This window comes from Propionibacterium sp. (genome assembly GCF_047719395.1).
In the GTDB taxonomy this organism is placed as follows: Bacteria; Actinomycetota; Actinomycetes; order Propionibacteriales; family Propionibacteriaceae; genus Propionibacterium.
Genome location: NZ_JBDNTB010000003.1, coordinates 1 through 57,671 on the forward strand (window position 1 = coordinate 1; position 57,671 = coordinate 57,671).

Annotated in this window: 41 protein-coding genes and 1 pseudogene (1 of these 42 running past the window's edge); 20 read left to right on the forward strand and 22 right to left on the reverse strand. The window is 65.8% G+C overall.

Features of this window, described 5'->3' with window-relative positions:
- Together ABF648_RS00810 and mqo are read left to right on the forward strand one after the other, a co-directional pair.
- Nucleotides 1-268, forward strand: a 268-nt coding sequence (locus ABF648_RS00810; RefSeq protein ID WP_415630388.1) for an Asd/ArgC dimerization domain-containing protein, incomplete at its 5' end; no start/stop codon positions are given.
- 47 nt (nt 269-315) lie between these two features.
- Nucleotides 316-1,875: a malate dehydrogenase (quinone) gene (gene mqo, locus ABF648_RS00815; protein ID WP_415630389.1), complete on the forward strand. Its 1,560-nt coding sequence runs from the start codon at nt 316-318 to the stop codon at nt 1,873-1,875.
- Here mqo and ABF648_RS00820 read toward each other — a convergent pair.
- Nucleotides 1,794-3,341, reverse strand: a complete 1,548-nt coding sequence (locus ABF648_RS00820) for an NCS1 family nucleobase:cation symporter-1 (RefSeq protein WP_415630390.1) — start codon at nt 3,339-3,341, stop codon at nt 1,794-1,796. The genes mqo and ABF648_RS00820 overlap by 82 nt on opposite strands.
- A gap of 232 nt (nt 3,342-3,573) precedes the next feature.
- Here ABF648_RS00820 and allB point away from each other — a divergent pair, with 232 nt between their 5' ends.
- The gene (gene allB / locus ABF648_RS00825) at nt 3,574-4,899 is read left to right on the forward strand and encodes an allantoinase AllB (RefSeq protein WP_415630391.1); all 1,326 of its coding nucleotides are present in this window, start codon (nt 3,574-3,576) and stop codon (nt 4,897-4,899) included.
- 204 nt (nt 4,900-5,103) lie between these two features.
- Here allB and ABF648_RS00830 read toward each other — a convergent pair whose 3' ends face one another.
- Complete coding sequence (locus ABF648_RS00830; protein ID WP_415630392.1) at nt 5,104-6,408, reverse strand: dicarboxylate/amino acid:cation symporter; 1,305 nt, start codon at nt 6,406-6,408, stop codon at nt 5,104-5,106.
- A gap of 584 nt (nt 6,409-6,992) precedes the next feature.
- On the opposite strand from ABF648_RS00830, the gene ABF648_RS00835 reads away from it, so the two are divergent.
- On the forward strand, nt 6,993-8,291 hold the full coding sequence (locus ABF648_RS00835; RefSeq protein WP_415630393.1) for an allantoate amidohydrolase: 1,299 nt from the start codon (nt 6,993-6,995) through the stop codon (nt 8,289-8,291).
- Nucleotides 8,292-8,580: 289 nt separating this feature from the next.
- Nucleotides 8,581-9,390, forward strand: coding sequence for a MurR/RpiR family transcriptional regulator (locus ABF648_RS00840; RefSeq protein ID WP_415630394.1), 810 nt, complete (start codon nt 8,581-8,583; stop codon nt 9,388-9,390).
- Between the two features lie 28 nt (nt 9,391-9,418).
- Here ABF648_RS00840 and hemQ read toward each other — a convergent pair whose 3' ends face one another.
- A complete protein-coding gene (gene hemQ / locus ABF648_RS00845) occupies nt 9,419-10,126 on the reverse strand; it encodes a hydrogen peroxide-dependent heme synthase (protein ID WP_415630395.1) in 708 nt (235 codons plus the stop codon).
- A 433-nt stretch (nt 10,127-10,559) separates the two neighbouring features.
- Here hemQ and cysE point away from each other — a divergent pair, with 433 nt between their 5' ends.
- From cysE to ppgK, 5 genes are all read left to right on the forward strand, one after another.
- Entirely contained in the window at nt 10,560-11,357 is a 798-nt protein-coding gene (gene cysE / locus ABF648_RS00850; protein WP_415630396.1) for a serine O-acetyltransferase, read from the forward strand.
- A 97-nt stretch (nt 11,358-11,454) separates the two neighbouring features.
- Complete coding sequence (locus tag ABF648_RS00855; RefSeq protein ID WP_415630397.1) at nt 11,455-12,618, forward strand: glutamate--cysteine ligase; 1,164 nt, start codon at nt 11,455-11,457, stop codon at nt 12,616-12,618.
- Between the two features lie 11 nt (nt 12,619-12,629).
- Nucleotides 12,630-13,364, forward strand: a complete 735-nt coding sequence (locus ABF648_RS00860; RefSeq protein WP_415630398.1) for a glutamine amidotransferase — start codon at nt 12,630-12,632, stop codon at nt 13,362-13,364.
- 433 nt (nt 13,365-13,797) lie between these two features.
- On the forward strand, nt 13,798-14,766 hold the full coding sequence (gene galE, locus ABF648_RS00865; RefSeq protein ID WP_415630399.1) for a UDP-glucose 4-epimerase GalE: 969 nt from the start codon (nt 13,798-13,800) through the stop codon (nt 14,764-14,766).
- Between the two features lie 87 nt (nt 14,767-14,853).
- On the forward strand, nt 14,854-15,606 hold the full coding sequence (gene ppgK / locus ABF648_RS00870; RefSeq protein ID WP_415630400.1) for a polyphosphate--glucose phosphotransferase: 753 nt from the start codon (nt 14,854-14,856) through the stop codon (nt 15,604-15,606).
- A 111-nt stretch (nt 15,607-15,717) separates the two neighbouring features.
- Here ppgK and argS read toward each other — a convergent pair whose 3' ends face one another.
- The 4 genes from argS to ABF648_RS00890 form a co-directional block, all read right to left on the reverse strand.
- Nucleotides 15,718-17,376, reverse strand: a complete 1,659-nt coding sequence (gene argS, locus ABF648_RS00875; protein ID WP_415630401.1) for an arginine--tRNA ligase — start codon at nt 17,374-17,376, stop codon at nt 15,718-15,720.
- A 294-nt stretch (nt 17,377-17,670) separates the two neighbouring features.
- Nucleotides 17,671-18,348, reverse strand: coding sequence for a SanA/YdcF family protein (locus ABF648_RS00880; RefSeq protein ID WP_415630402.1), 678 nt, complete (start codon nt 18,346-18,348; stop codon nt 17,671-17,673).
- Between the two features lie 38 nt (nt 18,349-18,386).
- A complete protein-coding gene (locus ABF648_RS00885; protein WP_415630403.1) occupies nt 18,387-20,162 on the reverse strand; it encodes a DEAD/DEAH box helicase in 1,776 nt (591 codons plus the stop codon).
- Nucleotides 20,159-20,617, reverse strand: coding sequence for a hypothetical protein (locus tag ABF648_RS00890; protein WP_415630404.1), 459 nt, complete (start codon nt 20,615-20,617; stop codon nt 20,159-20,161). Before ABF648_RS00890 ends, ABF648_RS00885 begins: the two co-directional genes overlap by 4 nt.
- 556 nt (nt 20,618-21,173) lie before the next feature.
- Between ABF648_RS00890 and ABF648_RS00895 the strand changes: the two genes are divergently transcribed.
- Nucleotides 21,174-22,871 (forward strand): trypsin-like peptidase domain-containing protein, encoded by a 1,698-nt coding sequence (locus ABF648_RS00895; RefSeq protein ID WP_415630405.1) that lies wholly within the window; start codon nt 21,174-21,176, stop codon nt 22,869-22,871.
- Nucleotides 22,872-23,018: 147 nt separating this feature from the next.
- On the forward strand, nt 23,019-26,414 hold the full coding sequence (locus ABF648_RS00900; RefSeq protein WP_415630406.1) for a hypothetical protein: 3,396 nt from the start codon (nt 23,019-23,021) through the stop codon (nt 26,412-26,414).
- 226 nt (nt 26,415-26,640) lie between these two features.
- Here the strand turns inward: ABF648_RS00900 and ABF648_RS00905 are convergent, their stop codons facing one another.
- Complete coding sequence (locus ABF648_RS00905) at nt 26,641-27,282, reverse strand: aminodeoxychorismate/anthranilate synthase component II (protein ID WP_415630407.1); 642 nt, start codon at nt 27,280-27,282, stop codon at nt 26,641-26,643.
- Between the two features lie 149 nt (nt 27,283-27,431).
- Between ABF648_RS00905 and ABF648_RS00910 the strand changes: the two genes are divergently transcribed.
- Entirely contained in the window at nt 27,432-27,755 is a 324-nt protein-coding gene (locus ABF648_RS00910) for a cell division protein CrgA (protein ID WP_415630408.1), read from the forward strand.
- A gap of 279 nt (nt 27,756-28,034) precedes the next feature.
- On the opposite strand, the gene ABF648_RS00915 is transcribed toward ABF648_RS00910, so the two are convergent.
- Nucleotides 28,035-30,356: a glycoside hydrolase family 3 C-terminal domain-containing protein gene (locus tag ABF648_RS00915; RefSeq protein WP_415630409.1), complete on the reverse strand. Its 2,322-nt coding sequence runs from the start codon at nt 30,354-30,356 to the stop codon at nt 28,035-28,037.
- Nucleotides 30,357-30,645: 289 nt separating this feature from the next.
- Here ABF648_RS00915 and ABF648_RS00920 point away from each other — a divergent pair, with 289 nt between their 5' ends.
- Nucleotides 30,646-31,338: a class I SAM-dependent methyltransferase gene (locus ABF648_RS00920; protein WP_415630410.1), complete on the forward strand. Its 693-nt coding sequence runs from the start codon at nt 30,646-30,648 to the stop codon at nt 31,336-31,338.
- Between the two features lie 251 nt (nt 31,339-31,589).
- On the opposite strand, the gene lysS is transcribed toward ABF648_RS00920, so the two are convergent.
- The 3 genes from lysS to ABF648_RS00935 all read right to left on the reverse strand — a co-directional run bounded on the left by lysS (nt 31,590) and on the right by ABF648_RS00935 (nt 36,049).
- Nucleotides 31,590-33,068: a lysine--tRNA ligase gene (gene lysS, locus ABF648_RS00925; protein WP_415630440.1), complete on the reverse strand. Its 1,479-nt coding sequence runs from the start codon at nt 33,066-33,068 to the stop codon at nt 31,590-31,592.
- Nucleotides 33,069-33,263: 195 nt separating this feature from the next.
- On the reverse strand, nt 33,264-34,919 hold the full coding sequence (locus tag ABF648_RS00930) for an ATP-binding cassette domain-containing protein (protein WP_415630411.1): 1,656 nt from the start codon (nt 34,917-34,919) through the stop codon (nt 33,264-33,266).
- Nucleotides 34,920-35,278: 359 nt separating this feature from the next.
- Nucleotides 35,279-36,049, reverse strand: coding sequence for a methyltransferase domain-containing protein (locus ABF648_RS00935; RefSeq protein WP_415630412.1), 771 nt, complete (start codon nt 36,047-36,049; stop codon nt 35,279-35,281).
- A 198-nt stretch (nt 36,050-36,247) separates the two neighbouring features.
- Here ABF648_RS00935 and folP point away from each other — a divergent pair, with 198 nt between their 5' ends.
- From folP to ABF648_RS00955, 4 genes are all read left to right on the forward strand, one after another.
- Nucleotides 36,248-37,144, forward strand: coding sequence for a dihydropteroate synthase (gene folP, locus ABF648_RS00940; RefSeq protein WP_415630413.1), 897 nt, complete (start codon nt 36,248-36,250; stop codon nt 37,142-37,144).
- Between the two features lie 74 nt (nt 37,145-37,218).
- Nucleotides 37,219-37,818 carry a TetR/AcrR family transcriptional regulator gene (locus tag ABF648_RS00945; RefSeq protein WP_415630414.1) on the forward strand — a complete coding sequence of 200 codons (600 nt, stop codon included), beginning with the start codon at nt 37,219-37,221 and terminating at the stop codon, nt 37,816-37,818.
- Entirely contained in the window at nt 37,809-39,542 is a 1,734-nt protein-coding gene (locus ABF648_RS00950) for an ABC transporter ATP-binding protein (protein ID WP_415630415.1), read from the forward strand. Before ABF648_RS00945 ends, ABF648_RS00950 begins: the two co-directional genes overlap by 10 nt.
- Nucleotides 39,539-41,560 carry an ABC transporter ATP-binding protein gene (locus ABF648_RS00955; RefSeq protein ID WP_415630416.1) on the forward strand — a complete coding sequence of 674 codons (2,022 nt, stop codon included), beginning with the start codon at nt 39,539-39,541 and terminating at the stop codon, nt 41,558-41,560. Before ABF648_RS00950 ends, ABF648_RS00955 begins: the two co-directional genes overlap by 4 nt.
- 19 nt (nt 41,561-41,579) lie before the next feature.
- On the opposite strand, the gene ABF648_RS00960 is transcribed toward ABF648_RS00955, so the two are convergent.
- The 10 genes and pseudogenes from ABF648_RS00960 to ABF648_RS01005 all read right to left on the reverse strand — a co-directional run bounded on the left by ABF648_RS00960 (nt 41,580) and on the right by ABF648_RS01005 (nt 56,704).
- Nucleotides 41,580-42,371, reverse strand: a complete 792-nt coding sequence (locus ABF648_RS00960) for an SDR family oxidoreductase (RefSeq protein ID WP_415630417.1) — start codon at nt 42,369-42,371, stop codon at nt 41,580-41,582.
- Nucleotides 42,372-42,500: 129 nt separating this feature from the next.
- Nucleotides 42,501-43,550 carry a dihydroorotate dehydrogenase-like protein gene (locus ABF648_RS00965; protein WP_415630441.1) on the reverse strand — a complete coding sequence of 350 codons (1,050 nt, stop codon included), beginning with the start codon at nt 43,548-43,550 and terminating at the stop codon, nt 42,501-42,503.
- A gap of 91 nt (nt 43,551-43,641) precedes the next feature.
- Nucleotides 43,642-47,232, reverse strand: coding sequence for a pyruvate:ferredoxin (flavodoxin) oxidoreductase (gene nifJ / locus ABF648_RS00970; protein ID WP_415630442.1), 3,591 nt, complete (start codon nt 47,230-47,232; stop codon nt 43,642-43,644).
- Between the two features lie 92 nt (nt 47,233-47,324).
- Nucleotides 47,325-48,989, reverse strand: coding sequence for an NAD(P)-binding protein (locus tag ABF648_RS00975; RefSeq protein WP_415630443.1), 1,665 nt, complete (start codon nt 48,987-48,989; stop codon nt 47,325-47,327).
- A gap of 184 nt (nt 48,990-49,173) precedes the next feature.
- Complete coding sequence (locus ABF648_RS00980) at nt 49,174-49,503, reverse strand: thiamine-binding protein (RefSeq protein WP_415630418.1); 330 nt, start codon at nt 49,501-49,503, stop codon at nt 49,174-49,176.
- Between the two features lie 102 nt (nt 49,504-49,605).
- Entirely contained in the window at nt 49,606-51,228 is a 1,623-nt protein-coding gene (gene cydC / locus ABF648_RS00985) for a thiol reductant ABC exporter subunit CydC (RefSeq protein WP_415630444.1), read from the reverse strand.
- Nucleotides 51,229-51,468: 240 nt separating this feature from the next.
- Nucleotides 51,469-53,025, reverse strand: a pseudogene (gene cydD, locus ABF648_RS00990) (thiol reductant ABC exporter subunit CydD); the annotation flags it as partial.
- 83 nt (nt 53,026-53,108) lie between these two features.
- Entirely contained in the window at nt 53,109-54,245 is a 1,137-nt protein-coding gene (gene cydB / locus ABF648_RS00995; protein ID WP_415630419.1) for a cytochrome d ubiquinol oxidase subunit II, read from the reverse strand.
- 15 nt (nt 54,246-54,260) lie between these two features.
- Nucleotides 54,261-55,763, reverse strand: a complete 1,503-nt coding sequence (locus tag ABF648_RS01000; protein ID WP_415630420.1) for a cytochrome ubiquinol oxidase subunit I — start codon at nt 55,761-55,763, stop codon at nt 54,261-54,263.
- 299 nt (nt 55,764-56,062) lie between these two features.
- Nucleotides 56,063-56,704, reverse strand: a complete 642-nt coding sequence (locus ABF648_RS01005; RefSeq protein ID WP_415630421.1) for a PolC-type DNA polymerase III — start codon at nt 56,702-56,704, stop codon at nt 56,063-56,065.
- A 55-nt stretch (nt 56,705-56,759) separates the two neighbouring features.
- Between ABF648_RS01005 and ABF648_RS01010 the strand changes: the two genes are divergently transcribed.
- Entirely contained in the window at nt 56,760-57,383 is a 624-nt protein-coding gene (locus ABF648_RS01010) for a nucleoside/nucleotide kinase family protein (protein WP_415630422.1), read from the forward strand.
- A 138-nt stretch (nt 57,384-57,521) separates the two neighbouring features.
- A protein-coding gene (locus ABF648_RS01015; RefSeq protein WP_415630423.1) for an FKBP-type peptidyl-prolyl cis-trans isomerase crosses the window boundary here: on the forward strand, nt 57,522-57,671 show its 5' portion. It continues 225 nt past the right edge of the window; 150 of the gene's 375 nt are visible here — the first part of the coding sequence; it begins with the start codon at nt 57,522-57,524; its stop codon lies off the right edge, out of view.

Here is a 57,671-nt window from a genome sequence, read left to right on the forward strand (position 1 = left end):
ACGGGCGGGGCCCGCCGAGCGCGAGCGGCCACGGCCCGGCGAGCCCGCCGAGCAGCGGCCCGCCACGGCTCCCGCGGTGGCGGGCACCGACGTCCCCACCCCGCGGCAGGCGGCCGGACGCAACCCCAGCTATGTGGGCCGCTTCCGGCAGGATGAGGGCGTGCCCGACCGGCGCGGCCTGGCGATGTTCATCACCAACGACAACCTACTCAAGGGCGCCGCGCTCAACGCCGTGCAGCTGGCCGAGCTGAGCGCCCCGAAGCTGTAAGCCACCGCTCGCATCCCGGGCAGAGAACCCAGACCAGGAGGCCCCTCATGACGGCAGCGCAACCTCGAACGCACCGCGACGCCATCCTCATCTGCGCGGGCATCATGAGCGCAACGGTGGCGGCGCTGCTCAGCCGGCTGGAGCCGGGCTGGCGGATCACCGTCCTGGAGCGGCTCGACCGTCCCGCGGCCGAGAGCACCGACCCATGGAACAATGCCGGCACGGGGCACTCCGCGCTGTGCGAGCTGAACTACACGCCGGCGACCGCCCACGGCATCGACATCGCCAAGGCCGTGCACGTCAACGAGCAGTTCCAGCTCTCCCGGCAGTTCTGGGGGAGCCTTGCCGAGGCGGGGGAGCTCGCGCCGGCGACATTCATCCACTCGGTGCCGCACATGAGCATGGTGCAGGGGGCGGCCGATGTCAGTTTCCTGCAGACGCGCTTCGACGCCCTGCGCGAGCACCCGCTGTTCGCCGGGATGGCGTACTCCGAGGATCGCGCCCGCCTGGCCGACTGGATGCCGCTGGTCATGGATGGCCGCGATGTGTCCCAGCCGGTGGCCGCCACCCGCGCCGAGCAGGGGACGGATGTGGACTTCGGCGCCCTCGCGCGCCAGCTGCTGCAGTTCGCCCAGCGGCAGGGGGTGACCATCTCGTACGCCACCGACGTGCAGCATCTGCGCCGGCTCGGCGACGGCACGTGGGAGGTGGACGCGACCAGCCGGATCAACAGCGACCACCTGCGGATGACCGCCGACTTCGTGTTCATCGGCGCCGGCGGAGGCTCGCTGCCGCTGTTGCAGGCGTCGCACATCCCCGAGGCCGCCTCGTACGGAGGCTTCCCCATCAGCGCGCAGTTCCTGCGCTGCACCAACCCCGACGTGATCGCCCGGCACCACGCGAAAGTGTACGGAAAGGCGGCGGTGGGTGCCCCGCCGATGTCGGTGCCGCACCTCGACACCCGCATCGTCGGCGGGAAACCGGCGCTCATGTTCGGCCCGTACGCGGGGTGGTCGCCGAAGTTCCTGCAGCACGGCTCGTGGCTCGACCTGTTCGGCTCAGTGCGCCCGACCAACGTGGTGCCCATGCTGCAGGTGGCCCGCGACCACCTCGACCTGGTGCGCTACCTCGCCACCCAGGTGGCGCAGACCACGGCCACCCGGCTGAAGGCGTTGCGCGAGTTCGTCCCGACCGTGATGACGGAGGACTGGGAGCTCATCACCGCCGGGCAGCGCGTGCAGGTCATCAAGCAGGTGCCCGGGCAGGGCGGCGTGCTGCAGTTCGGCACCGAGCTGGTCAGCAGCACCGACGGCACGCTCGCCGGGCTGCTCGGGGCCTCACCGGGCGCATCCACGGCCGTGCCGATCGCCTATGCACGCAACGCCCGCAGCTTCCCCGAGCGGGCGCGCGGGGCGTGGGGCCCCGCGCGGGGGCGCCGCGGCCGCCCGCCCCCCCCCCCCCGGGGGGGCGGGGGCGGCGGGGCCCCCCCCCCCGATTCTCGGCTCAACGGCCGTATCTTTCCTGCTCAGGCCGGCACTGTGCTGTTGAGTTCGGTGCTGGTGAAGTCGGCCAGGTACCTGGCCTTGTCGTTCTGGGAGAACAGGTAGTAGAACAGCGCACCCAGACCGGCGCCGATGAACCAGGAGAAGTTGGCCATCGATTTGAAGGGCTCCGCGGGAATCATGACGATCGCCAGGGCGACCACGCCGCCGATGATGGTGGCACCGACTGCCTTCGGATTGACGCCCTTGTTGTAGAAGTACCGCCCGGTGGGCTTCATCGTGTAGAGGTCGTCGACCACCACGTGCTGGTGCCGGATCAGGTAGTAGTCGCACACCAGGATGCCGAACAGCGGACCGGTGAAGGACGCCAGCACGTCGAGCGTGTAGTGGATCACCTCGGGGCTGGAGTAAAGATTCCAGGGTGTGATGATCACCGAGCCCACAGCCGCGATCATGCCGCCCATCCGCCAGGAGATCTTCTGCGGATTGACATGGGAGAAGTCGAATGCCGGGCTGATGAAGTTCGCCACGATGTTGATGCCCACGGTTGCGATGGCGAAGGTGAGTGCGCCGAGCACGACGGCGAAGACATTGTCCATCCTGCCCACGGTCTCGACCGGGTCGGTGATCAGCTGACCGTACACCGGGATCGTCGCCGCAGCGCAGATCACGGTGAGCACGGAGAAGAAGGTGAAGTTGACCGGAAGGCCCCAGAAGTTTCCGCGCTTGACCTCCTTCATGGACCTGCCGTAGCGGGAGATGTCACCGAAGTTGAGCAGCGGACCGGAGAAGTAGCTGACCACGATCGCGGTGGCGATGAGCATCTCCCACAAGATCTTGGGGCCTGAGTACTTCACCGAGCCGAGTGTCAGGTTGATGTGGCTGGCACCGGCCTTGTAGACCATGTAGACCGTCAGCGCGATCATCACGACGTAGACGGCCGGGCCGGCCCAGGCGATGAATTTGCGGATGCTGTTCATGCCGTGCCAGAAGACGAAGGCCTGCGCCACCCACAGCACCAGATAGGCCACCCAGCCCACCGTGGACAAGCCGGCGAAACCGTGCTGGGTCTTGTCGGCATAGGGCACCAGGCTGGGCCACAACTTGACGGCCACGACCACCAGGGCATTGGACGCGAGATAGGTCTGCACGCCGTACCAGGCGACGGCGATGAGGCCGCGCAGCACGGCCGGAAGATTCGCACCTCGCACGCCGAAGGGCGCCCGGGAGATCACCGGGAACGGTGTGCCGGCCGTCTGGGACGGCTTCGCGACGAGATTGGCGAGCACCATGACGATGACGATGCCGACGATCAGGCAGACGAAGACCTGCCAGCTGGCCAGGCCGAAGGCGAACAGGGAGCCCGCGGTCACATAGCCGCCGACGGAGTGCACGTCCGACATCCAGAAGGCGAAGATGTTGTACCAATTCCAGCGCTTCTTGACCAGGGGCGCCAGGTCGTCGTTGTACAGGCTGAGGTGGTAGTCACGACCGACATGCACATCCGACTGAGCCGTGGTGGCTGAGCCGACTGAATGATCGTCTGACACGAGTGTGGTTTCTGTCGCCACGATGGTCCTCCTGAGTGAGACAGACATGAAACGTGTGTTTCGCGTAAACAACGATGCCAAACCAATGTTTCAATTAGGTATCGCGTCATGTGCCGCTATGTTTCAATGTCGTGTCGGCCGCCAAGAATGATTACTGACGCCACATATTCCTCGTCGAACTACAGTTGGAATGACTATTTCAGAACCCCACTTCCCAGCGCCGCAGAGGCGCCCGAATTTCCGGAGGCATGGCATGGACGATCCGTCCCGTTTCACCATTTCCGCAGCGCGAGCAGCGAGGCCCGATTCCGTGGGTCCGCTCACGGTGAGGGTCGAGAACGGCGTCATCACCGCCCTCGACGAGCACGAGAGCCCGGGGGCCGATGTGGTGGTCGATCCGGCCGATGTGCTGCTGCCCGGCGGCGTCGACACCCATGTGCATCTCAACGAGCCGGGCCGCACCGACTGGGAGGGCTTCGCGACAGGCACTGCCGCCGCGGCCGAGGGCGGCGTCACCACGGTGCTCGACATGCCACTCAACTCGATCCCCTCCACCACCACCCCGGAGGCGCTGGCCACCAAGCGCGCCGCCGCGGCAGGCAAGTTGTCGGTGGATCTGGGCTACTGGGGCGGCGCGGTGCCGCAGAACCTCGGTCACCTGAAAGAGCTCTGGGACGAGGGCGTGTTCGGCATGAAGTGCTTCACACTGCCCAGTGGCGTCGATGAGTTCGAGCCGCTGGATGCCGACCAGCTGCGCACTGCGATGACCGAGATCGCTTCCTTCGGCGGCCTGCTCATCGTCCATGCGGAGGACGGGCACATCATCGAGGAAGCTCCGGCGCGACACTCGAAGGCCTACTCCGATTTCCTGCTGAGCCGGCCCGACGAGGCCGAACTCACCGCCATCAAGCTCGTCATCGACACCATGCGCGAGACAGGATGCCGGGTGCACCTGCTGCACCTGTCCAGTGCCCGGGGCCTGGAGCTGGTCGCAGCGGCTCGCGCTGAGGGACTGCCGCTCACGGTGGAGACCTGCCCGCACTATCTGTGCCTGTCCGCCGAGCAGATTCCCGACGGCGCGCCCGAGTTCAAGTGCTGCCCGCCGATCCGCGACGCGGGCAACCAGGAGGAGATGTGGCAGGGCCTGACCGACGGCCTCATCGACATCGTCGTGACCGACCACTCCCCCTCGACCAGGGCCCGCAAGTTCGCCGGCGATGGGGACCTGCAACTGGCCTGGGGCGGCATCGCGGGCGTCCAGGTGGGCTACACCGCCATGCTCGACTCGGCCAGCAAGCGGGGCATCGACCTGTCCCGGGTGGCGCAGTGGATGTCCCAGCGTCCCGCCGAGATCATGTCGGTGCCCGGCAAGGGCGGACTGATGATCGGTCATGATGCCGATCTCGCGGTCTGGTCGCCGCGCACCCCGATGACGGTGGACGCGAAGGCGCTGCTGCACCGCAATCCGATCTCGGCCTGGCACGGCTACCGTTCGATCGGTTCGGTCACCGATGTCTGGTTGCGCGGCACCCACCTGGAGGGCGATGAGGTGATGGGCCGGGAGCTGTTCCGCGCCTGACTCACCAGCGCCAAGAAGAGTCGGGCGCTTGGCTTCTGACAAGTAGAAAGAGCTCGCCCCCGTTGTCGGTCCAGCGGTGTTCGATTCAGTGATGCGCACGGCCTCAGACCGTGGAAAAGGCCTCTGACAACGCACAATTCCCCGCCTCTGGGCAGGGACGGGGAATTGTGCTGTTGGTTCAGCCCACTGGAGGGAGACGGGACCTCAGGCCTTGGCGGGAACCAGCTCCGCGTCCTCCCTGGACTCTTCAATGGCGATCAGATCACCGGCGTTGACAACCTTCTTGCCGTTGTAGACGTCATGGTCGATCTCCTTCTCGTCATGGGCGACCAGCAGCGAGACGATGGTGTCGCCATTCACATTGAGGAAGGTGCGGAACATCCCGGCGAACCAGTCGACTGCGATGAGCAGGCCGACAGCCTGGAAGGGCAGGCCGAGGGTGGTGGCGAGGAACATCGCGATCACCGGGAACCCGCCGGGCACGGTGACGGTACCGAGGTTGAGCAGCAACGACAACAGGATGGCCATCACGATCGCGCCCGGGGCAAGGTGCATCCCGCCTGCCTGGGCCAGGAAGAAGACCACGATCACATAGTTGAGGACCGCACCCTTGGCGCCCATGGTGAGGCAGATCGGCAGGCTGAAGTTGGCTACCCGAGGGCTCACACCGAACTTCTCGATGGCGTTCTTGAGGATGGTCGGGAAGGTGACCGCGGAGCTCGTCGTGGTGATGGCGATCAGTGTCTGCTCGCCGAACTTCGCGGGCATCAGCGCCGGATTGAGCTTGGCCCTCAGACAGACGAACAGGCCGAACAGGATCATCATGATGATGACGCCGAGCATTGTGGTGCCGAGATACTTCAGAGCGGTGGTGACCACGGAGAAGCCGACCTCACCGGTCAGATCGGCGAGCAGGCAGAAGATGCCGATCGGGGCGATCATCATGACGAAACGGATCATGATGAGCACGATCTGCTGGGCCTGCTGGAAGAAGTTGAGCACCAGTTCATTGCCGGTCTTGGCCACGAAGCTGTTGAGCGCCGCTCCGAAGATCAGTGAGAAGACGATGATCGGAACCATGTCTGCCGTCGACATCGACGAGAAGATGTTCTTCGACACGAAATTGAGGATGGTGTCCTGCCAGCCGGAGGTCTTGGCGGCCGAGTCCTGCAGACCCGGATCCAGATGCCCGGTGAAGACCATGCCCTGACCGGGTTTGATCACCACGGCGAGAATCCAGCCGCAGATGGCCGCCGCGATCGCCAGGCCGAAGTCCCAGGCGAAGGTACGACCCGCGAGCTTGCCGGCGCCCTTGCCGGACATGCCTCCTGTTGCTGCGATGACCGAGGTCATGATCAGGGGCACCATGGACATCTGGATCAGCCGGATGAACATATTGCCGACGAACTCGATGTTCTTCGTCCAAGGGCCGACGATGAGACCGAACACGATGCCAGCCACAGCCGCCACCACGATTTGCACGGTGAGGTTTTTTGCGTATTTCTTCATGTCAAACTTCCTCTTGCCCGGGGGCAGTTGAGTGGCAGGGGTGGGAGGCCGGCACGAGGATCGCGACTCGGGCCATCCACTGACCCCTGGGATCACCCTGATCACAGGGGAACTCATGAAATGGCAGAGTCATTTCATGAGAAGTATTTTGCTGAACGAATGTTTCATGTCTATGACAACCATGTATCACTTCTTGTCAATGCAGGAGAGCCGATCCAGACTGAGTTCAGAGAAACAACCGTTCCACAACACCTTGATACGAACACCTCGTACCAAAGACCGACAGACGACTCCGGGGTTGACCTGGGGCCTCACGCCCCTTGGCGGCACGACCTCACATCGGTGCCGCTCGACCTGCTGACAAGGAGTCCACGCCTCGTGAACCAGCTCGTGTCATCCCTCAGACTGCTGAGTGCACACCCCCGCCTGGGCCAGGGCCAGATCATCTGTGGCGCACACGTGACAGGTGACATGTCCTCGGTCCAGGACGACCAGTCGGGTTTCTGGATGGGCGCAGCGAAGGGGCACTTCCGCACAGTGGATGCGGCCCGACCGCACCCGACCGCTACTTGGAGGAAGCACACATGAGCACCTCTCTGGATGACATGACATCCCCGACGAGCCTGGCCGATCTGGACCAGGCCGAACTCATCATGGATCGCTGCGATGAGCTGAGCACCTACTCAGACATGGAGGGCGGCATCGAGCGGGTCTATCTGAGCCCCGAGCACGCTCGCGTGGACAAGCTCGCGGCCAGCTGGATGCGTGATGCCGGTTTGACCACATGGCAGGACGCCTCCGGCTCACGCATCGGGCGCCTCGAGGGCGAGACCCCCGGCCTGCCGGCACTGATTCTCGGTTCGCATCTGGACACCGTCCCGGACGCCGGGCGCTACGACGGCATCCTCGGTGTGCTGCTGTCCATCGAGGTGGCCAGGCGGATCGCCCACAGCGGCAAGAAGCTTCCCTTCGCTCTGGAGACCTATGCCTTCCACGAGGAGGAGGGCGTGCGCTTCGGGGCCACCCTGCTGTGCTCGCGAGCCCTCGCCGGCACCTGGACCGATGATCTGTGGTCCCTCACCGATGCCAACGGAGTGACCCTGGAGCAGGCATTCATCGCCTTCGGTCTGGATCCCGAGAGGATCGGCGATGCCGCGAAGAAGCCCGAGGATGTCGTCGGCTACCTCGAGGCCCACATCGAACAGGGCCCGGTCCTGGAGGAAGAAGGCCTTCCCCTCGGTCTGGTCACATCGATCGCGGGTGCCCGCCGTTTCGAGATCACCATCACCGGCGAGGCCCGGCATGCCGGCGGCACGCCCTATCCCCGCCGCAAGGATGCCCTGGTCGGCGCCGCGGAGGCCGTCGTGGCGATCGAGTCGATCGGCAAGGGCGAGGACGTCATCGCCACCGTCGGCCAGCTGCACGTGGAGCCCGGTGCGGTGAACATCGTCCCTGGTGAGGCACTGTTCTCTCTCGACCTTCGCGCCGAGTCCGATGGGGCACGTGACCATGCCTGGGAGTCGATCGAGGCGGCGCTGAAGGAGATCTGCGCGCGTCGCACGCTGGCCCTGAAGGTGCGCCAGATCCACTCGGCACGTTCGGTGCCCTGTGCCCCGAACCTGATGGGCTCCATCTCGAAGGGCATCCAGGAGGCCACCGGCACCACCGGCGAGCCGAGGAGGATGTGGTCCCGCGCAGGCCACGACGCCATGGCGGTCGGGGAGATGTGCGATATCGCGATGTTGTTCGTGCGCTGCCACGACGGCATCTCCCACTCCCCCGACGAGTCGATCCTCCAGGAGGATGTCGCGACGGCACTGGATGCCTTCGAAGCCGCTGTCTGGCAGGTCGCCGACGAGTACCGCACGACTCACACGGCCTGAATCCGCTTCGGCCAATGCCCGATCACACAGCCATTCCCTGGGTCATCCCCGACAAATGGCTCAATCGCTGCCCCCAGGCAGCAAGATGGGACCGGATCAGGCGTGAGAAGCTGATACGAGCAGAGAGGATGCAGGTGTGATGGAGCCGGACCAGCCATGGGCAGATCCAGATGCGCAACCAGTCGGTGCGCATCCGGCGGGCTATCCGTCGGCCGGTTCAGAATCTGATGGCATCCATCCTCCTACGTCCTCCGGCAGTACATCGTCTGACAACCCGTCAGCCACCCAGATGAGTCCCATCGAGGCAAGAATCGCTGCGGTCTATCCGGAGTTGACCGCCCAGGAGCGTCGTGGCACCGACACCCTGCTGGAGCACCTGGACGATCTGGCGATCTACTCCTCGGCGGAACTGTCGAAGCTGAGCGGGGTCTCGCGGCCAACACTGAGCCGGCTCTACAAGCGGCTGGGCTACGAGTCCTTCGCGGCGCTGCGCTCCGAGGCGCGCCGGGACCGTGGCATTCCGCTTGGCCCCAACCATGGAGTCGAGGCTCACATCGCCCAGGAGACCCGCAACATCGCGCAGCTCGCACGGCTTGCCGATGGGCGTCTGCAAGCGGCCGTGCGCTCCATCGTCAGCGCGAATGATCTGTTCATCATCGGAGAGCGGTCTTCCTATCCGGTGGCGCTGCACCTTCGCCAGCAGCTCATCCAACTGCGGCCGAAGGTGCACGTCCTGCCGCTGCCCGGCCAGACGCTCGGGGAAGATCTGGTGAGCATCGGCCCGGGCGACACCGTGGTGCTCATAGGCCTGCGCCGCCGCACCTCTGGTTTCGCCAGGCTGCTGCGCCAGTGCACCCATTCACGCGCCGAGACTGTGCTCATTGCGGATAACACCGGCCGCCGTTACGAGCCCGAGGTGACGCACTTCCTACCCTGCTCCTTGGATGCCTCGGGCCCCTTCAACTCCTACACCGCGGCGATGAGCCTGGTGGCGATGGTCGCCAACGAGGCCAGCACGGTGGTGGGCGTGCAGGGCCAGAGAAGGGTCGGTCTCATCACCACGAGCTATCACGATCTCAATGAGATCGAGGGCAGCTGATCAGGCCCGATCGATCACCATCGCTCGATCAGCCGAGCGCGTCGAACAGTTCGGTGGCGGGCATCCGGGGCCCGGTGAAGAAGGGGATCTCGTTGCGCACGTGCAGCCTGGCCCCGGTCGCGCGCAGGTGGCGGATCAGGTCGACGACATTGACCAATTCGTCGGACTCCAGGCCCAGCAACCACTCGTAGTCGCCCAGCCCGAAAGCGGCGATCGTGTTCGCCTGCACGCCTGGGAAGGCCTGTGCTGCGCGTCCGTGCTCGGCCAGCATGGTGCGGCGTTCTGCCTCGGGCAGCACGTACCAGTCGTAGCTGCGGTCGAAGGGATAGACGCAGAGATATCCGAGCGGCTCGCGCTCCGCCATGAAGGCGGGCACATGAGCCGCATTGAATTCCGCCTGCCGGTGCACGCCCACCGCCGACCAGACCGGGGACAGACTCGCACCGATCTCACTGGAGCGCACCCGGTGATAGGCGTCCTGCAGGGTTTCCACCTCCGTGGCCCACCACCAGACCATGACATCCGCATCAGCCCGCAAGCCGGAGAGGTGATACCAGCCGCGGATATGCAGGCCGCCGAGGCTGGCCAGGGATGCCTCCAGAGCGCCCACGTGCTGGGCCCGTTGCGGCGCAGTCGGCAGGGGCGATGTCACCTTGAAGACGCTGTACATCGCGTAGAAGGTCTGCTGCGCCGGGGCTGACACCGCTGGGCCCGAACCTGCTGGAATACCGGTCATGGATGCTGAGTCCTTCGTCGTAGGTGAGCAGGCCCGATGCAGCATTGCTCAATGACCGGGCTGTCGGCACGGACAGATTAGCCCGCCTCCCCGAAGATCCAGAGTCATTGAACTCTGGCCCTTGCTCCCCACCAGGTGGTCGCTCGATGCTGTCCTGAGTCTGCGCCGCTGCCGCCCCCTGCGTGACTGCTCACAGCTTCGATGGTCCGCACAAGTGTCATATGGCGCATCAGCGGACCGCGACTGGAGTGTGCAGGTATCCTCGCTCACGTGATGAGGATTGTGAGCCCGCGTGCCGTCGCACCGCGCTTTGGCACGCACCGGTGTTGTTGAACCATCACCTCAACTCACCCGGTATTCCAGGTGCTGGCATCGGCCGCTGAGCGGCCTGGTGCCCCCGAATCCCATTCCTCCGATTTCCAGAAGGTGTGCCATGACCGAGCACCGTGACGATGTGTGGGAACGCATCAGGGCTGAAGCGCGCGCTGATGCCCAGAGCGAACCCGCACTGGCGAGCTTCCTGCATACGAACATCCTGTCCCACTCCGCATTCGAGGATTCGCTCAGCTTCATCCTTGCCAGCAAGCTGGGCTCCCAGACCATCACGGCGCTGAGCCTGCAGATGCTGGTGAGGCAGGCGTTGACCGAAAGTCCCGAGATCGGCACCGCCGTCCGCGAAGACCTGCGTGCAGTCCTCAGCCGCGATCCGGCGTGCCGTGGATACTCGGTGCCCTTCCTCTACTTCAAGGGCTTCCACGCCCTGCAGAGCTACCGCGTGGCGCACTATTACTGGAACAACCGCAGGCAGCCGCTCGCGCTGTATCTGCAGAGCCGCATCTCCGAGGTCTTCGCAGTCGACATCCATCCCGGTGCCCGGATCGGCAAGGGCATCATGTTCGACCATGCCACCTCGGTGGTCATCGGCGAGACGGCCGTGGTCGGCGATGATTTCTCCATGCTGCACGAGGTCACCCTCGGCGGCACGGGCAAGATCGGTGGCGACCGTCATCCGAAGGTGGGCCGCGGGGTCATGATCGGGGCCGGGGCCAAGGTGCTGGGCAATATCACGGTGGGCGAGGGCGCCAGGATCGGCGCCGGTTCGGTGGTTCTGCAGGACGTCCCCCCGTTCACCACCGTTGCCGGGGTCCCGGCCCGTCCGTTGAGCTATCCCGCCAGCGCGCTGCCCGCCCTGGATGACGGCATCGACGACATGGACGACCCCAGTCTTTGAGGTCGGTTGAACGCTCGGGCGAGCCGTGAGCCCGAGCACCCATCTGCTTGGTGACGATCACTAAACTTGTTGAGAACTGAACCGAGAGGTGCCGCCAATGCTGGTTGACTTCCACGTCTCACAGCGCGCAACGGTGGGTATCGAATGGGAGCTGGCACTGGTCGACTCGGAATCACTCGAGCTGACCGCTGCCGCTGCGCCCCTGCTCGAAGCGCTCCATGCGGGTGAAGACACCCCGGTGCGCAAGGAGTACCTGCAGAACATGATCGAACTCGTCTCCTCACCCCACCAACGGGTGGCGGATGCCGTGCATGATCTGGTCGAAAGGCTCGAAGAGGTGCGTCCTCTGGCTGACGCGCAGCACGTCAACCTGATGGCCGCGGGCTGTCACCCTTTCAGCATCTCTGCCGAGCAGAAGACGTTCGACGAACCGCGCTACAAAGAGGTGGTCGAGCTGAACCAGTGGTGGTCCCACCAACTCGCCATCCACGGCATGCACATCCACATCGGGGTGGAATCCAAGGACCATGCGCTGCCGGTGGTCGATGCACTGGCCACCTTCTACCCCTTCTTCCTCGCGCTGTCGGCGTCCTCTCCCTTCTGGGAGGGCGAAGACACCGGTTTCGCCTCGCAACGCACGATGCTCTACCAGCAACTACCCACCAACGGCCTGCCGTGGACGCTGGGGGATTGGTCCCAGTTCGAGGCGCTGACCGAGGAGCTCTACGAGTGCGGCATGATCACCGAACCCAAGGAGATCCGCTGGGATGTGCGTCCCTCACCGAAGTTCGGCACCGTCGAGAACCGCACCGCCGACTCGGTACCCACCCAGGCTGAGCTGGGTGCGATCGCCGCGCTCACCCAGTGCGTCACCGAATACATCGTGCGCGACCTGGAAGGTCCTCACGAGTACACCTTTCTGGAGCCCTGGTTCGTGCGGGAGAACAAGTGGCGCGCGGCCCGCTACGGAGTCGATGCCGAGGTGATCACGAAGAACCGCGGCCAGCGACTGCGGCCACTGCGCGAGCACCTGGCCGAATGGCTGGAGCGGCTCTCCTCCATCGCCGACGACCTGGGTTGCTCGGAGGAACTGGCCTTTGCCGAGCAGCTCGCGACGCGCGGCCCCTCCTATCTGCGTCAGCGCCGTACAGCCGGCGCGGGGACAACGAGCGCTGAATCCCTGCGCGATGTGGTACGTCAGCTCATCGCCGAGACCGGCGCGCCCGCCCCGGTCTGGGAATCGGCTGACGGAGCTGCCTAGCATTGGCCACCATGAAGCCCTTCCTCCTGCTGGGCACCCGCGAACACGACGAGGCGGCCACCAGCGAATTCGAGGCTGTCAGAAGTCATGCCGGCCTGACCCCCGATGAGCTCATCCACCTGCGCGTCGAGGCCGAGCCCGTGCCGCCCCTGGATCTCGCCGATTTCTCCGGGATGATCCTGGGAGGCGGGTCCTTCAATGCCAGCGATCCGGTCAAGGACGCCCTGCAACGCAGGGTGGAGTCCGACCTCGCATCCCTCGTCAATCGGGCCATCACCGAGGACTTCCCATTCCTCGGGCTGTGCTACGGAGTGGGCGTGGTCACCTCGGTCCTGGGCGGCACCGTCAACCGGGACTATGCCGAAACCGCCGGCCCCATCGAGGTGAAGCTCACCGAGGAAGGCGCCCACGATCCTGTCTGCGCGGGCCTCGCACCCAGCTTCCACGCCTTCGTCGGCCACAAGGAGGCCTGCTCGATTCCGCCCCGCGGAGCAGCCGTACTGGCTCTGGGCGAACAGTGCCCGGTGCAGATGTACCGGATCGGCGCACATGTCTATGTCACCCAGTTCCATCCCGAGCTCGCTCCCGAGGACTTCATCGCCCGGATCAGCCTCTACAAGAACGCCGGCTATTTCGACCCCAATGAGTTCGACCGGCTCTGCGCCGAGGCTCTGACCGGACCGGTGAACGGCCGCCAGCACCTGGTGCTGACCAACTTCGTGCAGCGCTATGCGACCGAGGACTGAATGTGCAGGTCTCGGTTGTCCCAGCCATGAACCATGGATTCCCGCGTTCCACGCGCCGCAAAACCCACAGAGTGCAATCACGGACTGTCGAGTCGATCACCGCGGAGTATCTGAGAGCTGTCCGCGCCCCAGGACCCTTTCCGAGCGAGGATGCAGCGCCCAGGTGACTGCACTTCCTGACGCGGTCACCGGATCCCCCCACACCGTTGAACGGACACACCCAGTTGAGTGGTTTGACGGACAGACCCGGTCAAGTGTGGGAAACTGACCAAGCCAATGGAGATGACAGGCCGCCAATGGCGATGGCTGATGAATTGCTCACTGCCCGATACCGGGATGACCTCGCCATCCCGGGTTTTCGGCAAGGCCGTGATCCGATATGGCTTGGAACCTGAGTCGCTATCCACTGTCGGTGGGTTGAAGAGGAGAGCAAATGAGCTGGTTGGTCACCGGAGGAGCCGGATACATCGGTTCCCATGTGGTTCGGGCGTTTCAGCAGACCGGAATCGATCCAGTGGTCATAGACGACCTGTCCAGCGGGCACACCAGTTTCCTGCCGCACGGAGTGCCCTTCGTGCGTGCCTCGATCCTCGACACGGCACTCGTGCAGCGCACGCTCACCGAATACTCCTGCGAGGGAGTCGTGCATGTGGCCGGATTCAAATATGCTGGGGTCTCCGTCTCGCGACCGCTGCACACCTACAACCAGAACGTCACCGGCACTGTCAGCGTGCTGCAGGCAATGCAGGACGCTGGTGTCCACCGCTATGTCTTCAGCTCCTCCGCATCCGTCTACGGAACTCCTGATACGGAGGTCGTCACCGAGGACTCTCCACTGCACCCGGAGTCACCCTATGGACAGTCCAAACTGATCGGCGAATGGCTCAATGCTGACATGGCACCGGTGGACGAAGCGTGGCAGGGCGTGAATCTGCGCTACTTCAACGTCGTCGGTTCGGGCAGCGACGATCTCTACGACACCAGTCCGCACAATCTTTTCCCGATCGTCTTCGACATGCTGTTGAAGGGGCAGACCCCGCGCATCAACGGTGATGACTACGCCACCCCTGACGGCACCTGTGTGCGCGACTACGTGCACGTGGCTGATCTGGCGCGCTCGCACGTGGCCGCGGCTGAAGCGATGATGAATGGCTCCAAGCTGGAGAGTGCTTACAACCTGGGCAGTGGCGAGGGTTCCTCCGTGCTCCAGATCATGCAGGCCATTGCGAGGGTCACTGGACAGGACTTCACCGCAGATGTAGGTCCGCGGCGCCCGGGTGATCCGGCGCGTATCGTCGCGAAGGGCGACATGGCGGCGCGCGACATCGACTGGCAGATGCGCAACAGCCTTGACGACATGGTTGCCTCCGCCTGGTCGGCGCGACGCGCTCACCAGGCCTGACGCTCCCGTGGGGGCCGGTGCAGCAGGAACGGCACAGGCCTGTCGAGGCCCTCGCGTTGGAGGATGCCTGAGTCGTAGCATTCTGGCGTGGCAATGATCTTGGGAATCGATGTCGGCGGGTCCGGAATCAAGGGCGCCCCGGTGGACCTGGAAACCGGATGCTTCGTCGATGAGCGCTTCAGGATTCCCACCCCGCAACCTGCAACACCGAGGGACTGCGGCGCCGTCATCGCCCAGATCGTGGATCACTTCCATCCGGCGGTGGCAGAACCGATCGGCCTCACCGTGCCGGCTCCGGTGGTGCACGGCCACATCCCTTTCATGGCGAACCTTGACCAGTCCTGGGTCGGCCTGGAGGCCAACGACTTCTTCTCCGACCTCATCGGGCGTCCAGTCACCCCGCTGAACGATGCCGACGCGGCCGGTGTGGCGGAGATGACCTATGGCGCGGGCCGCGACCGCAAGGGCTTGGTGGTCATGACGACGCTCGGCACCGGCATCGGCACCGCACTCTTCCAGGACGGGATCCTGGTTCCCAACACAGAATTCGGGCACATCGAGATCGACGGCCACAATGCCGAGCGGCATGCCTCCGAGGAATACCGGGAACGCAAGGATCTCAGCTATGAGAAGTGGGCCAAGAAGTTGCAGGTCTACTACTCGACACTCGAAAAGCTCTTGTGGCCAGACCTGTTCATCGTGGGCGGCGGGGTATCGAAGAAGCACAAGAAATTCCTGCCACTGCTGAATCTGAGGACGCCGATCGTGCCGGCAGAGTTGCTCAACGAGGCCGGCATCATCGGCGCCGCTTCCGTGGCCGCACGGGCCGCCGCTGCCTGATCACCAGGCGAACGTGGGGGGTGCCCTTCGCAGGGGCATCCTCTGGTGGTCTCAGTCCATCCTTTGTCTGACGGACACCACAATCGCTCGCGGGTACCGCGGGCACCGGCGTCACATCCGCTCGGGCGCCTCAATGCCGAGCAGGTCGAGGCCGGCCGCCAATACCTGCCTGGTGGCAGCGCACAGGCCCAGCCGGGAAGCCCGCACCTCGCCCTCGGAGCGCAGCACCGGGCAGTTCTCGTAGAAGGACGAGTACTTGGTGGCCAGCTCGTAGAGGTAGATGCACAGCTTGTGCGGGGTGAGGTCCTCGGCCACCTCGTCGACGGCCTCGCCGAAGCGGGTCAGCCACAGCGCCAGCTCCTGCTCGGTAGGCTCGCGGAGCAGCGTGATCTCGCCCGCTGCCGATGACCCGGCGCCCTCCTCCTCGACACGGCGCAGGATCTGGCAGACCCTGGCATGGGCGTACTGCAGATAGGGGCCGGTGTCGCCGGTGGTCTGGGTCATCCGCTCGGGGTCGAAGACATAGTCCTTCTGCAGGGAGTTCGACAGGTCGGCATACTTGATTGCGGCCAGCGCGATGTTCGGCGCGGCGTGCTCCTCGGCCTGGTCGAACAGGTCGTTGAGCAGCACTGCGGTGCCCTCGCGGGTGGAGAACTTCTTGCCGTCCGCGCCGAGCACCATGCCGTAGCCGACGTGCTGAGCCCGTACCTGCTCGGGCAGGTAGCCCGCCTTGCGGCAGACTCCGAAGATGAGATTGAAGTGAAAGGTCTGCTCCGAGCCGACCACGTAGATCAACCGATCGGCTCCCAGATCGTCCACCCGATGACGGATCGCGGCCACATCGGTGACGTCATATCCGTAGCCGCCCTGCGAGTTCCGCAGGATCGCCGGGGCGTCGAAGCCCTCGACGAAGACCACCAGCGCGCCCTGATCCTGCACGGCGATTCCGCGCGAGGCGAGATCCTCGCACACCTGGGGCAGCGCCTCGTTGTAGGTGGACTCCCCCGCATAGTCGGTGTCGGAGAGCTTGACACCCATCCGGGCATAGGTGGCGTTGAAACCCTTCTTGGACAGCTCGACCAGGCGCTGCCACATCGCATGGGTGTCCGGATCGCCGGCCTGGAGCAGAACAACACGGTCACGAGAGCGGTCGGCGAACTGGGGATCGGCCTTGAGATGGGCATTGGCACGCTTGTAGAGCGCCTCGGCGCCAGCCAGATCAAGATCGTCGAAACCGGTGCCGTCCAGCGAGAACCCCTCGTCGAGGGCCTGTTCGATGAGCATGCCGAACTGGCGTCCCCAGTCACCGATGTGATTCTGGGCGACCACGTGGTGGCCCTTCGCGGACAGCACCCGGTTGAAGCAGTCGCCGATGATCGTCGAGCGCAGGTGCCCGACGTGCATCTGCTTGGCGGCATTCGGGGCGGAGTAGTCGATGACGACTGTCTGCGGGTCCTGAGCGGGGATGATACCGGCATGGGGATCGGCCAGCTGGGAGGCGACCGTGCGGGCGAGCACATCGGCGCGCAGCCGGAAGTTGATGAACCCGGGCCCGGCGATCTCCACCGGTTCACACAGATCTGCGACGTCGAGAGCGGCGACGATCGAGGCCGCCACCTCACGCGGCGGGCGCTTCTGCACCTTGGCCAGGCGCAGTGCGATGTTGGACTGGAAATGGCCGAACTGTGGTTTGGTGGCCGGCCTCAATTCGGGATCTGCCCCGGTGACGGCTTCGACACGTGCTGACAGCTGGGAGGGCAGAGACGACATGGCCGACATTCTTCCATGTCGTCTGTTCCTCGAAGAGCCAAGGGACGAGCCGGCACTCCCGCAAGGGGTGGTCGGCGTGGGTTGTCGGCCCGGATGCTGGCTGCCCGTGCGGTCAGCCGCGATGTGACAGCCTCCAGCTGTTCCGGTGTGACCCGATGATCAGCCACCTCGGTACGCACAACCTTCGTGACCCAATCCAGACGCCGAGCGAAGCGGTCAAGACCTTCCCGTCAAGAGGATTCGGGTCCCATCGAAGAATCCGAGAACTGTTCTGGTGCGGATCTGAATCCCACCTCAGCGGCCGTGGCGGGCCAGGGCGTCTCGCACCGAAGTCTCCTGGGCGCCGAGGGTCGGCTGCCGAGTGGTCGCGAGGTCCCAGACGAGCTTGACATTCGAGCCGATCTCTCGCAGCACGCCCCAACGCCAGGTCGCAGTGCCGTGCGGCCTCTCATTGCCCACCCCGATGGCGTTCATGCCGACCATCCGGCAGGTCGTCACGGCGCGGGCGATGTGGTAGCTCTGCCCCAGCACGGTGACCGATTCCACACCGAAGATGTGCTTGGCCCGATAGCACGACGAGTAGGTGTCGAAGCCTGCATAGTCGGCGACGATGTCCTGGGCTGGGACTCCGGTGGACACCAGGTACTCCTCCATGGCATCCGGCTCGGAGTAGTCCGGTGAGGGATTGGCGCCGCTCACCAGGATGACGCTCACCGCACCCCGCTCGTACAGCGCCCTCGCATCGTCCAGCCGGCCGCGCAGATAGGTGGACGGCGTGCCGTCTGTCGCGAGCCCGGCGCCGAGCACCAGGCCGACTTCGCGGTATGGGGCACTGGCCGTGGTGTACAGGTGCCCCTGCGCGACCACCCGGACCCACGTCCAAGGTCCCACGACCAGCACGAGGGCGATGGCCACGAGAGCGGTGAACCAGCTACGGAAGCGCCCTCGTCGACGACGGGTTGGTGCAGACACGGCATCGACGCTACCCGCGAAAGTCGTGGGCGCTGCGTTCAGCGCGGCCGCGACTCGGGGTGCAGGAACCACTGGCGGACCCTTTCGGTGCGCTCGTGTACCTGCTCGGTGCTGCACCGCGCCAGCACAGGCCCTCCGCACTCGCGTCGCAGTGCCGCGTGCACGTGGGAGTGCGGCATCCCGGCGGTGCGGGCGTACTGGGAAACCAGCGAGTTGAGCTCGCGACGGGCCGATTCCAGGACCCTGTGCAGGCTCACCTCGGCCGGCACCTTGTCCTTGCGGTCCTGCTTGTCCTGACGGGAGAGCTGGCGGCGCTGACGATCCTGCAGCAGGGTGCGCACCTGATCGGGTTCGAGCAGCCCCGGCAGCCCCAGGTAGTCGGCCTCGTCGCAGCTGGACGGGTCGGCCGGCAGTCCGTAGGCCTGAGAGTCGAAGAGCACGTGGTCGAAGGTGGCATGCGACTCGATGGCCTCGAAATGGCCCAGCAGGTCGTCGCATGCTCCTTCGACGCGGTTGGCCTGCGCCAGCAGCGCCTCCTCGGGCGACCACAGGCTGTTCTCATCGTCCTTCGGTCTGCCGATCACATGGTCGCGCTGGCGCTCCAGCAGAGCCGCGTTGGCCAGGATGGTGGGCACCGTGGGCAGGAAGATGGTGGCCACCTCGCCGCGGCGCCGGGTGCGGACGAATCGTCCGACGGCCTGGGCGAAGAACAGCGGCGTGGAGGTGGCTGTCGCGTAGACCCCCACTGCCAGCCGTGGCACGTCCACACCCTCGGAGACCATCCTGACGGCCACCATCCAGCGGGAATCGGATTCGGCGAATTCACCGATCTTCGCGCTGGCCCCGGCGTCGTCGGAGAGCGCCAGGGTGACCTCCTCGCCGGTGATGGAGCGCAGGATCTTGGCGTAGGCGCGCGCCACCTGTTGGTCCGATGCGATGACCAGGCCACCTGCATCGGGCGTGGCCACCCGCACCTGGCGCAGTCTGGTATCGGCCGCGGCCAGCACCGCAGGTATCCAGGCTCCCTTCGGGTCCAGCGCGGTGCGCCAGGCATTGGCGGTGAGGTCCTTGGTGAGCGGCGCGGCCAGATCGGCCTCCACCTCGTCACCGGCCTTGGTGCGCCAGCGCATCTGCCCGCCGTAGGTCATGAAGATGACCGGACGCACCACATGATCGGCCAGTGCCTGGGCGTAGTCGTAGGAATAGTCGGCGCAGGAATGCAGCGAACCGTCGTCGTGGTGCTCGTAACGCACGAAGGGGATCGGGCTCTCGTCGCTGCGGAAGGGAGTACCGGTGAGCGCCAGCCGGCGAACGGCAGGGGCGAAGGCCTCTGCAATGGCATCGCCCCAGCTCAGCGCGTCCCCGGCATGGTGGATCTCGTCGAGGATGACCAGCGTCCTGAAGTTGTCGGTGCGTGCCCGGTGGTGGAAGACGCGCGCCGCCACGCCCGCATAGGTGACGACGACGCCGTCGTACTGCCGGCTTCGGCCCCTGCGGCCCGAACCACCCAGGCCCGGATCCAGCTGAATGCCCACCCTGGCAGCGGCTTGCGCCCATTGCGCCTTGAGATGCTCGGTCGGGCAGACGACAGTGACGCGCTGCACGCTGCGGGCATTGAGCATCTCGGCCGCCACCCTCAGGGCGAAGGTGGTCTTGCCCGCCCCGGGGGTGGCGACAGCCATGAAGTCACGCGAGTTGCTGGTGCGGTAGCAGTCCAGCGCAGCGGTCTGCCAGGCGCGCAAACGCCCCGACGTTCCCCAGGGGGCCCGGCCCGGAAAGGCGGGTGACAGGTGCTCGAAAGCAGAATTGCTCATGCCTGCTCGGGTGCCTGCCCGGGATCTGCGGCGGTCTCGCCATTCATGATGTTCTGCTCGCGCTCGAGGAACTCGGCAAGCAGCGCATCGGTCTGCACCTGCAGGCGGCGGATCTGATGTCGCCGCTCACGCCCGTGGTAACCCTTGGAAATGAGATCGAGGGTGGCGTCGAGGGCGTGCATGCGGCGGCGCCAGGACTCGATGGCGATCCGGTCGTCCTCATCGCGCACCTCCACCATGGCCAACTGGGCGCGCAGCACTTCCAAGGTGGAGCGCACCCGGCCCTCCGCAGTGCGTGACCGTGCCGCATCGGCAAGCCGATCTGCAATGTGACGGGCCTGCTCGGCGTTCTCCGGGTTGGACAATCGGCGCAACAGGGCGGTCGCGACGCTGGCACCATATGCCACCGCGATCTCCTTGAGCAGCCGAGACATCGGCGCCGGGATCTTCACCATCGCTCCTCCACTCACGGGGTGACCATCACGATCTGCATTCCACGCACTCGCATGGGTTGCGAACGCGAGTGCCCAGGGCTGGGCATGTTAGCCAATCACAGGACAGGACCCCAGCACGGCACGGGACGCCAGGCATCCTCGATGTCGGCCTGCCCCGCAACGATTCAACCCCGCCCGGTACCCGGATCCAGTTGTACATGAACTCGTTCCGGGTAGCGGAATCCATTCTGGCCTGTGCGCAGAATGCAGGCCGCCTTCCGTCAAGGGGTTCACCAGCGATCACCTTGCACTCTGCCCTGGGACAGGTGCCGGCAGGTCACCCACGTGCCGGCGCTACTTCCCGTGCCAGCATGACACAGGGCGGTCCGGGTTTGTTCCGGGGAGCAACTGCGGCAGGCTGGACGTAGGATTACACGCTTCGCCCCAGATGGTTCACAGCAGGGCCACAGTAAACGCTCAGGAGCCCGACACCACCGAGCGCTGGAGTGTCTTACACCAAGCGTCGGCACCGCCTTCGGGAAGGCGCATCCCCGCCACGATGGGAAAGGGCAGTCAGATGGACGATCGAGACCAGAACGGCACCGCGATGCCTGGTCGCCCCGACCCCGACAACTCCGGTGGCCCCGCGGATGCGAGCAATGGCGCCCCGACCGGCTGGTCGGCACCGGAAGGATATTGGGGTGCGTCCAGCACGCCACCTGCCGGGACACGCTCCCCGCAGAGCACCGGGCAGCCGTTGCAGCAGTGGTCCGGCGACGATGCGGAGTGGGCTCAATCAACACTGCACGAACGCAGCGACCGGACCACGACGCCCAGATCATCAGCAGGCGGCGCACCCGGCGGCCGCAATGTGGCCTCGGCGCAGCCGGCGTCGCTGTCAGCTGCGACAGATCAACGGGGTGCCCGGCAGACCCCCCCGACCCAGCAGAACCCCGACACAGCCCAGGATCCCTATGGAGGAGCCCCCGGACCACAGGGCAATCAGCCACCAGCTGACTGGGATACCTTCTACTCCTCATTCGGCAACGGGGATTCCGGCGGTGGATACCCCGGCGGACCGGGAAACGGCAACAGTGGCAGTGGCGGTGCGCCACGGCGGCGCAATGGTGCCGCCAGACGCGCCATATCGGTCATTCTCGGCCTGGTGGTGCTCATCGCCGCTGCCGCGACGCTCGCCCCCCGGGCCGAGCAGAGCGGGCTGTGGCCGATCACAAGTTCCTCGTCCCCATCGACGGCCCAGGGCGGCACGGACCAGAACGATTCACCTGACCCGGGCGACGAGAATCCGAACTCCGGTCAGGCCGGGACTGGTCAGGCCTCGTCGCAGGCGCAGACCGATGCCACCACCGAGCAGTCCAAGGGGGTCGTGCTCATTACGACGACGACCACCTCTGGCAGCGCTGCGGGCACTGGCATGGTGCTCAACTCCGACGGTTATGTGCTGACCAACTACCACGTGGTGGAGTCGAGCACGGCCATCAAGGTCACGGTGGCGAGCACCAACAAGAGCTATTCGGCCACCATGATCGGGCACGACGCCACCAATGACGTGGCGCTGCTCAAGATCAACCAGGTGAGTGGGCTGAGCACTGTCGCGATCGACAAGGACGGGGTGAAGCTGGGCCAGCAGGTCACATCCGTCGGCAACTCCCAGGGGCAGGGCTTCCTGTCGGCTGCAGGCGGCTCGGTGACATCCACCTCCGCCACTGTGACCGTGAGCAGCGAACTGGCCAGCAGTGGCTCGGAGACGCTGCGCGATGTGTACCAGACGACTGTGCAGGCCGTTCCCGGTGACTCCGGGGGGCCGATGTACGACGCCGAGAACGAGGTCATCGGGATCACCACCGCCGGGGAGCAGTCAGACTCCGGCACGCAGGGCAGGAGCAGCACCGTGGCGAGCTGGGCCATCCCGATCGCCCGGGCGCTGACCATCGTCGACCAGATCGAGTCCGGCAAGACATCCGGAACCGTGCAGGTAGGCCCGCGGGCCTACCTTGGCGTCACTGTGCAGACATCCAGGGGAACTGGCCTGGTGATTACCCAGGTCGTCAGCGGTGGACCGGCCGACGAGGCGGGACTCGAGGTGGGCGACGCGATTCTCAGCATCAATGGGCAGCGGGTCGACTCCCAGTCCGACCTCAGCGACGTGCTCAACCAGCTCTCGCCGGGCGCTCAGTCGACCCTGACGGTGATGGATTCAACCGGCTCCACAAGCACTGTCACGGTGACCTTGGGCTCCAGCCCGATCAACTGATCACATCCGGGAACTCGGCGCAGGAATTGATGGCGGTCTCAGATGAGAATGTCAGAGGGGATCATACAGGGGCATCTGAAACCCGAAACGTCCAATCAAGCGGGGGGTGTGTGCCCAACGGCTCAATAAGAGCACCACAATAGGGTCATGCCAACGCAAGACCGAAGCCGGACAAATGCAGCAATCATCCTTCGCCTCAGCCTGTTGGGCCTGCCGCTGCCCGATGAGTCGAAGAGCAATACCAATGTCGCACTGGTCGAGCCCCTGCTTGCCCGCCAGCGCGAGCAGAATCGGCGGTTGAAGGAGCGGCTGTGCGCTCCCGACCTGCGGATCCAGAGTTTCCTCGACGACTACCTGTCAGATACGCAGGTGCACCCGCAACTGCCCAAAACCACTTTCGTACTCGACGAGCCCGGCCTCGCCCGCGGCCTGTCGATTCCCATCGACTCCGACGAGTTCCACTCCCCCATCGTCGACTCCTACCGCTTGGTGAATGGCGTCCTGCACAACCCGAAGAATGACCGCCGCACCACGGCCGGCGTCTTCCACATCGCCAAGGGCGGTCTGCCGATCCCGCAGGAGAAGATCGAGGTCGACAAGGAAGTTGTCGCCCAGATCTACTCCCGGGCCTTCGACGCACCCGACGACGAGCTGACACTGCCCTTCACCGCCAACCAGTCCGAGCCGGCGCGTTGCTGGGTCTCGCTGCTGATGCGTCCCACCGTGGTGCCTGCTGTTCCCGGCCGCACCAAGGAGAAGAGCTACGAGGTGCGCTTCATCGTGCCTGGCGGCCTGGTCTGCAATCTCGACTTCGTCGAGGGCATCTTCGGCAACGGCGGGGATCCTTATCTGCCCGACAACGATGCCTCTCTCGACCCGAGCTCCTGGACCGGCACCACCGGCCTGGTCGTGCTCGCGCCGCACCTGACCCGGATGACCAAGCAGAGCCTGGGCATGCCGAGCTGGGACGATGCCACCGCGCGCCAGCGTCGCGACGGCCAGTGCTGGAAGACCCCCGACGAGCTGTACAACGACGGCAAGGCCTTCAAGCTGTGCGCCCGCGACGATCGTGGCGTCATCGTCACCATCGTGGCCGACAACTACTTCGGCTACTGCAAGAAGGAGGTCAAGACCCAGATCGGCTACTCCGCCAATCTGCTCGGCTGCGCCGAGGAGGAGCACGCCGGCGGCGCCACCGTCTACCCGGCCTGGAATCTCAACACCGAGTTCACCGACCGCACCCCGGACGACTACTCCATCGACCAGGTCATCGCGATGAACCCAGGGCGCTTCGATGTGCGTCCTGAGGGACATGCTCTGGACAAGCTGCATCCCAGCATCGTGCTGATCCCCGAGCACGCCGTGTACTCCATGCGGAACCAGCAGATCACCTGGTCCCGCAATGGCACCGAGCAGTCCATCAAGCTGCTCGCCGACAAGCAGTACCTCAGCCCCGACGGCTACCGGGTCTTCGCCAAGCACCGCGAGATGGACGCCACCCAGTGGCACCTGGTCGGCGTCTCCCCGGCGCCGACGCAGTGCCACAAGCCCGCGACGGTGTCCGGCGGTGGCAAGTCCGAGATCTCCAAGTCGATCGCCGATGCCTTCGAGTTCGGCAATGCCTACAGTGGCGACTTCGACACCGACATGGGCAAGGTCCAGGAGCTGCTCGACCGCGACTACTCGGATCGCTTCGTCGATGCCGATCAGAACGGTGCGGACCACCGGCCGATTCTGTCCACCGAGCGCTCGCTCGGCTCGGTCATCAAGCTGCTGACCCGCTCCAGGCGCTACTCCGATGAGTACAACGCCTTCCTCGACTCGGTCTCCCCGGCCGTCAAGGAGCTGCTCTTCAACGTCAAACGCTACTACCAGCCCGAATGGGGCGCCGACTGGCGCGAGCACTTCACGGTCGGCATCATGAACGGCCGACACGGCAACATGGTGCGCCTGGACGGGCAGAAGATCATTGTGAACATGCTGCGCGTCGGCTTCCAGACCGATGGCTCATGGCGCCTGTTCAGCCTGCGTCCCGACTACTCCCCGGCCGTCAAGGTGCAGACCGAGGACGACATCACGGCGAGCACCGTCACCGCGCCGTGGAACGATCCGGAGGCCCTGCCCCGCAAGTACGTGACCAACTGCGAGCACCTGCTCTTCCAGCGTCCCGACGACGCGAAGATCCGCGGCTACGACAAGCAGACGGAGCTGGACATGTCCACCGGCACGGACACCTTCATCTCGAACTTCCAGCCGCTCAACCACGGCGAGGCACGCGAGATGCTCACCGACGTGCAGGCGCTGAGCGAGTTCACCGAGCCGGCGCAGCAGCTCATCAAGAAGGTCGCCGCGATGGGTGACGACGAGTCGCCCGAGTTCTGGGTCTGCTCGGCGGACACCCGCCACCTGCCCGATGGCACGAAGTCGAAGAACCCGCGCTACCTGCAGGTGCGCCCGACCGACTCCCACCCGGAGGCCACCGCGGTGGCCGATGTGGCCTCCAAGCTGAATCGCAAGATTCCGCTGGGTGAGTTCGCACCGCTCTCGGTGGACATCGTGGCGGCCGGTCGTCGCAACAACCCGCCGGAGGGCAAGTTCCCTGCACTGTGCGCCTACAACCCGCTTCAGTACATGGAGCTGCCCGAGCTGTTCATGGAGTTCATCTCCTCGATGACCGGCAAGTCCCCGAGCACCACCGGTGCAGGGTCCGAGGGCGCCATGACCAAGGGCCCGTTCAATGCCCTGCCGGCTGCGATCGACCTGAACAGCGCACTGCTGTCCTATGTGCTCACCGGCTACGACGGCTGGCTGAGCTCGGCCGGCTACATCGGCCCGAAGATGCGCGTGGACCACGACATCTCCATGCTGGTGCCCGAGGTGTTCAGCCACATGAGCCCCGCCGAGCGCGACGCCGACAACCTCATCAAGGACGGCTACCTGGAGAAGATGGAAGACTTCGAGTTCGACGGCAAGAAGGTGCTGGCCAGCCGTTTGGGCTACCGCATCAACGACCGTTTCGTCACCCACTACTTCGGCCGCATCTTCATGCACCCCGATGTGGTGTTCACCGACGAGATGCTGCGCCCCGAGCTGCAGGACGAGAAGATCTTCGCCGACTCCCTCGACGTCATCGTGACAACCCATCAGAGGGTCGCCCAGATGTACTTCGACGACGGCACCATCTCGCTGGCCTGCCCGCCGCTCAAGGCGCTGCTGGAGATCATGGCCCACGGCGCCTCCGCCGAGGGCTGGACCCTGGACAGCCCCGAGTTCCGCGAGCTGTTCACCCGCGAGGCCGTTCTCACGTCCGATTGGTACGCGGCGCGCTTGGACTCCAAGCAGGCCGAGGACGTGCGCCAGACCGAAGAGGGCATCGCCCGGCTGAAGGAGTACATCGAGCGTCCCGGTGACGAGGGTGTGTCCTCCCGCCTGGATTTGCAGCAACGTCTGGCAGATCTGGAGTCTGCACTGGAGACCCAGAAGTCCGACGCCTACCGCCAGTCCCTGGTCGGCACCGTGGGCCGTCAGGTGGCCTTCGGCTGAGTTTCCTGACAACCCTCTCCGGGGTCTGGCCACCGGGGGAGGACGTGTCACGGCAGCTTCATTCGCTGTGAAGCTGCCGTCCGGGCACATCCTCCTCCGGTCGTTGCCTTCCGGATGCCACCGATCAGGGCCTCAGTGACTGCACCAGGCACACAGGGCTGCCACGCCGCGGAGTCCCACCCCGCCACTGGAGTTCCTCCACCATGTGTCGATGAGTGGATACGGGTCAGCGGCCCTCTACTGCGGTCATCAGTGGGCTCAGGCCCTTGGCGCGGGCCGGTGCTTCGCCATCACCGCAGGCGGCGAGCCAATTGGCGAGCATCTGGTATCCGCCCTCGGTCATCACGGACTCGGGGTGGAACTGCACCGCCTCGACCGGCCGAGTGCGATGCCGGACCGCCATGATGACGCCATCGGAGGTTTGTGCGCTCACGACCAGGTCGTCGGGCACGGAATCGGGTTCCAGCGCCAGCGAGTGGTAGCGCGTCGCGGTCAGGGGATTCGGCAGGCCGTCGAAGACGCCGAGGCCATCATGGTGGATCTCGCTGGACTTGCCGTGCCGGATCTCGGGGGCTCGCCCGACCACTCCGCCGAAGGCAACACCGATCGCCTGCAGGCCGAGGCAGACACCGAACACCGGAAGCCTGGGACCCGCCATGCGGGCGATATCGATGCAGGCACCGGCCTGCTCGGGCGCTCCTGGGCCGGGTGACAGCAGAACACCGTCGTAGCCAGTGCGCCACTCGCCAGATTCCAGGCGCGGGTCATCGTTGCGCCACACCTCGACCTGCGCGCCGAGCTGGGCGAGGTACTGCACGAGGTTGTAGACGAACGAGTCGTAGTTGTCCACGACGAGAATCCTGCTCATGGCCTCAGGCTACCTGCCGGTCATCTGGGACAGACGGCCAGCGGGGAGCACCCCCCGACTTCCAAGCGCGACAGTCTAGTCTTATGGGGACTGCAGGTCCGCAGCACATTGACGGGCCGCCCACAGATCACACGAGGAGCACCAGCACCGTGCCGGAGTCACATGTTCGCAAGCAGGCCGCCGACAGGAAGGCCGCTCAGCACAAGGACCCCCACAAGACCGGTGCCGTCAAGGACAGCAGGAAGCGTCCAGCCCAGAATGTGAAGCGCAAGAATTCGATCTCGATGTTCGCCGACCGCGGCTGGGTTCCCTGGGTCTTCGTGCCGCTCGGCCTGATCGGCGTGATCTGGCTGGTGGTGTTCTACATCGCCGGTGACCAGATCCCGTTCATGTCCGCCCTCGAAAACTGGAACTTCCTCATCGGGCTCGGGCTCATCGCGGGCAGCTTCTTCGTCGCCACGTTGTGGAAGTAGACATTGGTCGCGTGCGACCAAGAGGGAAGTGAAGGTCCGTCGCACGCGGCAGACCGGATGATGGTGGTTTCATCGCGTGCGACTGGCTGGGATGCCCGGCCCTTCCCCGAGCGCAAGTCCGGGGACAGCCGCTCGTCGCGGGCACCGGACGAAAGGCCCGGGACCCAACTCACCCGATGGACCGGGATCCATTTCCGAGGCACACGTTTCCGAGGCACACGACTCGCGCTGGAGCGCCATCGATGGCTGTCACCCCCGTGCATCTGGACGCCCAGCGGCTCACTCCAGCCGGTCGAGCATGCCCTTGAGCACCGTATCCGGATCGTCCAGCGAGTTCATTCTCAACAGCCGGATCATGGGGACGCTCCCCATCATCGCCGAGGTCCCGGCATCGGCCAGCAGGTCCGCGATGCCCAGTGCCGGATCGTCCAACTGAGGAGCACCCAGGGGGTCTTCGAGCCATTCCGCGAGTGTCGAATCGGGGCCCAGGCGATGACTCAGGGGCGGCGCCTCGACATCGACCGGCAGTTGGGCGTCGAAATCACGACTGGAGGTCCCGACGGCGAACTCCCATGACCCGGGCTCGACGATCCAGCTGTGCGAGGCGGTGTCCCAGTGCGAGAAATCCCGTCTGGTCACCGGGAACGCAATCGGTGCGGACTCACCCCTGTTGAGATCCACCGTGACGAAACCACGCAGTTCACGTGGGGCGCGGGCAATCCGGCTGTCGCCGGTGCGCCCCAGATAGAGCTGCACAACCTGGGCACCGTGCCGGCTCCCGGTATTCGTGATGTGAGCCGACACGGTGGCCACCACGGCGTCCTGAGGCGTGTCTTCCTCGATGACCACGCTGTCGGGCGCGGTGATCTCGTCGATGACGAAGGTCGTATAGGTGAGTCCGAAACCGAAGGGGTGCGAGACGGGCTGTGCCATGGCGTCCAGTCCGCGGTAGCCGATGAAGATGCCCTCGCCGTATTGCACGTGGCCGTCGGCGCCGGGAAAGTTCAGCTGCGCCGGGACCTGCGGCAGCTCGCGGGGAATCGACTCCGCAAGGTGGCCCGACGGCGACTGGTAACCGAACAGCAGTTGCACCATCGCGGCACCACCGGCCTGGCCGCCCAGCCAGCACTCCAACACCGCGTCGACCTCGTCCTCCCAGTCCGACAGGCGCACCACCGAACCGTTCGAGAGCAGCACGGCCGTGCGACGGGCGACGGCGGCCACCTTGTGGATGAGGCTGATCTGCTCGGCGGGAAGGTCGATGGTGGTGCGATCGTAGCCTTCGGATTCGTCCTCAGCGGGCAGCCCGGCGAACAGCACGACATCGCGATCACGAGCGGCCTCGACGGCATTGTTGACCAGCTCCTCGGCGGACAGTTCCTGACCGGGCTCTTCCTCCGCCTCCAGCAGGTGGAAGCCGGGCTCGAAGCCCACATGCGAGCCGAGCAGATCCTCCAGACCGGTGAGAGCGTCGCCGAGCCGGATCGGATTGATCCGGGACGAGCCGGAACCTTGATATCTGGGCGTGCGGGCGAACTCACCGATGACGACGAGACGGTTCTCCTCGTCGTAGTCCCCGATCCGCAGCGGCAGCATCGGACCTTGCTCACCGGGCTCATTGCGCAGCAGCACAGACCCGGCGACAGCGGCCTCGCGCGCCAGGCGATGGTGCACAGGGAATTCGAAATGGCCGTGCTCGGGCCTGGCATCGCGGGCACGGATCAGCATCGTCGTCACCCGGATGGCTGCCTGGTCGAGCACCTTCTCGTCCAGGTTGCCCTCTCGAATGGCCGCGACGATCTGGGCATCGGTACCACCGCCGGACGAGGGCATCTCCAGATCGAGCCCGGCGATGAGCCCGGCGATCCGCTCGTCGACAGCGCCCCAGTCGGACATCACGAGCCCCTCGAAACCCCATTCCTCGCGCAACACGGAGGTGAGCAGCCAGGGATTCTCCGACGAGTAGACGCCGTTGATCCGGTTGTACGAGCACATCAGCGTCCAGGGATGGGCGTGCTTCACGATGTGCTCGAAGGCGGCCAGATAGATCTCGCGAAGGACGCGCTCGTCGACGTCCGCGCTGACCCGCATGCGGTCGGTCTCCTGGTTGTTGGCCGCGAAATGCTTCAGGCTGGTGCCCTCGCCGACCGACTGGATGCCCTCGACGAGCGCGGCGCCGGCCACACCGGCCACCAGCGGATCCTCGGAGAGGTACTCGAAATTGCGCCCGCACAAGGGAGAACGCTTCATGTTGAGGCCGGGGCCGAGGAGCACGGCCACCTGATTCGCTCGGGCCTCCTCGCCCAGGGCCGTTCCGACCCGGCGCAACAGGTCCGGATCCCAGGTGGAGCCGAGGGCAGCGGCGGTGGGGAAGCAGGTGGCGGGAATCGACTTGTCCAGCCCGGTGAGGCCCGGATCGTCCATCTGCTTGCGCAGCCCGTGCGGGCCGTCAGTCATCATGATCGGTGCCAGGCCAAGGCGTTCGACACCCTTGGTGTGCCAGAAGTCGGCGCCGGAGGTGAGACCGGCCTTCTCCTCCAGGGTCATCTCGGCGACCAGCCGGGCGGCCTCGTCACTCGGCGATTCGGGATCGGGTGCCATGGGAACTTCCCTTCGTCCACTACGTGCCCTCAACAGTTGGGTCGCTGCCCGGATTGGGGAAGGTCCCCCGCATGGACTGTATTGCGTGTTCGCGCTGTCCGGATCCGCAACTGCGGATGTGGGCTGACGTCGGAGGGAGCGTTGCAGGGCTGACGTCACCGGCAGTACTCGTGGCTCGGGCGTCCCCGTCATCGCAAGCCACCGAGTTCACGGCCCATAATGGCGGAGATCTGGTCCGGCACATGGCCGGCGGAGATGGTCATGTCGCAGGGTCTGGAAGGAGCGGACAATGTCGAGCAGTCCTTCGCGGGAGGATGCATCCGGCGCCGGCAACGGCCGACGTGGACACAAGGATGCACCTGAATTGTCACCGGCTGAGTTCTGGGAGCGGCGGTATGCCGGTTCTGGCAGCGATGCCGTGTGGTCCGGCCACGCGAACCAGGCGATGGTGTACGCCATCTCTGAACTCACACCCGGCAACGCCCTCGATCTCGGCTGCGGAGAAGGTGGGGATGCCATCTGGCTGGCCCAGCGGGGATGGTCGGTCACCGGGATCGACATCTCACCCACCGCGATCGAACGCGCCTCGGCGGCCGCATTGGACCTCGGGCTCGGCCCGCGGCGCTGTCAGTTCGTGGCCGACGATCTGGCACAGTGGCGCACCGACGAGACATTCGACCTCGTCACGTCCAGTTTCATGCACTCGCCGGTGGAGTTCGACCGAGGGAAGATCCTGCGGAAAGCCGCTGGGCGTGTGCGCCCTGGCGGTCATCTGCTCGTCGTCTCGCACGGCACGACACCGCCCTGGTCAGCTGCGGCGAGGCACCGTCCTCATGCTGCGGAGGACCCGATGAGCGGGCTCGTCCTCGACCCGGATCTCTGGACGACTGTGCTGGATGAGAGGCATCCTCGTCACGTGGCGGGGCCGGACGGCCAGCAGGCCATCATCGATGACGTGATCCTCCTGTTCCAGCGACGCTGAAGGTCAGCGCCCATCATCCAGCCCCGTATCGGGCGGACCATTCCCATCGGCGGGCTCTGTCTGCCCCAACCGCGCCCAGAGTTCCACTCCTGGCTGCCAGCATTCGCCCCATCAGCAGGGTGGACGGTGCCGCCGGGGTCCACCGCCGGCCGGACGGCGATTCTGACGTGGCTGGGGCGAGGTCGATGGCCTGCGACAGCGGATTCTTCCGAGGCAGGCCGTGGAGCGGTCCGGGCCGGCACCGCAATGTGTCACCCCTGTGGCCGGAGCAGCGGGAAGAGGATCGTCTCGCGGATACCGGCATTGGTGAACAGCATGATGAGCCGGTCGATGCCCAGACCGAGGCCACCCATCGGAGGGCAGCCCTGTTCCAGGGCGTTCAGGAAGTCCTCGTCCAGCTGCATCGCCTCGGGGTCGCCGGCGGCAGCGGCGAGTGACTGCTGGGTGAGGATCTCGCGCTGGATGACCGGGTCGACCAGCTCGCTGAAGCCGGTGCCGCGCTCCATCCCGCCGATGATGAGGTCCCAGGCCTCGATGCAGCCGGGCTTGGAGCGATGCCGGCGCGCCAGTGGCTGGGCTATCTCGGGGAAGTCGCAGACGAAGGTGGGCTGCAGGAGTTTCTTCTCGACCAGCTCCCCGAACAGCTCCACCACGAGTTTCTGGTCGATCCAGGATTCGTCGTAGCCCACGTGGTGGGCGTCGGCGATCTGACGCAGCTGTTCCAGCGGGGTGTCCGGTGTGGTCTCCTCGCCCACGGCCTGCGAGAGGCCCTCGTACACAGGCAGCCACGTCCACTCGCCGTCCAGGTCGATGACGCCGTGCTCGGTTTCGATCTGGTGCTTCCCGACAGCGTCCGCGACGGCCAGGATGACCGACTTCAGTGTGTCGGCGATGGTGAACTGGTCACCCCAGCTCTGGTAGGCCTCCAGCATGGTGAACTCGGGGCTGTGCGAGGAGTCGACGCCCTCGTTGCGGAAGACCCGGCCCACCTCGTACACGCGATCCGCGCCGCCCACCATGATGCGCTTGAGGTGCAGTTCCAGCGCGATGCGCAGGTACATGTCGATGTCGAAGGCGTTGAGGTGCGTCGTAAAGGGCCGTGCCGCAGCGCCGCCGTGCTGGGACTGCAGAATCGGCGTCTCCACCTCGAGATAGCCCTGGTCCTCCAGGCTGTTGCGGATCGTGCGGGTGATCGCCGCGCGCTCGCGCACCATCGCGCGCGCCTCGGGCCGCACGATGAGATCGTTGTAGCGCTGGCGCACCTGGGACTCCTGGGAGAGCTCCTTGTGCAGCGTCGGCAGGGGACGCAGCGCCTTGGAGGCGAGCCTCCACTCCTGGGCCATCACCGACAGCTCGCCGCGCCGGGACGCGATGACGCGACCGCGCACCCACACGAAATCGCCGAGGTCGATGTCGGACTTCCACGCTGCCAGAGCCTCGTCCCCGATCTCGGCCCTGGAGAGCATCACCTGCAGGCGTTCGGCATCGGCATCGGGGGTGAAACCGTCCTGCAGGGTGGCGAAGCACAGCTTGCCGGAGGGGCGCAGGAAGATGACGCGACCGCCGATGGTCACGACATCCTGAGTCTCCTGACCGGGCTCCAGATCGGGCCAGCCAGCGCGCACCTCGGCCAGCGTGTGGTCACGTCGCAGGTCGACCGGGTAGGCCTGCTCGCCCTCGTCCAGGTAGCGTGCGCGCTTGTCAGAGCGAATTCTGAACTGCTCGGGCAGGTCCTGCTCGATGCTGTCATCGGTGCTCTGCGGTTGCTTGGGATGCTGCTGGCTCACCCGCCGATCCTAGCGTGGACCCGCCGGAGGCCTCCGGATCGATCAGCTGGCCGGTCGAAAGGGCCGTCGGCACTGCAGGACCTGTCATCTGTCGTCCTTGGAAAATGACCGGTGAGAAACTCGCGCTGCTCCGCAGAATCACATCAGGCGGTCCTCGATCGTTGTACCAGCCGATCCCCTCGCAAGCTGCCACACCCGATTGATCCGCAGACCGTCCACGAGGTGATTGTCGTGGCTCACCACCAGCAAGGCTCCGGCATAGCCGTCCAGCGCCTGGATGAGCACTTCCACCGATGCCATGTCGAGGTTGTTCGTCGGTTCGTCGAGCAGCAGGAGCTGCGGTGCGGGACGGGCGAACAGCACGCAACCCAGCGCGAGACGGAATCGCTCGCCTCCCGACAGGCTGGCCACCGCCCGCAGCGGCATGTCCTTGGTGAGCAGCAGGCGGGCCAGCAGTTCCCGCGCCTGCTGGGGGCTGCGCTCGGGTGAGGCGGCACGCATTGCGTCGAAGCCGGTGGCGAATCTGTTGAGCATGTCGAGGCGTTGGTCCAGCATCGCCCAGGGAACGTCCGGGGCGAGACTCACCCGGACGGGTGCGGCGAACAGTCCAGCCGGAGCGGCGAGGACGGTGCCGGTGAGCAGTCCGAGCAGGGTGGACTTGCCGGTCCCGTTGTCCCCCGCCAGCCGGATGCGCTCGGGGCCGTCCACCCGCAGCTCCTGCTCGCCGTGACGTAGTGCCAGCACCCGGCGGGTCGGGGCGAGCACGGTGTCGGGAAGCTCGATGCGGATGTGTTCGGGCGCTCTGGCCTGTGCGTCCGCCTCGGCACGGGCGCGCAGCGCATCGTCACGTTCACCCGAATGCACAGCCCGCTTCGAGCCGCTGTTCTTCTGCGCCCGATTCGTGAAGTAGTCGGCCTCCCCCTTCGTGACGTTGCCGCGGGCATTCTCCCGTCGTGCGGCCCGATCGCGTTGCTGTTGGCGCTGCTGCTCGGCGCGCACCTGCCGTTGGATTCGGGCCAGCTCGGCGTCGGCCTCACGCAACCGCCGCTGCGCCGCGAGCTGGCGGGCCTCGCGATGGCCCTCGTACTGGCTCAAGGTGCCGCTGAAGAGCTGAGCACCCCGCGGGTCGAGCTCACAGATCGTGTCGACGTGCTCGAGCAGGTCACGATCATGGCTGACCACCAGGACGCTCCCCGGCCAGCTGTCCAGCGAGCGGTTGAAGCGCTCCCGGGCACTGCGGTCGAGATTGTTGGTCGGTTCGTCGAGCAGGGTCAGGTCGGCACCGGCCAGCCGGACCCCGGTCAGCGCGATGGTCATGACCTCTCCTCCGGACAGTTGGGTGAGGCGACGGCTCAGCCAGCCCTCGTCGGCGTCCAGCCCCGCAGACCTCAACGCAACGACGGCGCGGGGCGCCACGTCCCAGTCCTCGCCGACGGTGTCGAAGTCCTCGACATCCACGCTTCCCGACTCGATGCGCTCCAGGGCCCGGAGAACCGCGGAGATCCCCAACAGATCGACCACCGTGTCGTCGGCCGTCGACGCGATGCGCTGGGGCAACCACCGGCAGCTTCCCGAGGTACGGACCGAGCCCGAGTTCGGTGTCAGTTCGCCGTGGACCAGGCGCAGCAGGGTTGACTTGCCGACACCGTTGTCACCGATGATTCCGACTCGGCCGGGCGGCAGCGCGAGATCGAGTTCGGTGAACACCGGTTGGCCGTCCGGCCAGCAGAAGCTCAGCCGGTCGCAGACGACAGAAGGGGAGACGGAGGGAGCGTGATGAGGGGTGAGGGACATGTGAGATCCTCGGATCGGCGGGTCAACGGGCCGTGTGGCACACCGGAACCCGGGTGCCGGATCTCACATTCTCAAGGGTTCTCCTCGGTAGGGGCGCAGCCAGTGTATGTCAGCCGCGACAGGCAGGGATCAACAACCTACCCAGCACTCGGTCCCCACCCTCCACGAGGCCGGCGAACGCGGCTGCTGCCGAATCGTGCTCGTATCGGATGCCATGGTCCCGCCGGATTCATGGGATTGGCGGGAATGGGGGAAACCGGGATCTCAGTCCTCACCAGTCCCCAGATCCTCGAGGAGGTACGGCCCTGGCCGTGAGGCGTCCAGCTGCCCGATCGCCCCTCCGATGCCCGCCCCGCTGTTCATCTGGTGGCAGTGAAGAAGAACCTCGGGAACCGGAAAATGATCTGGCCATTGCGCTGTACCGGATAGGCCTTCACGATTTCGCGGTAGATGTCCGCCTCGAAATCGCGCTTGTCGGAATCGGGGAGTGCATTCAGATAGGGACGCAGCCCTGTGCCCCGATACCACTCCATGATGTCCTCGTGCGAGGACATCACATGGAAGTAGCTGGTCTGCCACAGCGTGAATTCCGTGGCCAACCCGGACAGCAGATCGAAGTATTCACCCTGCTCCAGGTTGTGGAAGATCCGCGGATCGTCGAACTTCGCCGCCCATTTCCGGCTGGTGGACACCTCGCCGATGATCAGATGAATTGGCTCTTGGTAGTTCATGGGCGTCTGCACGGCCAGCACCCCGCCAAGGCTCAACAGACCCATCATCTCCTGCAGAATCCTGGGGTGATCCGGTATCCACTGGATACAGGCATTCGAGAAGACCACGTCGTAGCCACCCGGCAGTGCCGGCAAATCACGAGCTGCATCGCACAGCTGGAATCGAATTTCCGGGTGCTTGTCCCTGGCCGATTCGATCATGGCCGGCGAATTGTCGACCCCGAGAATGTCTGCCTTCGGGAACCGCCCGGCCAGCACCGCGGAGCTGTTGCCTGGGCCGCACCCGATGTCCAGGATCCTTCCCGGATCGTCGAGATGGATGCGGTTGGCCAGGTCGATCGCCGGCTGGGTGCGCTCGTTGACGAATTCCAGGTATTTCGCCGAATCCCAGTCAGCCATGATCCACGCACCTCTCCTCGCCCCGAACCACCCGTTGCCCACAATGGCGAGCCCGCAGCCCGGCTGCAAGCCGGCAGCCGGTTCTCCGGTCATCATCGAGCAGCCGAGCCGCCACCAACCCGACGGCACCCGCGAAACCACCCTGGACGCATAGCCGCGGACCGTACCCGCGGGGCAGAATGAGCAAAGGAGGTACCGGTGACTGCTCTGGGCGTGCTGACCCCGCTGCGGCTGCGCGATCAGGTCTTCGACGCCGCGCATCCCGCAGTGATGGCCATCGTCAACCGCACCCCCGACAGCTTCTACTCCCCCGCCCGGTTCAGCGACATCGACGAAGCACTGGCACGCGTCGACTGCGTGGTGGCCGATGGCGCCGACGTGGTCGACGTCGGCGGCGTTCGGGCCGGCCAGCAGGGCCCTTGGGTGGACGCCGATGAGGAGATCGACCGGGTCAGGCCGCTCCTGCAGGAGATCCGGCGTCGCCACCCCGATGTGCTGCTCAGCCTCGACACCTGGCGAAGCGAAGTGGCCAAGGCCTGCGACGGTCTTATCGACCTCGTCAACGACACCTGGCAGGGCAACGACCCGGCTCTGGTGGCAGCCGCAGCCCAGCAGGGTACGGCCTATGTCGTCTCGCACACAGGCGGCCTGCCGCCGCGCACGGACCCGATCGATGTGCACTACGGTGACGACTCGGACGAGGCCGTGCTCACCGCCGTGCGTGACCGCCTGGAGCAGGGTGCGGCCACGGCACTGCGAGCGGGCCTCGGCCCCGAACAGGTGCTGCTCGACCCCACTCTGGACTTCGGCAAGAACACCGAGCACTCGCTGGCCCTGCTGCGTCACACAGGCGAGCTGACCACCCTCGGCTTCCCTCTCATGATGGCGATCTCCCGAAAGGACTTCGTCGGCGAAACCCTCGGCCTGCCGGCCGCGGAACGCCTGGAAGGAAGCCTCGGGGCCACCGCCATAGCCGCCTGGTTCGGCGCCGTGCTCTTCCGCACCCATGATGTGCAGGCCACCCGCAGGGTGGTGGACATGGTCGCCTCCATTCGCGGTGACCGCCCTCCACTCGTCCACGAGCGGGGCTGCTGAGAACCGCACCAGCCGACACCCTCGACGACATCACTCTTGAATGAGTGAGCACTCACTCACTAAGCTTGAAATCTGTGACACGTGCAGCACCACTGCCCGCCGATGAGCGGCGCAGGACGATCATTGATGCCACCCGGCCCCTGCTGGTGGCCCACGGTGCCGCCTTCACGACCAAGCAGATCGCCGAAGCGGCAGGAGTGGCCGAGGGCACCATCTTCCGGGTCTTCGGCTCCAAGCAGGAACTGCTGGATGCCGTCATCGAAGATGTCCTCGACCCCACTCCCACGATCCGGGCGATCCAGGCGTTCCCCGAAGACCCCGACCTCGGCGCCAGGGTGACACGCACCATCACGCTCCTGCACGACAACATCGCGGGAGTCACCGCACTCTTCGCAGCCCTGCACGCCATGCCCTCACCGGACATCTCCCCTCACCCTCACAAGGGAAAACGGCCGATGACCACCAGAAACCGCGCCCTCCAGGACGCCATCGAGGTCACGCTGACGCCGTGGGCGGATCAGCTCCGCAGCGATCTGCCGCGCGCCGCCGCTCTGCTCCGCTCGGTGGCACTGGCCACCTACCACCCCATGTTCGGCGACCACCTCCACACTTCCCCGGCCGCCCTCGCAGACCTACTCCTCCACGGTCTCCAGAAGGACAAGCAATGCTCCTGAAACTCCTGGGCCGCTACCTCGGCCCCTACCGCTGGCAACTGCTCGCGGTCATCCTCGTGCAAGTAGTTGCCTCGCTGGCGTCACTTGCGCTGCCCACCTTCAATGCCAAGATCATCGACCAGGGCGTCGCGCTCGGCAATACCGGTTACATCTGGCACACCGGCGGGCTGATGCTGCTCATCGCCCTGGCACAGGTGCTCAGCCAGATGGCGGCCGCCTATTTCGGGGCGAGCATGGCCATGGCGATCGGCCGTGACGTCCGCGCGGATCTGTTCGACACGGTGCTCGGCTACTCCTCCCAGGAGGTCAATCATTTCGGGGCCCCGAGCCTCATCACCCGTAACACCAACGATGTGCAGCAGGTGCAGCAGCTTGTGCTGATGAGCTGCATCTTCATCCTGGGCGCTCCCATCACGATGGCCGGTGCCATCGTGATGGCGCTGCGCGAGGACGCCGGGCTCGCCTGGATCATCGTGGTCGCGATGCTCGCACTCGGTATCGGAGTGGGCCTCATCGCCAGCCGGATGAGCCCGCTGTTCGCGAAGAACCAGAAGCGCATCGACACCATCAACCGGGTGCTGCGCGAGCAGATCACCGGCATCCGGGTGATCCGCGCCTTCGTCCGCCAGGACAGCGAGAGGGTCCGCTTCGACCGCGCGAACCTCGGCCTCACCAGGATCGGCATCCGGATCGGCATGCTCTTCGCGCTGCTCTTCCCCCTTGTCATCCTCATCATGAATGTCTCCACCGCCGGTGTGTGGTGGTTCGGCGGCATCCGGGTGGACGACGGGAACATCCAGGTGGGTCAGCTCACCGCCTTCATGGCCTACCTCATCCAGGTGCTGATGAGCGTCATGATGGCGACGATGATGGCCATGATGGTGCCGCGCGCATCGATCTGCGCAGGCCGGATCATGGAGGTGCTGAGAACCGAAACCACGGTCGGCCCGGTCGAACACCCGATCACTGCACTGCCTGCGCAGGGATCGCTGGAGCTTGAGCACGTCGCCTTCAGCTATCCGAACGCTGAGCAGCCGGTGCTGCACGACATCACGATGTCGCTACGGAAGGGCACCACCACGGCCGTCATCGGCGCCACCGGTTCGGGCAAGACCACCCTGGTCAATCTCATCCCCCGCCTGTTCGATGTGACCGGCGGGCAGATCCGGCTGGACAGCACCGACATCCGGGATCTGGACATGGACCTGCTGTGGAGCCGCGTCGGCCTGGTGCCCCAGAAGCCCTATCTGTTCAGCGGCACGGTCGCCTCCAATCTGCGTTACGGAAATCCCGGCGCCACCGACGAACAGCTGTGGGAGGCGCTGCGCACCGCGCAGGCGGAGGATTTCGTCAGCGCGATGACCGGACAACTCGAGGCGGAGATCTCCCAGGGCGGCACGAATGTCTCGGGCGGCCAGCGGCAGAGACTGTCCATCGCCAGAGCGCTGGTGAAGAAGCCCGAGGTCTACGTCTTCGACGATGCCTTCAGCGCGCTGGACGTGACCACTGATGCGCGGCTGCGTGCTGCGCTGGCCCACGAGACCGGGGACTCGGCCGTGCTCATCGTGGCGCAACGGGTGTCGACCATCCGCAATGCCGACCAGATCATTGTGGTGGACGCCGGACGCATCGTCGGGCGCGGCACGCACTCCGAGCTGCTCACCAGCTGCGAGACCTACCGCGAGATCGTCGATTCCCAGATGACAGCCGAGGAGGCGGCATGAGCGCCGACCAGAACAGCCGTACGGCTGTCCCCGAGAACAGCGATCGGCAGGACCCGGCGAAGGGTCCAGCCTCGAACAAGCGTCCCGAGTACGCGAAGAATGCCTCCCGGCAGTACGGCCCCGGGGCCAACCATGTTCAGGAGAAGGCCGTCTCGTTCGGCCCGTCGCTGCGCCGGCTGCTCGGCGAACTCCGGTACGACAAGGTAGTACTGACCATTGTGGTGGTGATGGGCATCATCTCCGTGGCGCTCAACGTGTACCTTCCCAAACTGCTCGGCAGGGCCGCAGATGTGGTCTTCGCCGGCTTCATCGGCAAGCATCTGCCCAGCGGGGTGTCAGTCGACCAGGTCGTGGCCGGCCTTCGGGCCCAGGGCCGCGGTGACCAGGCGGCGATGATCCAGACGATGCATGTGGTGCCGGGCCAGGGCATCGACTTCTCACGGCTCGGCACGATTCTGGCCTGGTGCGTGGCACTGGCAGTGGCCTCAGCGGCGCTGAGTTTCCTGCAGTCCTTCCTGCTCAACAGGGCGGTGATGTGGGCGGTGTACCGGCTGCGCGACAGGGTGAGCGAGAAGATCGATCGTCTGCCGCTGAGCTACTTCGACCACCAGCCGCGCGGTGAACTGCTCAGCCGAGTGACCAATGACCTCGACAACATCTCCCAGACCCTGCAGCAGACGCTCGGCCAGATGCTCAATGCGTCCCTGACACTGGTCGGCGTGCTCATCATGATGTTCACCGTGAGCCCGCTGCTGGGCGGGGTGACCGTGCTCATCGTGCCACTGTCGGCGGTGGTGTCGATTCTCATCGGCAAGCAGGCCCAGAAGCGCTTCGTGCGGATGTGGACGGCCACCGGCCGGCTCAACGGCCAGGTGGAGGAGGCCTACAGCGGCCATGCCCTGGTGAAGGTCTTCGGGCGGCGCCGTGAGGTGGAGGCCGAGTTCAAGGACACCAACGACGAGCTGTTCCGGGCGTCCTTCGGCGCCCAGGCGATCAGCGCGCTGATCATGCCTGTCAACTTCTTCATCGGAAATCTCAACTACGTCGTGGTTGCCGTGATCGGTGGCCTGAAGGTGGCCAGCGGGCAGATGCAGATCGGCGACGTGACCGCCTTCATCCAGTACTCCCGGATGTTCACCCAGCCCATCACCCAGCTGGCCTCGATGACCAATCTGCTGCAGTCGGGCGTGGCCAGCGCCGAGCGTGTCTTCGAGGTGCTGGACGCCTCCGAGCAATCCCCCGACGCCACCGGAAGCCTCGTCCTGCCGACGAAGGGGCATGTGCGTTTCGAGGACGTCGACTTCAGCTACACCCCCGACGAGCCGCTCATCGAGGGCCTGTCGCTGGAGGCGAAGCCCGGCCAGCAGATCGCAATCGTCGGGCCGACCGGGGCCGGCAAGACCACCCTGGTCAATCTGCTGGAGCGCTTCTACGACGTGCAGGGCGGACGGATCACCGTGGACGGTGTCGACATCGCGGGGGTGCCCCGCGCCCAGCTGCGCAGCCAGCTGGGCATGGTGCTCCAGGACACCTGGCTGTTCGGCGGAACGATCCACGACAACATCGCCTACGGCAAGGCGGACGCCAGCGATGAACAGGTGGTGGCAGCCGCCACGGCCGCCTATGTGGACCGCTTCGTGCACATGCTGCCGCAGGGCTACGACACCGTCATCGACGATGAGGGATCGAATGTTTCCGCCGGCGAGAAGCAGTTGCTGACCATTGCGCGGGCGTTCATCGCTGATCCGGCGATCCTCATTCTCGACGAGGCCACCAGCTCTGTGGACACCCGCACCGAGGTGCTGGTGCAGCAGGCCATGAACCGGCTGCGGCAGGGCCGCACCAGCTTCGTCATCGCGCACCGGCTCTCCACGATCCGCAATGCGGACCTCATCCTGGTGATGGAGCACGGCACGATCGTGGAGAAGGGCAGCCACGAGGAGTTGATCGCCGCCGAGGGCGCCTACTGGTCTCTCTACCAGTCCCAGTTCAACGCCGGAAGGCAGGACGCCGCCTGAGCCGCGCCTGGCCTGCCGATCAGAAGCGGGCGGCCAGGCCGCCGTCCACGTCGATGGTCTGGCCGGTGATGAAGGAGCCGGCGTCGGAGGCCAGCGCCACGATGATGCCGGCAATCTCCTGGGGCCGGCCCCAACGGCCGAGCATGGTGCGGCGCCGCAGCCAGCTCGACCAGTCCGGGTCCTCGTAGAGATCGCGGTTGGTGTCGGTGGCGATGCAGCCGGGGGCGATGGCGTTGACGGTGATGCCGTAGGGCCCCAGATCGGCAGCCATCGCCCGGGTGAGCCCTTCCAAGCCAGCCTTGGCGGCGCTGTAGGCAACATCATCGGGCTTGCCGAGGTGGCCCACCACCGAGGACACGTTGATGATCCTCCCGGCGTGCCCCCGTTCGACCATCCGGGCGGCGATGGCACGGCTGAGCGTGTAGATGCTCACCAGGTCCACTTCGACGAGCGCCCTGAATTCGGCGGTCGCCATGTCCCTGGTACCGCGGCGGTCACGCGCACCGATGGTGTTCACCAGGATGTCGGTTCGCTCCCCCACCGCTGTGATGAGCCGCTCGACGGCCTCTTCCACAGCCAGGTCCGCAACCAGCGGATCTGCGCCGATGCCCTCGGCGTGCAGCACCTCAACCGTCTCGCCGACGGTTTCGGCACGACGGCCGTTGACGATGACGGATGCTCCCGCCAGCCCCAGTGCACGCGCGACATCAAGGCCGATACCTCGCACCGAACCGGTCACCAGCGCCCGGTGACCGCGCAGCGAGAACAACCCGCCGAGTCCATCGATGTGCTGCTGCGCGTCTTCGCCCACGGCCCCTTCTTCCGTTTCTTCCGTGGCACCGGTCCTTCCGTGGCACCAATTCTTCCGTGATGTGGAACCCTGGGCAGTTGCTGCTGTCCCCAGCCCCAGAACTCGTGACGGCGCAGACCGTGTGGTGACTCAGACTCCGTACCGCCGCTTGGCCTTCTCCAGCGCCGACACATAGCCCGAGCGCTCGTACTCGGCCAGGGATGCGGTCTTGGGCACGGCGAGAAGACCGCGCGCCTGGTCCAGGCTGAGTTCGCCTCTGGCGAGATAGCGCCGCAGCCCGGACAGGAGATCGGTGGCGTAACCGGCGCCCCGCCGCACCAGGGCCGAGGTCGTCATCACGACATCGGCACCCGACAGGATGGCCTTGACCACATCGACATATCCGTCGACGCCGCTGGTCGCGGCCAGCGATGTGGAGACATTGTCCCGCAGCGCCGCGATCCAGGTGCGCGGCAGCCTGCCCTCCTCGGGATGGGACAGTTCGAAGCCCGAGACGACCTCCTGCCGGTTGATGTCGATGTCGGGCTGCAGGAAGCGGTTGAACAGCACGAGCGCATCGGCTCCGGCCGCATCCAGCCGGATGGCGAACTCGCCGAAGTTGCTGAAGTAGGGCGACAGCTTGAGCGCCACCGGAATGTCCACGACATCCTTCACGGACTGCAGAATCTCCAGGTGGCGCTGCTCCACCTCCGAGCCGGTGAGCGAGAAGTCGCCCGGCAGGAAGTAGGTGTTCAGCTCAATGCCGGTGGCTCCGGCATCCTGCAGACGCTGGGCCATCTTGGTCCAGCCACCCGTATGAGCGCCGTTGAGAGAGGCGATGAGGGGAATGCTCAGCGCATCGGCGCCCTTGGTGAGTAGATCGAGGTATTGCGCGATCTCCCCGTTCGAGCCGCCCGATTCGGTCGGGAAATAGCTGAGTGCCTCGGCGAAGCTGTTCGTGTTCGCCTCCAGCACGCGCACACCCTGCTCCTGCTCGTGACGCACCTGTTCCTCGAACAACGAGTACATGACGACCGCGCCGACGCCAGCCTCTTCGAGTGCCTGCATGGATGCCACCGACTGGGACAGCGGTCCAGCCGAGGCGACCACCGGAGAGGGCAGCGTCAGGCCCATGTAGGTGGTCGTCAGATCGACATCGGCGGTCCTGTCCACCTGCTCGCGCACCTGGGTGGGCGCCATGAGCAGATCGGTTGCGTTGGTGCCGGCCACCGATTTCGCTGCGGCCGAGGCGGCTGCAGCCATCAGTGCCTCACTGTCGAAGTCGGGCATCTCAGGCGTCCTTCCGTGCATCGGCGGCGAACATCTCTGCGGGCCGTGAGGCCATCTCCTCGTAGTCGGCCCAGCGCCTGTTGACCTGTGCCTGGCCGAGCCTCAGCAGCCTTTCGGCTTCCTTCGGATCCTTGGCCATCAGCATCTTGAAACGCAATTCTGCCTTGTGGTACTCCGAGATCGGGATCCGGGGGCGCGGCGCGTCGAGCAGGAAGGGGTTGCCGCCGGCATTGCGTACAGCCGGGTTGTACCGCATCAGCGGCCAGTGCCCGGAAGCCACCGCCTTGTACTGCTGGTCCAGCCCCTTGCGCAGATTGAAGCCATGGCTGATGCAGTGGCAGTAGGCGATGATGATGCTCGGTCCGTCATAGGCTTCCGCCTCGCGGAAGGCCTTGAGGGTGTGCTCCGGGTCTGCACCGAACGCCACCCGCGCCACATACACATTGCCGTAGGACACGGCCTGCATTGCCAGGTCCTTGGACGCGGTGGTCTTGCCTGCGGTGGCGAACTTGGCGACGGCACCCATCGGAGTGGCCTTGGAGCTCTGGCCACCGGTGTTGGAGTAGACCTCGGTATCCAGCACCAGCACATTGATGTTGCGCCCGCTGGCCAGTACATGGTCGAGGCCGCCCGAACCGATGTCGTATGCCCAGCCGTCGCCGCCGACGATCCACACCGAGCGGCGCAGCAGATTGTCCACCACCGAGCGCAGATCGTCGATCTTCTGGCGAGTCGGCCTGTCCAGATCGTCCCGGCCACCCAGCTCGTCCAGTCGGGTGCGCAGCAGGTCGACCCGCTCGGCCTGTGCGTGCAGATCGGATTCCAGTGCCTGCGGAGCGGTGAGCAGCCCCTGCACCAGCTCGTCGTCATTGATCTCCGAGGCCAGTTCACTGACCCGCTGGCACGCCAGTTCCCAGTGCAGGTCGGCGGCCAGCCTCATGCCCAGGCCGAACTCGGCGTTGTCCTCGAACAATGAGTTGCTCCAGGCCGGGCCGCGCCCCTGGGCATTCTTTGCCCATGGGGTGGTGGGCAGATTGCCGCCGTAGATGGACGAGCAACCGGTGGCATTCGCCACCTGCGCACGATCGCCGAACAGCTGGGTGAGCAGCTTCAGGTAGGGCGTCTCGCCGCAGCCGGGGCAGGCACCGCTGAACTCGAACAGCGGCTCGAGGAACTGGGCGCCACGCACCGCGCCGTAGTTCACCCGGGTGCGCTTGGGGTCCGGGATCGACTGGAAGAAGTCGACATTGGCCCGCTGCTCGGTACGGTCCAGCACGGTGGAGAGATTGATCGCCTTGCGCTGCGGCTGGCCGATGGGGTGCACGGGGCAGGTCTCGACGCACAGCCCGCAGCCGGTGCAGTCCTCAGCGAAGACCTGCAGGGTGTAACGCTCGTCGGGCAACCCGGCGGCGTTCAGCGGAACCGACTCGAAGCTGTCCGGAGCCTTGTCGACAGCCGCCGAACGGTAGTACTTCGCGCGCAGCACGCCGTGCGGGCAGACGAAGGAGCAGTTGCCGCACTGGATGCAGGCCTGAGGATCCCAGACCGCGATGATGTCGGAGACATTGCGCTTCTCGAACTTGGTGGTTCCCGAGGGGAACGAGCCGTCCGCAGGCACCTTCGACACCGGCAGCGTCTCACCGCGCTCGGTCATCATGACGGCCGTGACGTCCTTCACAAAGGGCGGCGCGAAGTCCGGCACCGGAGCTGCGTAATCCCTGGTGGAAGTCACCTTGCCGGGAACCTCGATCTTGTGCAGGCGCTCCAGCGCGGCGTCGACGGCCGCGTGATTCTTCTGCACGATGTCCATCGACTTCTTGGCATAGGTCTTGGTGATGGAGTCCTTGATCCGCTCGATCGCCAGGTCCTCGGCCAGCACCCCGCTGATCTTGAAGTAGCAGGTCTGCAGCACGGTGTTGGTGCGGTTGCCCAGACCCACATCGCGGGCCACCGAGCCCGCGTCGATGGCATAGATCTGCAGGTCGAGATCGATGATCTTGCGCTGCATCGGAGCAGGCAACCGATCCCACACCTGCTCGGCCGGGTAGGGGCTGTTGAGCAGCACCACGGTGCCCTTGCGGGCGAAGGCCAGCACGTCGATGCGGTTGAGGTCGGCCCAGTGGTGCACACCGATGAAACCGGCCTGGTTCACCAGGTACGGAGCCCTGATCGGATCCGGCCCGAAACGCAGATGGGAGGTGGTGAGCCCGCCGGACTTCTTGGAGTCGTAGACGAAGTAGCCCTGTGCGAAGATGCCCGGCTCGTGGCCGAGGATCTTGATGGTGTTCTTGTTCGCGCCCACGGTGCCGTCCGAGCCGATGCCGTAGAAGACGGCGCGCTGGGTGGCGGGATCTTCCATGTCGATGGACGGGTCGTAGCTCAGCGACAGATGGGTGACATCGTCCTCGATGCCCACTGTGAAGCGGCGCTTGGGATGCCCTGCTGACAGCTCATCGAAGATGGCCACGCACATGCCGGGCGTGAATTCCTTGCTCGACAAGCCATAACGCCCACCGATGATGGTCGGCAGAGTCTCGCGGGTGCCTTCGTTGTATGCCTCCGAGAGGGCTGCCATCACGTCGAGGAAGAGCGGTTCGCCGTGGGCACCGGGCTCCTTGGTGCGGTCCAGCACGGCGATCCTGCGCACGCTGGCGGGGATGCTGGCGAGCAGCTGCTCGACCGGGAAGGGACGGTAGAGCCGTACGATGACCAGACCGACCTTCTGACCCTGGGCATTGAGCGCATTGACGGTCTGCAGTGCGGTTTCAGCGCCTGAGCCCATGATCACGATGACCCGCTCGGCGTCGGGAGCACCGTAGTAATCCACCAGGTGGTACTGACGGCCCGTCATGGCGGCGAACTCGTCCATCGTCTCCTGGACGATGCCGGGCACCGCGTTGTAGTAGGGGTTGGAGCCCTCGCGGCCCTGGAAGTAGACATCCGGGTTCTGCGCGGTGCCCCTGATGAAGGGGTGCTGGGGGCTGAGTGCGCGAGCCCGATGCTCGCGGATCAGCGCATAGGGCACCATCTTGCGCAGTTGATCGTCGCTGAGCTGCAGGCAGGTGTTCAGCTCGTGGGAGGTGCGGAAACCGTCGAAGAAGTGCATGAACGGCACCCGGGAGCGCAGCGTCGCCACCTGGGATATCAGCGCATTGTCGTGACACTGCTGCACGCCGGTGGAGCACAGCATCGCGAAGCCCGTCTGGCGGCAGGCCATCACGTCCTGGTGGTCGCCGAAGATCGACAGGCCCTGGGTGGCCAGCGAGCGCGCGGCGACGTGCATGACCGTGCTGGTCAGCTCGCCGGCGATCTTGTACATATTCGGGATCATCAGCAGCAGGCCCTGCGAGGCGGTGAAGGTCGTGGACAGCGCCCCGGCCTGCAACGCACCGTGCAGCGCACCGGCGGCGCCGGCCTCGGACTGCATCTCGATGACCTGGGGCACCTGGCCCCAGATGTTCACCCGGTCCCTGGCGGCCCACTCGTCGGCCAGCTCGGCCATCGGGGAGCTCGGCGTGATCGGGTAGATGGAGCACAGCTCGTTGATGCGGAATGCCACATCGGAGGCTGCCGTGTTGCCGTCCCAGATCATCTGGTTGGCCGGGTCGGCCTGCGGAACTGGTGCGGCGGGCTGCTGGCTTGCGAGGGTGGTGCGATCGGCTGAAATGGTGGTGGTCATGGTTGTCACTTCTCCGGAATCATTTCGATCGCATGGACGGGGCACTGTTCGAAGCAGGTGCCGCAGCCAGTGCATTTCTCGTAGTCGAAGCGGTAGCGGTGTCCCTTGCCGAGCTTGATGATGGCGTCTTCGGGGCAGGATCCGTAGCATCCGTCGCACTCGAAGCAGTTGCCGCAGCTCAGGCAGCGGGTGGCTTCGAAGACCGCCTCATCGGCGGTGAGGCCCTTGACCACCTCGTCGAAGTCGACGACGCGCTCATCGGGATCCAGCTCGGTCTGCACCTCGCGGGGATGATCCCCGAAGTACCACAGGTGCAGGTCGTCGAAACTCACCACGGGATGCTTCACCCGCTTGTCAGGACGCTGGGCGCTGAGCCAGTTGTCGATCTGCTTGGCTGCGCGCTTGCCGTGGCCCACGCCCACGGTGACGGTGCGGTCCGAGGGCACCGCGTCGCCGCCGGCGAAGATGCCGGGCACGTCGGTCATCAGGGTCTTCGGGTTGACCCGCACCACATCGTCGTTGAACTTCATGCCGGGGATGTCGTGCAGGAAGCCTGTGTCGGCGACCTGGCCGAGGGCCATGATCACCGTGTCGGCGGCCAGCTTCTCGTAGCGGCCGGTTCCGTGTGGCTTGCCGTCGGCGTCGAGCTCCATGATCTCGACCTCGATGTCGCCCTCGTGCATCTGGTTGATGGTGCGCAGCCAGTGCACCTTGACGCCCTCGCGCTCGGCCTCCTCGAGTTCTTCCTTGTGGGCGGGCATCTGTGCCTCGGTGCGCCGGTAGATGATCACGGCGTCCTCGGCGCCGAGCCGGCGGGCCGTGCGGGCAGCGTCCATGGCGGTATTGCCGGCGCCGTAGACCGCAACCCTGCGGCCGATCACCGGCTTCTCACCGCTGGCGACCCCGCGCAGGAAGTCGACCGCATTGACCATGTGGGAGGCGTCGGTGCTGGGAATATCAACGCGGCGCGAGAGGTGCGCGCCGACCGCCACGAAGACGGCATCGAAGCGCCCCTCGCGCTGCTCGGCCATGAGGTCCTTCACGGGATGGTTCAGCACGATCTTCACACCGAGCGATTCGATCCTGGCGATCTCGGCGTCCACCACGGTGCGAGGCAGACGGTATTCGGGAATGCCGTAGCGCATCATGCCGCCGGCCAGCTCGCCGGCATCGTGGACCTCAACCTGGTGGCCCAGGCGCGCCAGGTGGTAGGCGGCGGCCAGACCGGCCGGGCCGGCCCCGATGATGAGCACCCGGCGACCGGTGGCGACTCGCGGAGTGCTGAACTGCCAGCCCTTCTCGATGGCCAGATCGCCGAGGTATCGCTCCACAGAGTGGATCGACACTGCCTGGTCCAGATCCTTGCGATTGCAGGCCGACTCGCACGGGTGGTAGCAGACCCGGCCGTGAATGGCCGGGAAGGGATTGTCGCGGACGAGCTGACGCCAGGCGGTCTCCTGCTCGTTGGCCTTGACCAGGCGAAGCCATTCCTGGCAGTTCTCACCGGTGGGACAGGCGTTGTTGCACGGTGGCAACAGGTCCACATAGATGGGCATGCGGGTGCGCACCGGCCCGACACGGCCGGCGGCGCGGGCCAGGTCGGGCAGCAGCGTGATGTCGCGATGTTCAGGAGTCATGGATTGCTGTTCCTCTACTTCGTCTGTATGAATCTCCGGCAGGGAGACTCCAATCGCCGGAACTGGGCCTCGGCGCCCGCCCGACCGATCGGTGGCTGTTCACTGGCACCGAATGCTCACTCTTCGATGCTATCTGGTTGGTATGACCAATGGCGAGGTGGGATGCCACTTCTCAGCGGCCACGGGATCCAGGCGTCTGCTCTCGGCGGCGGGCGGGTCAGTTCTCGGTTCTGGCGGTGTCGGTGAGTTTGTCCATTGCGGCTTCCAACCGTTCCAGCTTGCCGGTCATCTCGCCGCTGCGCCCAGCCCGGATGTCTGCCTTGAGCACCAGTGAGACGCGCGGCGCCACCGCGGCGACAGCATCGCAGGCGTCATGGATGACTGCCATGCATTCGTCCCAGCTGCCCTCGACATTGGTGAACATGGAGTTGGTCTCATTGGGCAGCCCGGAGTCCCGGACGACCTTGACGGCAGCGGCGACGGCGTCATGCACCGAACCATCCGGATTGTCGTTCCCCATGGGGCTGATGGTGAATGCAACGAGCATGCCGTCAGCCTAGATCTGCGCTGTCTGACGTCTCCCGCAGGGCCCCTCGATCTGCGCTGAATGAGCACTGAACAGAAACTGAACCAGCTGGTCAGCCTCTGGTCAGCCGACAATGCGTGGCCCCGCGGAGGCAGCCCGGTGGGATTCCAGATCCACACTCACCGGGCAGGCCGCGACGAGCCCGGGGTCGTGGCTGATGACCAGCACAGCGGCATCGCCGACCCCTGCCCACAGGTCGGCCATGATCGCCTCGGCGGTCTCGTTGTCGAGGTGCTCGGTGGGCTCGTCGAGGATGATCAACCGGTCGGCGCTGCGCCCGACCAGCACGCGGGCCAGCGCCAGCCGTCGGGCCTCACCACCGGACAGCGTGGCGCCCTGCTCGCCGACCACCCGCTGCAGGTCCATGGTGCACAGCCCGGCCTCATCCAGGGCGGCGCGGACCTGCGCGTCGGTGGCGTCCTTGTCGCCGATGCGCACATTCTCGGCGACCGAAGTGGCGAAGATGTGCGCATCCTGGGCGAGATAGCCGATCGCGGCGGGGGCATGCACCTGACCGGCATGGGGATCGATGAGCCCCATGATGGTGGCAGCCACCGTGGTCTTGCCCACACCGGAGGAGCCGGTGAGAGCCAGCCGCCCTCCGGGGGGCAGGTGCATGCTCACATCGCGCACGATGACCGGGCCGTCTGGCCAGCCGGCGTCCAGGTGCTCCACATCCAGCTCGCGAGATCCGCCCGTCGGGTCCACCACGCGATCGCCATGGCCGACAGGCGGCTCGGTGAGCAGCGCGATGACCCTGCCCAGCGCCGTGCGGGTGCGGGTGAAGGTCTGCGCCGACTGGCCGAGATCCCCAAAGCTTTCGTGCAGCGCCAGCGGGGTGAGCACGACCAGGGCCAGGGCCCTGCCCAGAAGAGCTCCGGAGGCCACCGCGGGGCCGCCCACCAGCAGCGCGCCGGTCACCGAGAAGCCGCAGGCGAGCATCTGTCCGGCACTGGCCACGCCACGGGTCCAAGCGCCTCGGGCCTCTGCGGCACCCAATGCGGCATCGGTACGGCGCAGCTCTTCCAGGGCCTCGTGCTGGGCACCGAAGGCAACGATGTCGGAAGCGCAGCGGACCACCTCGTGCACCTGCGCGGCGAGCTCACCACGCAGCGGAACCGAGACCTGGTCGGCGCGCAGGCTGAGCCGGGCACCCGCCCAGGGCATCACCAGCCCGGCCAGCAGGCTCATCACGAGCACGATCAGGGCGGCTGGCGGGCAGAAGTAGGCGAGCATGGCAGCGGTGCCGATGATCACCAGCACCGAGCTGGTGAAGGGCACGACCACCCGCACCACCACGTCCATCACGGAGTCCACATCGGCTGTGCAGCGCACCAGCAGATCTCCCTGCCGCCGGCCCAGCAGCGTGGTGCCGGTGAGCCGCGCGTAGACGGTCTCGCGCAGCGAACCCTCCATGCGCAGCGCCAGGTCGTGCCCGACCAGCCGCTCCAGATAACGCCATACGGCCCGGCCGATGCCGAAGAATCTCACCCCCACCGAGGCGGCGAGCAGGTACATCACGGGTGGATGCTCGGCGGCACGGCTGAGCAGCCAGCCGGACAGGCCCATCAGGCCCACCGACGAGCCTGCGGCGAAGAATGCCAGCAGGATGCTCATGCCCAGCCGCCGTCCGCCCCTGGGCACCGAGCCGATCAGGCGGCGAATCAGCACAGCTGCCTGGTGCACCTGTGACGTGTCCGGGCCGAGCTCGTTCTCGTCGAGCACGATCGGTTCCGGATCGGGGTCGGGGCGCCGCTTGTTCATCGACGAGGGATAGCTCTCCCCGCCGAAGAAGAATTGGCCTCTGCCAGGCTTCCCCGCCGTGTCGGGCTCGCGAGCGGGCGCAGCAGTAGCCGCAACGGGCCCGGTCGGAACCGTCTCCTGCGGCCCCGTTTCCTGGGACGGGGTCTCGCTGTTCGGCGCGGGTACGTCGATGACGACATCCGCGGCCTCGATCACTGCCTCGCGGTGCGAGACGACGAGCGCCGATGCCCCGGTGATCCGCACCGCCTCGACAGCCAGCGCCTCGGTGCTCTGGTCCAGGCCTGCTGTGGGCTCGTCCAGCACGAGCAGCCGCGCGCCTCCCAGGTCGATACGCAGCAGTGCCCTGGCCAGGGCCACCCTGCGTCGCTCGCCCGAGGAGAGCCCTTCGCCCTCGTCGCCCACCTGATGGTCCAGGGACAGCAGAGCACCGCCAGCCCGGTCGAGCGCATCACGCAACTGTTCGGGGGATGCCCCGGGGTGGCCGATCGCCACATTGTCACAGATCGTGCCGTTGACCATCGCCGGGTCCTGGTTGACCCAGGCGATGTGGCGGCGCCAGTCATCCAGATCGATGTCACCGAGCTCAGTACCGCCGATGAGAATCCGGCCCTGGGAAGCAGCCTGGAAGCCCATCAGCACAGCCAGCGCGGTGGACTTTCCAGCACCGGAGGAACCCCGCAGCACGACCACCCGACCAGGGTCGATGCGGCAGTTGAAGTGCTCCAGGGCCCACCCGGGCGCGCCGGGATAGCGCACGCCGAGGTCCTCGAAGACCACCGGCGCTGTGCCCGGATCGGGAGCGGGCTCATCGCCGCCGAGATGCTGGTTCTCGGATGCCTCGATGATGTCGAAGGCCTTCTCGGCAGCTGCCGTGCCCTCGGCGGAGTCGTGGAAGTGCACGCCCACCTGGCGGATCGGCAGGAAGACCTCGGGGGTGAGGATGAGCACGAACAGCGAGGTGCGCAGGTCGAAGGCGCCGTCGACCACACGGAAGCCCATGCTCACCGCGACCAGCGCCACCGAAAGCGTGGCCAGCAGCTCCAGCACGAAGGACGACATGAAGGCCAGCCGCAGGGTCTTCATCGTCTCGGTGCGATGGGCCCGCTCGGTGATCTTGAGGCCCTTCAGCTGGGCCTTGGCGCGCCCGAACACCTGGAGGGTCGCGAGACCGGCCACCAGATCGGCGAAGTGATTGGCCAGCCGCTCCTGCACGGCGAAGCGGCGCCGCACCTGGTCGCGGGTGACGAGCCCGATGAGGGTCATGAATATCGGGATGAGCGGAATCGTGACCGCGATGATGATCGCGCTCTCCAGGTCCTGGGTGAGAATGGTGACCCCGATGATCAGCGGCACTGAGGCGGCCATCATGAGCTGCGGCAGGTACTTGGAGTAGTAGCCGTCCAGTGCATCCAGACCCTGGGTAACCAGGGTGATGTAGGTGCCGCTCGGGTTCGAGCTGTCCGTGGGACGCGCCAGCCGCGCACTCATGATGTCGGTGCGCAGCTGCGACTTCACCGATGCGCTGGCCCGATGTGCGAGCCATTGGCTGAGCCAATTGAGCCCGGCTCGGATGGCGAAGATCACCAGCAGCCCCACTGCGGGAGGCACCAGCCCGGCAGCGCTGTGCGAGTCGAAGACCCCGGCCACGGCATCGGAGATGAGCCTGGCCTGGATCAGGACCAGGAAGGCGGTGACAACGCCGACGAGGGCGACTGCCACCAGGAAGCCCCTGGTGGCAGTCGCCCTGCGGATCAGTCGCGGATCGAGTGGCCCAGCCACTCACAACACCTTTTGCGAGCCGGTCACGCCTCGACCTCGACGACATTGCGCTCCACGGTGTCCTTGGGCATGTCCTTGACCGACAGCCTCTTGCCGAACACCCAATAGGTCCACGCCTGGTAGGCCAGCACGATCGGCAGCATGATGCACGTGAAGATCGTCATGAGCTTGAGCGTGTAGGGCGAACTCGAGGCGGTGACCATGTTGAGCGGGCGGCTCGGATCTGCCGAGACGAAACCGAGAGTTCCGTACATCTTCACGAAGATCATCGTCACCATCGCGATGATCCCGATGCCGGAGCCGAGGAATGCCCGTCCGCTGTGCCCTCGGAGCTGGGTCAGCACGCCGATGGCAACTGCGAGGATCGCCACAATGCCGATCACCCACATGAGGACGGTGGAGAGAGCACCGGCATAGGGGTTCTCCGAGGCCGGATAGACGATGTTGCCGAGCAGCACGAACAGCGCCACCACCACGACGGTGATCGGGCCGAGCTTGGCGAGCAGCGACCTCGCATCCTCGCACACCTCGCCCTTGGTCTTGATGCTCAGGAACATCGCACCGTGGGTGGCGAACAGCAGCACGAAGGTGACGCCTCCGAGCAGGCCGTAGAAATTGAACAGGCTCCAGAAGGTGCCGGTGAACACATTCGGATCTCCGAACGGAACGGTGGAATCAGGTGCGACGGGCAGACCACGCACGAAGTTGGCGAAACCGACCCCGAAGACCAGTGTCACGAGGAAGGAGCCCACTGTGCCGAGTGTGTCGAAGGTGTCGCGCCAGCGGTCATCGGGGAACTTCGCCCGGTATTCGAAGGAGACGCCACGCAGGATGAGCCCCATCAGCACGATGAACAGCGGCAGGTAGAGCGCGCTGAACAGACTCGAATACCAGCCCGGGAAGGCCGCGAACATGGCGCCGCCGGCGGTGATCAACCAGACCTCGTTGCCGTCCCAGGTGGAACCGATGGAATTGATCATCACCCGCCTGTGCAAGGGGTCCCGCCCCAGGATCGGATACAGCATCGCCACGCCGAAGTCGAAGCCCTCCAGGAAGAAGAAGCCCACCCACAACACAGCGATGAGGACGAACCAGACGACCTGGAGGGGCGAAGGGTCCAGGCTGATCTGCATGCCAGTCAGTGCAATACCGGTGATCATTTCTGTTCTCCTGCCTCAGTACGCGAACGACACGGGGGCATCGTCGGAGTCATCGCTCGGCTGCTCAACCTTGACGAGTTCGGGGAGCCCCTCCTTGATGGTGTGGTTGTAGATGACCAGCACGACGATGGCGACAAGCGCGTAGATCAAGGTGTAGAGGCACATGGTGGCCAGCACCTCACCGGCGCTGTTGCCGGGCGAGGCCGCCGTCCAGGTGGGCAGCACACCGTAGACGATCCACGGCTGGCGCCCCATCTCCGTGAGAATCCAGCCGAAGCTGATGCCGATCAGCGGCAGCGCTGGCAATATCGCCATCCCCCACCGCCACCAGCGGGTGTTCTTGGGAATGCGCCCGCCCCAGGTGAGCAGCAGCACCGCGATGCCGATCAGGAAGGCAAGCGTGCCGAAGCCCATCATGAACCGGAAACTGTAGAAGGACATCCAGACATTGGGAACCGGGTTGACGGGGAGTTGCTCGAGTTCCGAGGCGAAGGTCTCCTGCAACTGATTGACGGTGCCGTCATTGTTGCGGAAGCCCTCCTGGTGGTACTGGGCGCTGAGGTCCTGAATGCCCTGAATCGTCGCGTTCGGATCGTGCGCGGCCAGGATGCTCAGCACATAGGGCACTTCGATGCTCCACACCACCTTGGTGCCATCGGTGGTGAAGATGGCGACAGGTGTGAAAGGCGCGCTCTTGGTGGTTTGGAAGAGGCCTTCTGAGGCAGCGAGCTTCATCGGCTGGTACTGGGCCTCTGCCCGGCCCTGTGCGTCGCCTGCCACGAATGTCAGCAGGGAGGCGAAGACCAAGACCCATGCGCCGAAGCGCATGCCGGAGCGCCAGGTCTTGACGTCCTGCGAATCGCCCGCCTCGTAGGCATCGGAGTTCGCAGCGTGATGGCTCTTGACCATCCACCAACCGGAGATCCCGCAGACCAGCGCGCCGGAGGCCATGAAGGAGGCGCCGAGGACGTGCGGGACCGCGGTGACGAAGAAGGGATTGGTGAGCAGAGCCATGAAGTCCACCAGCTGGGCGCGCCCATTGACATAGGTGGCACCGACCGGATTCTGCATCCAGGAGTTGGCGGCCAGGATGAACAGCGCCGAGATCGTTGACCCGGCTGAGGCGATCCAGATGGTGGCCAGGTGGAGACCCTTGGGCAGGCGACCCCATCCGAAGATCCACACCCCAATGAACACGGACTCCATGAAGAACGCGATGAGCGCCTCCAGAGCCAAGGGGGCGCCGAAGATGTCTCCGACGAATCGGGAGTACTCCGACCAGTTCATGCCGAACTGGAACTCCTGCACGATTCCGGTGACCACACCGGCTGCGAAGGTGACCAGGAAGAGCTTGGAGAAGAACTTGGTCAGCCTGAGCCATTCATTGTTGCCCGTGCGAACCCAGACGCTCTGGAGCCCGGCAACCATGAACGACAGTCCGATCGTGATGGGCACGAAGAAGAAGTGGTAGACGGTGGTGATACCGAACTGCCATCGCGATAAAAGCTGAGCGTCCATGAACGCAAGATATCGTCTTCACAGACGACCTGCCATGCCGTTTCGTAACTCCTTAGCCAGGTCAAGGGGCTTGCGCGGCGTCCTGGCGGGCTACGGGGAAGACCGGATCAGGCCCGGATGCCATTCGAGGGCAGCTTTTCAGGGTCGATCCGGCGATTTCAGGGTCACCCTTGTCAGCATTGACGAACAATCAGCCAATTCCAGGACCTTCACCGCACCATTCCGCCTTTGGTGAACAGGTGTCCCACAGCTGTGCGGAAGGTCTTGCACGTCGTGCCACGGATACTGATATTGATGGTTCAACCACGTAGCACCAAGTGCACCGGCCGGTCGCAACAGGTCGCTTGCGGCCAGGCATAGCGCTCGGCACGGGCCACTTCCGCATCCCAGCGAGCCCACACCGCAGGGCCGGGCATGTCCGTGCGGCCATTCATGTCCCGGAAGTGCATGTAGTGGGCGAACAGCATGGCAGTTGCCCGCGCATCGCCGAGCGCCGAATGCGCATTGACCAGGCTCACGCCGGCGGCACGGCAGCAGTCGTCCAGCTTGCGGGTGGGAGTGACCAGGAAGTTGGGTGCCAGTCGCATGGTGCACAGCTGGGGCAGCTTGGCCGCGGGCAGGTGCACCCCGGCCCTGTTCAGCTCGGCGGTCAGGAAGGGCACGTCGAAGCTCGCGTTGTGCGCCACCAGGACGCGCCCGCGCAGCACCTCGATGAGCTGGGGTGCGAGCTCGGCCATGGTGGGCGCAGCCACCACATCGCGGGCGGTGATGTGGTGCACCCGCGTCGCGCCGACATTGCGCTGCGGATTCACCAGAGTGCCCCACTCGCCCTCGCTGTCACCGGCAGGGTCGAGGCTCACGATGCCGATCTCGACGATCCTGTCGCCGCGGGCCGGGGAGAAACCGGTCGTCTCCAGGTCGAGGACTGCATATCCGGGCATGCCGGCGATTGTTCCACGCCGCACCGACAGCCCGGGCGGACACTAGGGTGCCTGCATGCAGGTGCACACGGTGGACGAGGCGCTGACCACGGCGAAAACCCTGGCCGCTGGGCCAGGGCGCAGGCTCCTCGGCCTGGTGGGTGAGCCGGGTGCGGGCAAGTCGACGCTGGCGGCGCGAATCGCCGAACAACTGCCCGGCCGCGCGGTGGTCGTCCCGATGGACGGTTTCCACCTGGCCCAGGCCGAACTGGAGCGGCTGGGGCGAGCTTCCCGCAAGGGCGCACCGGACACCTTCGATGCCTGGGGTTTCCTGGCGCTGGTGCGCCGGCTGGCCGAGCCGGACGAATCGGTGGTCTACGCCCCGCAGTACCACCGGGAACTGCACAATCCGGTCGCCGGGGCCATCGCGGTGCCCCAGCACTGCCCGCTGGTCATTGTCGAGGGCAACTATCTGCTCAACTCCGGCCAGCCCTGGCAGCAACTCAGGGCCCTGTTCGATGAGGTCTGGTTCCTGGACCTGGGCCACTCGGCGCGGATCGATCGGCTCATCGCCCGTCACATCCGCACTGGCAAATCCGAACAGGCCGCCCGCGAGTGGTCGCTCGGCCCCGATGAACGCAATGCCGAAGTGATCCGCGCCGGAGCCGAGTTGGCGGACGCCGTCGTGCAGATGGGCTGAGGGGCTCGCCGGCAGCATCCCCTGGCGGCGCAACCGTTCTTGGCCCAGCTTGTTTCCGCATCCCGCAGAACGGGGCCTCTGCACGCGATCACAGTGCGCCCGGGGCCGGCGGGCTGCACGCCCTCTAGGGTTGGGACCATGAGCAACCCAACCAAGCCCACCGTGGATCTTCCCGACAGCGCACCCGAGGACCTCGTGATCGAGGACATCGTGGTGGGTGATGGCCAAGAAGCCGCCTCCGGAAACCTCGTCGAGATGCACTATGTCGGCGTCGCGCTGAGCGATGGC

Excerpts from the sequence above, each read along its gene's own strand:
- ABF648_RS00830 (WP_415630392.1), bottom strand. The coding sequence starts at position 6,408 with ATGAAGAAATACGCAAAAAACCTCACCGTGCAAATCGTGGTGGCGGCT.
- ABF648_RS00915 (WP_415630409.1), bottom strand. The coding sequence starts at position 30,356 with ATGGCACCCGATCCCGAATCGCCGAGTGACGAGGCCGCCCGGCTGGTC.
- ABF648_RS00950 (WP_415630415.1), top strand. The coding sequence starts at position 37,809 with ATGCTCCTGAAACTCCTGGGCCGCTACCTCGGCCCCTACCGCTGGCAA.
- nifJ (WP_415630442.1), bottom strand. The coding sequence starts at position 47,232 with ATGATCTGGGACGGCAACACGGCAGCCTCCGATGTGGCATTCCGCATC.
- ABF648_RS00890 (WP_415630404.1), bottom strand. The coding sequence starts at position 20,617 with ATGGTGAAGATCCCGGCGCCGATGTCTCGGCTGCTCAAGGAGATCGCG.
- ABF648_RS00955 (WP_415630416.1), top strand. The coding sequence starts at position 39,539 with ATGAGCGCCGACCAGAACAGCCGTACGGCTGTCCCCGAGAACAGCGAT.
- galE (WP_415630399.1), top strand. The coding sequence starts at position 13,798 with ATGAGCTGGTTGGTCACCGGAGGAGCCGGATACATCGGTTCCCATGTG.
- ABF648_RS00855 (WP_415630397.1), top strand. The coding sequence starts at position 11,455 with ATGCTGGTTGACTTCCACGTCTCACAGCGCGCAACGGTGGGTATCGAA.
- ABF648_RS00905 (WP_415630407.1), bottom strand. The coding sequence starts at position 27,282 with ATGAGCAGGATTCTCGTCGTGGACAACTACGACTCGTTCGTCTACAAC.
- mqo (WP_415630389.1), top strand. The coding sequence starts at position 316 with ATGACGGCAGCGCAACCTCGAACGCACCGCGACGCCATCCTCATCTGC.
- ABF648_RS00895 (WP_415630405.1), top strand. The coding sequence starts at position 21,174 with ATGGACGATCGAGACCAGAACGGCACCGCGATGCCTGGTCGCCCCGAC.
- ABF648_RS00900 (WP_415630406.1), top strand. The coding sequence starts at position 23,019 with ATGCCAACGCAAGACCGAAGCCGGACAAATGCAGCAATCATCCTTCGC.
- cysE (WP_415630396.1), top strand. The coding sequence starts at position 10,560 with ATGACCGAGCACCGTGACGATGTGTGGGAACGCATCAGGGCTGAAGCG.
- ABF648_RS00920 (WP_415630410.1), top strand. The coding sequence starts at position 30,646 with ATGTCGAGCAGTCCTTCGCGGGAGGATGCATCCGGCGCCGGCAACGGC.
- cydB (WP_415630419.1), bottom strand. The coding sequence starts at position 54,245 with ATGATCACCGGTATTGCACTGACTGGCATGCAGATCAGCCTGGACCCT.
- argS (WP_415630401.1), bottom strand. The coding sequence starts at position 17,376 with ATGTCGTCTCTGCCCTCCCAGCTGTCAGCACGTGTCGAAGCCGTCACC.
- ABF648_RS00930 (WP_415630411.1), bottom strand. The coding sequence starts at position 34,919 with ATGTCCCTCACCCCTCATCACGCTCCCTCCGTCTCCCCTTCTGTCGTC.
- ABF648_RS00860 (WP_415630398.1), top strand. The coding sequence starts at position 12,630 with ATGAAGCCCTTCCTCCTGCTGGGCACCCGCGAACACGACGAGGCGGCC.
- ABF648_RS01005 (WP_415630421.1), bottom strand. The coding sequence starts at position 56,704 with ATGCCCGGATATGCAGTCCTCGACCTGGAGACGACCGGTTTCTCCCCG.
- ABF648_RS00935 (WP_415630412.1), bottom strand. The coding sequence starts at position 36,049 with ATGGCTGACTGGGATTCGGCGAAATACCTGGAATTCGTCAACGAGCGC.
- hemQ (WP_415630395.1), bottom strand. The coding sequence starts at position 10,126 with ATGACCGGTATTCCAGCAGGTTCGGGCCCAGCGGTGTCAGCCCCGGCG.
- ABF648_RS01010 (WP_415630422.1), top strand. The coding sequence starts at position 56,760 with ATGCAGGTGCACACGGTGGACGAGGCGCTGACCACGGCGAAAACCCTG.
- ABF648_RS00835 (WP_415630393.1), top strand. The coding sequence starts at position 6,993 with ATGAGCACCTCTCTGGATGACATGACATCCCCGACGAGCCTGGCCGAT.
- ABF648_RS00885 (WP_415630403.1), bottom strand. The coding sequence starts at position 20,162 with ATGAGCAATTCTGCTTTCGAGCACCTGTCACCCGCCTTTCCGGGCCGG.
- allB (WP_415630391.1), top strand. The coding sequence starts at position 3,574 with ATGGACGATCCGTCCCGTTTCACCATTTCCGCAGCGCGAGCAGCGAGG.
- ABF648_RS00965 (WP_415630441.1), bottom strand. The coding sequence starts at position 43,550 with ATGGCGCCCACCCAGGTGCGCGAGCAGGTGGACAGGACCGCCGATGTC.
- ABF648_RS00980 (WP_415630418.1), bottom strand. The coding sequence starts at position 49,503 with ATGCTCGTTGCATTCACCATCAGCCCCATGGGGAACGACAATCCGGAT.
- ABF648_RS01000 (WP_415630420.1), bottom strand. The coding sequence starts at position 55,763 with ATGGACGCTCAGCTTTTATCGCGATGGCAGTTCGGTATCACCACCGTC.
- ABF648_RS00840 (WP_415630394.1), top strand. The coding sequence starts at position 8,581 with ATGAGTCCCATCGAGGCAAGAATCGCTGCGGTCTATCCGGAGTTGACC.